Origin of the sequence: Pseudoalteromonas sp. SR43-2, from assembly GCF_014163885.1 — a bacterium.
Taxonomy (GTDB): Bacteria; Pseudomonadota; Gammaproteobacteria; order Enterobacterales; family Alteromonadaceae; genus Pseudoalteromonas; species Pseudoalteromonas distincta.
The window spans coordinates 57,672-115,342 of the sequence record NZ_JACJED010000017.1; the positions used below are offsets into that span (position 1 = coordinate 57,672).

Sequence of the window (57,671 nt, forward strand, 5' to 3'; positions counted from 1 at the left end):
GTAACAAAGAAAGGTATATAGCGCTTCATCCTGTGACTAAAGCTGCTTTAGAGGACTGGATAAATATAAGAGGCATACTGAGCGGCCCGATTTTCATAAAAGTATCCAAGAACGGTAGTTTTTCTATAAGAGAAAATAATTTTTTAACAGGAAGTGCAATTTATGAGCTATGCAGAAAGTACAACACAGTTGCCCCTCATTCGTTAAGGCGATCTTACGCGACTTGGCTTGATGATAAAGGAGTCAAAATTAGTCGTATCAGTAAGCTTTTAGGCCATGCGAAAGAAGTTACAACGGCTTTGTATATTGTTAATGATGAAGAGAAAGCTTACGAGGATGTTTTAAATAGCTTGTTTTAATATTGATATATACTTATTATTGCTACCGTAATAAAATTTACTGTAATATTAATTACAGTGTTTTTAAGGGGCTAGTGTATGCAAAAGTTTTATAATAGAGAAGTCCAGCTTAATAAGTTACGAACGATCTCTGATGATATAGGACAATCTAAAGGTCGGTTAAGTGTCGTTGTTGGTCGTAGGCGCGTTGGAAAAACACGTTTACTTAATGAGGCTTTTCAAGGTATTGCGCAGAAACACCTTTATTTATTTGTAAGTCGAAAATCTGAGAGTGCGTTAGTCAGCGAATTTTCAGCTATATTGCAAAATGAATTGAATACAAAGTTCTTCAAGCCCGAGTCTTTGAAAGATATATATGAATACTTACTCGATTACTCCACACATACACCTATTACTGTCGTTATTGATGAATTTCAGGATATTGAACGAGTAAATAATAGCCTATTTTCAGATTTACAAAACCTATGGGACGAATACAAAAATAAATCGATGATGCATTTGGTTTGTTGCGGGTCTATGTACAATTTAATGACAAGAATCTTTAAGGATGAAAAGCAGCCATTACTTAACCGTGATGATTACTTTTTTAAAGTTAACCCTTTGGCGCCGAATTATATAAAAGCAATTATGAAGGATAATGATAAATATACGCCAAACGATATGCTTATTTGGTGGTGTTTATCTGGCGGTATACCTAAATACCTTGAGTGGCTAACTAATGCGGGTAGTTCACCTTTTGACACACTAATTTCAAATGGTTCGCCCTTAATAAAAGAGGGGATGCATCGACTTGTGGAAGATTTTGGCTCTGAGCACCGTGCATATTTTGATATTTTAGGGGCTATAGGCAGTGGCTACAATAGCCGGCCCCGAATAGAGAGTTATTTAGATATGAGTGTCGGCGTACACTTAGATAAGTTAGAAAAAGATTTTGATATCATTACCAAGCTCAGGCCGATTACTGCAAAAGAAAACTCTAGAGACATTCGCTATAAGATTGCAGATGAATTTTTAAGCTTTTGGTTTCGTTTTATATATAGTAACCGAAGTGCGGTTGAAATAGAGAACTACGACTTCATAAGACGCATAGTATATAGGGACTTTGATACGTATTCGGGTACCCAGCTAGAGGAATTATTTAAAGCTATTATTATAGAATCAAAGCAATTTAACAATATTGGTAGTTATTGGAATAGTAAAGGTGAAGATGAAATCGATATTGTTGCTATTAACGACTTAGATAAAGAAATTTTAATTGCTGAAGTTAAGCGCCAATATAAAAAGTATAGTGAGTCTAAACTGATACTGAAGTCTAAGAGTTTACTGCAGAACTTAAATAAAAAGGGCTATAGAGTTTCATATAGAGGGTTTTCACTAGACAATTTAGATGATATTCAGAATGAGTTTAAAAGGGGGCATGATCTTTTCCCCTAACAATTAAAAACTTAACTAATTTAGCAAAGGTAACTAGAACTATCACTATACCATCATACTAAAATCTATTTTAATCTTCTTTCCTAAACGGTTACTATATAAATTATTGACTATACATCGGGGCAGAAGTCTGACATATTGTTAATACTTAGTATGATGGTATAGCTTTATGTCTTTATATATGGAAATAGCTTGTGCGTATAATCAGCTAGTAAAATTTACAGATTTACTAAACCAATCTTTATTAGAAACAGAGGTAATTCATTCGCAGTGCTATAAGTTACCCGCTGTAGCAGGTGATGTGTCAGATTCAAGTGGGTGGGAATTCATTGAGCCAGAGTCTTTTACCGGTTTCACAGCTCTTAGTATGGCTACGGGGGCATTCTCTAGATTCACGCCAAATTACCAATACTCTGCGAAATACCCATTTCGTTTACCAGGAATTATTCAATTAAACCCAGTGCATCGAGAGCGTATTTCAGAGCTAGTCTATCAATGTAATCACCTAAAATTAAAAATTAAAAGTTTAATTAACTCAAGCACACTAAATCATACAAAAAAACGTGAATTAATACAGAGCGTATGCCCAAACGCAATTACTTTACAGATTTATCGCTTAATTAAAACCACAACCTCACCAGTAAGGCGCGTTGGGTTTACGTGGTGTAATAAGAACAGTATGCGTAGAATAAAAAAAAGTGAGTTTTTAGACTACCTACAAAGAAGTAAAAACAATCCTCCGGCAGGGAAAACTAAATCTGAATGGGCTCCCTGGGTAGATAAAGAAGTTGATTTAATTAGAAATAATACTAGCGACTTCGTTAAAGTGAAGCGACCTCTCCCCATTGTACCTAAGCTAAACATTTCATTTACTGATGATACGAAAACTATTATGTTTTATGGCCATCTACCTGCTATTATCTTTACCGCTGAACCTATAAAAATAACTCCACTGAGAAGTTACATCGATAAGAAGAATAAAAAGCAATTTCAAAATTATCTTATTAAACGACTGTATGTTGTTAGTGAATTTATTGATCAATCTTAGCTATTTAATCTAGCATCGTGGTATATTTAAATGCGGGTGAATTACTATATCAGCGCCTCCCAACTCACTTTAAATATATACCTTTTTAAAGTCACCCTCTGATGAGCAATAAGTAAGGTCTCTCGTACTTCTATCAACTAAGCTACTTTAAATTAGTTCTACTTGGGATAGACATAAAACTTTTACAGAGGAAGCAGAAAGCATAACTCTAATCTTAGACGAAATCTTCGTAAAAGTGTCGAGTTAGCTTTTCCGTAATCCTCTGAGTGAGGTTGTATCATTTATTATTTTTAGCGTAGATGACTATTAACTCTAATGATCTACTTCAGACTTTAAACGCTGAATAGGACCATTATCACCTAGTAAGTAAACTTTTCTATTGGCTTTACCTTTTTGCTTTTCAGCCACCACCATCCTTGCATCTGGATGCCCGTCATTGATGATTGAAGTAATCGCCCAATTAGAATTTGTGCGTCTAATTAATTCATCACCTTTGTTGAAAGTAGTGCCTCCATCTTTGCTATCCCAATAAGAAATTACACCATCACTACCCTCTTTTGATTCAAGAATAAAACTTACTTCTTGTGGGGCTTTAATAATAAAATCCCCTCGTGTATCTTGATTGCTAGTAACAGCACTTGAATCAACTGCGCTATTTAAGATCCATTTTGAGCCATTCCAACGAATATGCGTCGTTTGCTTGGGCCCGCCTGTTTTCATGCCTATATCTTTGCCGATATTAGTTGCTAAATGCGGGTAGCCGCTAGAGTCTAGGTGAACAGTACCATTAAAGGTCCATTTATCACCCGTATTCAAAGCAAGTGTTTTTTCATCTGCAATTTCACGAGTAATTGGAAGTGGAAGCTGTTCACCTTTTATGTTGCGCCATTCGTCATTTTTAGTATCAAATGTCATGTAGTAGGCATTATGTCGTTCAGTTGTATGACCTCGCCCATTAATACCTGCTTTCCCATCCCAGCAAACATGGTAATCGTAGCCAATTATAATTTCATCATTTCTTCCTTTTTCAACCCATGCATACCAGCTATCAACTGCTTTAATGTCATCGCGTCTTTTATGCTTTAAAAATGAAACTGGTTCTTCAAATGTACGGCCGTGGTCGGTTGATTTTTGATATACCCAATCACTTCGGTGCGCTCCATGCCTATAAAATAAATAAATATCACCATTATCCATTTTTACTGCTTGGTTATAAGTACCAAATACAGGTATGGTGTCTAGTTCTTCCCAGCTGCTAATGTCAAAAGGCTTTTTTGTAACTGCATGAATATTTCTACCATAGTGAATATTACCCAATGGATTTTTACCATGTTTAGGCATGCCTCCATGACCACCAAAAAATACATGAACATAGCCTAAATCATCCATTAATATGGTTGGTTTGCCATGATTGTCTATTTTTTTCCTCGATGGGTCTTTACCCATATCGCTTACACCGGCTTTGTAAGGTCCCTTCCATTCTTTAGTTTTGTGATTGTAAGAAGCTACATAAGGATCTTCTAATGGACCTTGGTAAGAAACATAAGTTATTCCGTCACGGTATACACCTGCTGGATGCTGAACAATGGCTAAAGGGTTACCAATTGCATTATCAGCAAAGTAATCAACATAGTTCTCATTCTTTGGTTGATTATTACTACAACCAGTTAAAAGTATTGCAGCGCATGTTGTCATTACACTGAGTGGTTTGATTATTTTTTTCATTATTGTTACCTGTGAATTAACCGCTTAGGTGCTAAGTTACTTAATTATTTGTGTGTATGAGTGATAATGATTTAATGTGGATGAAAATGCAAGTTAATGATTGATTGAGGTAAAAGCCCCCACCAAAATTTGATGAGGGCACAAAAGCCTAAAATTTAATTTACTTAATCTGGCTTTCATCAATTCCAGTTAATGTAAGTACACTCGGTTGGGAAATATACGGGTGAGCACTGTCTCTATTTCCTGGTTGATTTAACCAAGACAAATAAAACTTTTTACCAAAGGCTGAAGAGTCTCCCTTGCCCTCAAATACCTGGCTTTCTAATTTAATAGCCTCTTTATTGAACGAATAATGAGGGTTAGCTGCTTTTATTGCGGCATTGATAATAGGGGGATAAATATCGGCATGTTCAACGCTTACTGTCTCCAAGCTTTGCTGGTTTAATATAAAGCGCATTACTTCATCGTTTCGTCTTACTAATACCCCAATATTATTATCCGCTAGTAATTCTGGAGCATACGGCCTAACCTTAAAGCGGCCTAATGATCCATGACCGCCAAAGTCCCACCTAAACCCTTTCCAATCACTAATCCTTACAGTCTTCCAGGCTGCTCCGTCTTTACGTGCAACATAAACTTGAGTATCGCCATTTTCATCGTACTTATGATATGAAATGATAGGTTGCTTATTATGATCAAACCCAATTTTTACATTCCCATTAATCATTCCACCAAAGGGTGGGACAGGGTCAACAACTTCAGCACTTTTAGCAGTAATAGGTAACGAAATATCTTCACCGTTTGAATTCTGCCAATTGATTAGGTCTTCGCTTTTTGCATAAGACAGGCTGTGATTAGTCGCCGCATTTGGTGTATTGCGCCATACCCAAATTAAATGGAACATTCCATCAGGACCTAGTGTAGGTCCTTCGAAATAACCACTCATTTTACCTTCGCCATCTAAGAAAGTATTGGCGTGTAACCTGCTCCATAACTTCGATTGGGCATTATAAATGTTGTAAATTTCGCTACCATTGCCACTTCCACCATCTCGATATTTGACGATAAGTTGATCTTGCTTGTTACGAAGGAATACTGGATATGTCATTCTTTTTTCAAGTGAATTTTCCGTCATGACAGGCACACGCTTAAGAGAGCGAACATTCAATGGTTCTGACATACGAAAGTACTCAAGTGGATCAGCATGCATATTACCCATTACATGAAGGTAACCTTCAGAATCAAGTTCCATAGTGACATAGTTATGACTGTCCCACCCTAACCAACTATCAACTTTATAGTACCTCCATTTACCACCTAACTGCCTATGTGCCACCGTCATTTGACGATTTGCATCATAATAAGCAACAAACTGTTGTTTGCCTCGAGTTAGTAAGTAAGGTTTAATTCTGTGCCCAGACCATACACGATCTACCGCTATTGAAGTAACTGCTCGATCTTGTTGACGTGATTGCGATGCAAAACTGATTAGAGCAGTTAAAAAAACTAAGCAGCAAACAAACATATATCTAGTTTTAAGGTTACGCCTTGAGTGCATAATGAATCTCTCTAAAATTGAAATAGATTTACTAAATTTGATATCTATTTATTTAAGCTAAAATATGGGGGACAAACCCAGATATCACCTCAATATAAGCTTCTGCGATTCTGAGTTTACTATCTTATTATGTGAATTGACTTTCAGCCCGTTTACCATTCTTTAATTTGCGGTAGCTTCTCCGCAATTAACTGCTGGTTAATGACCGCATCATATTCATGGTTAAGTTTTGTCGGAATATCAGCACCTATTCGCTTTTGCCATGTTTGCAGCTTTATTTTCAATTCCGCTACTTTGCTTGGCTTTTCGCTGGCAAGGTTATTCTTTTCAGCTAAGTCATTGGTTAAGTCATATAACTCAAAATCATTATTCTCAAAGTATTGGATCAGTTTCCAGTTACCACTTCTAATCGCGCTCCCCGGACGCGTTCTAAACAGTGGATCTTGCCCTTGGTCGGTTAGCCCATTATGAGCCTGTAAGTAAATAGGGAAATGCCAGAACAAATCACGCTCGACAATTCTTTTTTTACCTAATAAGTGTTTCGTTAAATCAACACCATCTAATACTTGGTTAGGCTGTTTTGATTTAGTGATATTAACTAAAGTCGGATAAAAATCTGCATTAATTACTGGAGTATGATCAAGGCCAGGTTTAACTTTTTCTGGCCAACGAATAATTAATGGTACGCGTAAACCGCCGTCATAATAAGAGCCTTTACCGCCGCGAAGTGGCGTAGGAAAAGACGTCATGCGGTAACCACCATTATCGGAGGTAAAAATAACAACGGTATTATCGGCTAAACCTTCAGACGATAACATTTCAAGAATTCGACCAACATTATCATCCATGTGTTCAACCATAGCTGCATAGGTTGCTTCTCGCTTACTTCTTATGCCCTTTTTATGATACTTATCTACTTTATCAATAACAGCTTGATAAGGAGTATGCACTGTGTAATAAGGCACATAAGCAAAAAACGGTTGGTCTTTGCTTGATTTAACCCAGTCAATCACCTCGTTGGTTAAGCGATCGGTTAAATACTCACCTTCAGGGCCATCTTCAATGTTGGGTAATTCGTATGGGCTGAAGTAATGAAATGTCATACCTTGGTGACTACCGGCAACATTTATATCAAAACCTTGTTTATCAGGATCTGCGCCTAAATGCCATTTCCCAAAAGTACCAGTGCTATATCCTGCAGTTTTCAATGATTCCGCTATGGTAATCACATCTGTACTAAGCCCACGCTTATTCTTAATCGGGATTAACTTTCGCGTCTTCTCATTCCCTCTGGCCGAAGGGGACACCGTATAAACGCCATGACGGGGACCATATTGACCAGACATTAAAACAGCGCGACTTGGTGCACAATTAGCAGCCCCCGCATAAGCCTGATCAAAACGTAAACCTTGTTTTGAAAGCTCATCAATATTAGGTGTCTCAAACAAGTCGGTTGTTTGGTTGTAACCTACGTCAGACCAACCTAAATCATCAACTACAATCATTAAAATGTTTGGTTTTTTCGGCGTAGATGCCTGTGATAAATCAACAGCAGAAGCATTAGCTTTTCCACCACAGACACTCAATAGCAATGCGCATAAAGACATGGATATAGTATATAATTTCATGTTTTTCCTAGATTATAATTAGCCAACTATAAATTCTGTTTCAGGTAAAGAGTGGGAATTTTACTTCATTCGCCCCACACTGTTGCACCAAATACAAATTTAGCCCTGCATATCCTCTAACTCTTTACCTTTTGTTTCATGTAAGAACATAAATACAAATACCACCGAAATGAGTGCACAAATCGCATAAAAACCATACGCTCCAGCGAGGCCAACACCAGTTAGCATAATAGGGAATGACCATGTTATTAAAAAATTAGCAATCCACTGTGCAAAACCTGCAACAGCAAGACCTGAACCTCGGATTTGGTTAGGAAACATCTCGCCAAGCATTACCCACATAACAGGCCCCCAAGACAAGTTAAAGAAAAAGACATAAGCATTTGCAGCGACTAAAGCTACAATTCCTTGTTCGCCTAACTCTAAGTTACCCAACACCCCTGTTTCTGCGTTTAAAAAAGCATAAACCATAGCTGCAAGGGTCACAGTCATACCTATAGATCCAATCAGTAGAAATGGCTTTCTACCCACTTTATCAATAAAGTACATAGTGACGAATACCGCTAAAATACTTACCACTCCGCTTATTATATTAATAAGTAATGCATCAGACTCGGTAAAACCTGCCGCCTGCCAAAGTACAGCTCCGTAATAGAAAACAACATTAATACCCACTAATTGCTGAAAAGTGGCCAAGCCAATACCTATCCATACAATTGGACGCAATTTATTTTTAGACTTGTCAATTAAGTCAGAAAGTTTTGGCTTATGTTTATCAACGGCAAGTGATGCGACAATTTCATCATGCTTTGATTGAGTAGAGTCAGCTCCATACAAACGAGTCAATACGATCATAGCTACTTCTGTTTTTCCAGCCATAATTAAATAACGTGGACTTTCTGGAATAAAAAATAACGCAATAAAAAATAAGCTAGCAGGTACTAGTTCAACCCAAAACATCCAACGCCATGTCTCTAGATCCAGCCAAAATAATGCTGTTGACCCACCGGCACTATTTGCTAAAAAATAATTACTAACAAAGGCACTAAACAACCCGAAAATAATGGCAACTTGTTGCAACGTAGACAGCGTACCTCTATATCGTGCTGGTGCAATTTCACTAATATAAGCAGGCGTCATTACAGATGCAGCACCTACCGCCAAACCGCCCAAAATTCTATAAATTACAAACTCAAATGATGTATCAGCAACGCCTGATCCCCATGCACTCACAATAAACAAAATTGCAGCAACAATTAATATGAGACGACGGCCAAACTGATCGGCCAATTTACCTGCAGTAAAGGCACCAATAGCACAGCCAATTAACATACTCGATACGTTAAAACCCGTGCCTGCACTGCTTGAACTAAAAGCCGTTTGTAAGCCATCTACAGTACCGTTAATAACACCGCTATCAAATCCAAACAAAAAGCCACCAATGGTTGCTACAAAGCAAACCAAAACGATTAATAGTACATTTTCTTTATTATTCATAAATATCCATAGTGTGTGTTGTTGTTATTAATACAGATTTTGAATAGTACGTAAGCTGTAAATATTAGCCTTGATAGCTATTCGAGTTTATTAAACTTGACTCTCTTTTCATTAATTCAAAATCTAAAATGTGTCTAGCGCTTTTTTGGTCAACTCAGAAAAGTATGGGTTGCCGTTATAATTTGAAACAACGGACCACTTTGCATTTTCTTTGGGTAGAAAGCCAATTAAGCGTTCTTTAACTAGTTTGTATTCATTTAGATTAGCCACGTTGTTCCACTCATTTTTGTCATTTTCATGGTCATATAGTTCTTCACTTCCATCCTCATAACGAATATAACGATAACGCTCTGTTTTGACCGCGTGGTTATTCGGCCCATAAGTCGTTATTGCTGCATGCTCCCACTGTGCATTGGGCTTCCTTAGCAAGGGTGATAAATCCTGCCCTTCATTCAAAGGATTGTCGGGCAAACCACATATTTTGATCAATGTAGGATACAAATCCAATAAACTAACAGGGCGGTTACTCACTTGTTTGGTCGAAGACTTTGGCGGTTTGATTATCAACGGGGTTCTAGTGGCCCTTTCCCACAGAGCCATCTTAGCAAATTTACTTTTTTCACCTAATTGATACCCATGATCGCCCCATAAAACCACCGCAGTGTTTTCTGCATACTGGCTATTTTCAAGAGCGTCAAGAACAGTCCCAACACACGAGTCTACAAACGAAATACTGGCTAAATAAGCTTGTACCATATTCTTCCATTCGTTATTGTCAATTGCCCACTCAGTGGTAGGCATCATAGGTAATTCGGTTACCGCTTTGGCAATGTCTGGCACATCATTTAAGTCACCTTTAAAATAAGGCGGTAACTCAAGTTCATCTAATGGATGCATATCAAACCATTTTTGTGGTACATGCCAGGGAACATGAGGACGAAGAAACCCTCCTACCATGAAAAAAGGTTTATTGTGTTCTGTGCTTAACTGCTTGGCTAGCCACTGTGCCGATTCGAAATCAGGCATTTGCTGATCAGATTCTGGAAACGCTCCCCAATCGGTATTAGTTCTAGGATCATGCCATTTCATTCTCTCTGGAGGGTAAGGACCAAAACCTTTTTGCCGACCACCATAATTATCAAAGCTACCATCAGCTACTTTCTTATGAAAAACCTTGCCTACCGCGGCAGTATAATAGCCGTGCTGATTGAAGTATTCGCTTAAAAATATTGATTGACTCGCTTTATCGTTAGCAGACTTAATGTCATTGTCTTCAACATGACCATAAATACCTGTTGTAGAGGGAGCTAGACCAGTCATAATGCTGGCGCGTGATGGCCCACACAATGGTGCAGGTGCGTGGGCGTTAGTGAACACGGTGCCCATATTGGCTAAACGGTCAATATTGGGAGTTTTAGTATTAGCATGCCCGCCTAAAGGGCCAATCCAATCATTTAAATCATCAATAATAAGCATTAATACATTTGGGTATTCTTTTTTTAATTGTGCTAACCAATTGAATTCACATCCAGCTAAAGATGCTGCAGCTATACTAGCGCTACTAATAAGAAAATTGCGTCTGTTCATAATGAGCTTTCCTTAACTTTTCTTTTTCAATCCAGCTTGATTTAGAGCATTAAAGATACATTCAATTGCAAGATCGGTCAATATAGTGCAATATCAATCATTGCAGTTCAATTGGTTATGTTGTTTTTATTAGGAGTAACTCATATGCGGTCTGATTTTAAGAAAAATACAGATGAAAAATCACATGCGCGTTTGGATAAGAAAAACATTTATATAATTGCAGTATTAGTTATTACTGCAACGATTAATGTTATTTATTCCATTCCATAGGGGAAGTCACCATCTTCAAGCACTAACGATTACTAGCGAATAAGCTGGTTGAAAGTATTTTCTTAGGTAATAAAACTAACTGTCATAAAGCACACAACTTATAGGAATCACGATGAATAAAAAACTCAAAGAAAAAAAGTCACCTTTGCTTCTTTTAGCAGCAAGCTATTTAATTTTATCTGGATGCGCTAATGAAAGTTCATCTACTACCCAAAGTCAAAGTGTATATAAAAGTGAAGTTAAGGCTTACGCTAAGTTTGTGCCTAAAAGACAAGATGACTTTGCTTGGGAAAACGACAAAGTTGCATTTCGAGTGTATGGCCCTGCAGCACCATTAAAAGGACATGCCAGTGGCGTTGATGCTTGGCTCAAAAAAGTCGATTATTCAATTATCGACAAATGGTATGCTGAAGCATTTAATAAAACTGGCTCTTACCATACAGATACTGGCGAAGGTTATGACCCATACCATGTAGGTATTAGCCGTGGTGTCGGTGGCTCAGCCATATGGGTTGATGGAAAAGACTACACAGCACATAACTATAAAAGCTATAAAATCCTTACTAATGGCCCAGATAAAGTAGTATTTACTCTCGAGTATGAATTTGAAACCCCCCTAGGCCTGGTAAATGAATCAAAAACCATTTCGTTACCGATGGGTTCAAACCTATATCAAGTAAATTCTGAGTTTAAACTAGATGGTAAACCAGCCTCCCTTCCAATTGCTATTGGTATTACAACTCACGATGAAAAAGCGACTGTATCCCACAATGAGCAGACTGGCAGAATTTCAGCATCTGAAACGTTTGATTCAATGGCTTTATGGACAGGTATTGTTATAGAGCCAAATAAAGTAACAGATATTAAACACATAGCTAAAGAAACAAAGGATGAAAGTCATATTTGGCTTCTAACTAAATCTGAAAAAAATGGCTCAATTGAATATTATGCAGGATTTGCTTGGGAAGCTGCCGGTGAAATAACAACGCAAGCGCAATGGCATAGTTACCTAGATAACTTTAATAAATAAGGACATTAACATGGAAAAAATTGCATTTACGATGACTCTACTACCGGGTCATGAAGCTGAATATAAAAAACGCCATGACGAGATTTGGCCAGAGCTAGTCATAGAGCTAAAAAATGCAGGTGTTTCTGATTACTCAATATTCCATGAGCCATCATCAAACACACTCTTTGCTGTTTTGAAAAGAACAAATAATCACACGATGGACAACTTACCACTTACACCAGTTGTTAAAAAGTGGTGGGCATTTATGTCTGAAATTATGGAAACAAACTCTGACAATTCGCCAGTTGTTACACCTCTCCAACAAGTATTCCACTTAGACTAAAATAAAGGAGTCGTTATGCCACATCGCATTTGTAAGGTTCTAGTACTAGCCACAATATGGATAATATCACCGTTCAGTTTTGCCGATATTAAACACGGTTTAAGGGATAACGATGGTAGGCATATGATCCCTAGAGGCTATGTCATTAATACCAATGACCATGCAGGTGCGGTGGACTTTAACCCTGAAGACTATTTAAGAATGGTAAGAATGGGTGCCAATGTTCAAGTTATTCGACTTGAAATGGGTAAATTAAGTGAATTTGGCGACAACACGTTTAAACCTGAATATTTAGCCAGAGTTAAACGCGCGACAAAGCTAGGCCGCGAGGCTGGTATTAAAACTGTTTTTAAAATGACTGTGTATGGTGCTAAAGGCTTTTCGTGGGAAGATTTATATCTAAACAAAAATAACGAACAAAAAACCTACATCAATGCTTGGAAGCATGTATGGGAAGCATTTAAAAATAATGATTATGTCATTGGATATGATTTAGTTAATGAACCTCGTAAAAAAGATATGGACATCTCTTACGATAATTTAACCAACCAATATTTGATCCCACTATATGAAAAAATTATCGATGCTGCTATTCCATACAGCGACAATAAGCAGTTTCTAATACAAACTATTTTCATGAATAAAGGCGATGCCATCAACAAAAACCAATATGCGGAAATAACAAAGAAAATAGATCGTAAAAATATTATATTTGCACCACATATATACCAAGAAAATTTAGATTATATAGCCCCTACAATGGAGCGGTTTGATAAAGAATCTAATTTATTAGATGCTCCAATACTTATTGGTGAGTGGGGGTTTCCTACCCTTGTTACTACCGATAACTCCGTCAAAGAGCAACTCAATTATATTGAGTTTTACATAAAAACGGCTGAAACTTTCGATGAAATGGGGGTTGGCTCTATTAAAGCATGGTTTCTAGGCAATCGTAGTTATCAAAACTTCTTACCTGGAGGCCCTTCCACATGGGCTATTTTCAGTGATGAACAAGCAATTGGTACTGTAGAAAGAAAATATATAACTGATATTATTGCACGCCCATACCCACAAATAATTGCTGGTGCCATCAAAAACTTTAAATTTCACTTTGCCACACGCACTTTAGATTTAAATATCACAAGTGATAATGCTAAAGGGGTTTCACGTATTTTTGTTGGTGCAGATAGACATTATCCAGATGGATTTACTGTCTACATTGGCGATGATCTCATTATGAGTAAAAGCCCGATAAAATCAGGCTTAGAAGTTCATAGCTCAAGCGAGGATACACAACCAAGTGAGGTTATTTGGGATAATGATAAGCAGCAACTAATTTTACTATCATGGCCTAAAAATAAAGCAAAAATTAATATCAAAATTAAGCCCGGAATATACAAGACCCCGGATCCAACAGTAAAAATAAGCAAATAACACTCACAACAGTGGCTATCATTATGGTAAATATGATGAAGATAAAAAAGTGGCTGTTATTAGCCGCAGCCGTGCATGCCTCAACTCTAATGGCTGCTGATATTCTTAAAACAGACAGTTACTTCACAACCCAGCAATATGATTTAGCAAAGGCTGGCTATATGGAAGCAGCGAAGCTTGGTAACCCGCATGCATATTATCAGCTAGCAAGAATGTACGCGAAAGGCTTAGGAGTGGAACAAGATGTTATTAATGCCCTTATTTACTACTCTTTGGCGGCAGAGTATGACTATTTTAATGCACAAAAAGTCATAGATAACACGTTAGCTAAACTCCCAGCAGAGTCAAAAGCTACTTTTATAAAAGTAATGAATGATTATAAAAGTAAGCTTGGAAAACAAACTATTGATGCCAACTATTTTCCTATTGTTCTACAAAATTCATTATCTACAAAAATTACTTTTGATGGCCGTGAAAAATTAAAACGCACTTTCTATAGTGAAGACTTTATGGGAGATTCAATTGCTAACTTGAATAACTTAGCCATCGAGGAAGGCGGTAATGAAAATACCACTTATATGTCTACCCCTAACGAACCTTATCTAATCTTAGATATTGATATTGCTGAAGATGGTTCGATTCGTAATTATTTCGAGGTGCAAAACATGGGTGGCTCTGCTGAAAGGCTCATTAACGAGTTTATTCTCTTCCCTCAGCCAAAACCATCTATAAATAATCAACATACAAGTTTTGTTCACAGAGTATTTCTTGGTGCAGCAGTTTATTCAAAATCAATCTTGATTGATAAAAGTGAACATATGTATGCACAAATATTACGCACATCGAAAACATTAAAACAAGGGACGACATTAAACGATCGATATCAATACGCGATGTCATTATTAAACTTTCCTTGGCTAACATCAGAGCCCCAAGAGGCTGAACAAAAATTATTAGCTCTAGCAAAACTAGGTCACCCTAGTGCTATGTATGAGTATGGGATGTTACTGTATAGAGAGCAACGCAATATCCCAGAAGCAATTAATTGGATATCCCAATCAAGCAAATATGGCCTTATTCGCGCTGAGTTTCGTTTAGCCATGATTTTAAATACGAGCCCTTGGGTACAACAAGATAAAAGCAAAGCGTTATTTTGGTTTTCATCCGCAATGAATAAAGGCGATATAAATGCGTCTATTAGAGCCATTGATATAAAGCTTAACGCCAAAGACAAATCCTTAATTGATGTAGAGTCTGCCGTGCAAGATTTGAAGAATATTGAATACCAGCATGGTAATAATCCTGAGTACTACTATTTATTGGCGCTGTCTTATCGTGATAGAGAGGCTAGAGACTTTAGCCAGTTTGTTAGAAATATGCGTATCGCTATTAATCGAGGTAACTCTTTAAATTGGCTCACTAGTGAATGGCAAGAACTATTAGATAAGTCAACTGTTGGTAACGTTTATATCAATGACAAGTAGCGCATTCAAAATTATGACCATCTAGGCTACATGTCCTGATGGTTTATCATTTCATCAACTGCAGAAATAAATTTTTCTAAAAAATTAAGCCTATAAAAAGCAACTTAACAGGTACTGTTCCACACAAGCAGTAATATAAAAAAGGGGGGTCTGTGTTTGATAGTTATTTTGCTCAAGCTTTAGGATTTATAAGCTATATCTTAGCGATGCTGTGTTTCATCCAAAAAGATGATCGCCGCTTTAAAATTATGATGATTTTAATGAACTTAAATCATGCATTACACTTTTACTTATTAAATGCAGTAACTTCCTCACTATGCTGCTTATTCGCAGCAGGGCGAACAGCAACTTCATTGCAAACAAAAGCAAAGTGGGTCGCTGTATTATTCATTATACTTACCGCGTTGATAGGTTATCTAACCGTAAGCCAATGGACAGACTACATAGCAATAGCTGGATCGTGTATAGGTACGTACGCTTTATTTTGTCTCAATGGGATCAAGATGCGCTGGGTTATATTTATGGGCTCATGTTTATGGCTTATAAACAATATTATTGTCGGGTCACTAGGTGGAATGCTGCTTGAAGCCACTGTAATTATCCTCAACCTAATAACTATTTATAAATTGCATAAACTCAACCTACGAGCTTAATTACTTATTTTATCTTACTGTATACAATATAAACTAAAGCCTTACACTATTGCTTTAGTTCATTATTCTACTCGATTATATCACTGTACATATTAATCTTTTGTGAGTTTTACATATTATAAGCTGAGCATTGTACTGAGATACAGTACCTCGATAACTTCATATGAATAACCCACATTAATCTTCACTAGTCTTTATTAAGCTTGGTTCTATACACAATTACAAAGTACTGTAGTCTAAAAGATAGTGCCCCCTTAGGCTAAGAAAATTAAAATAACCATCGAATATATATGCACTTTACAGTTTGAGCATACTTAAACACTCTACCTTTAGTATAGGTTATTAAGCAAACAATCTCTTAGTATTGCTAGATTAGTTCATTTATGACCTTATAGAATGAAAAAAGCCTAACAATAAATTGTTAGGCTTTAAAAAGTAACTTAATTTTTACTTAGAAGCTGTAGCTAAAGCTCACTTCATAAATACGGCCAGTGTAATCAACACGCGAAACCGCCTTTTCGTTATTACCCCAGTACTCATAACGTTGCTCATCGGTAAGGTTATAACCTCTTAAATAAGCTCTGAAGTTATTAGTGAACTTATATGAAGTTACTAAATCTAGGCGGCCTGTTGCTTTCTGTACACGAGGCTGTACGCCTAAGTAAGAGTTTTGACCTTTCAAGTATGAGTCGTCTTTCCAGTTATACGCAACCCTTACGCTAAAACCGTCGTTTTCGTAGTAACCTATTGCATTAAACGATTCAGGTGCAACAGAATACAATGTACTTTCTTCGGTTCCATCTTGGTCAATGTAAGTGTAGTTAAATACACCACCAAAGCCATTCCAAGGGTATGGTAAAAAGTCTAGCTTTTGCTGAATAGCTAACTCAATACCTGTTAATTCAATTGTTTCATCATCGTTAAACTTCTCGTTGATTCTAACAGAGCGGAAGTTTTCTGTGCCGTCATCGCCAGTAAATGGTTCAACCTGTGTACAAACAAAACCACCTGTAGCAGGGTTATCTTCACGAACCACATCGCTACCTAACGCTTCAATTATAAGCGGGTCGCCTTCAGGGCAGCTTTCTCTATCCTCAAAAAAACCCGTAAGTTCTTTATAAAATACGCCTACAGAAATAGCACTACCATCACGGTTATACCATTCTAATGACATATCGTAGTTATCTGCATCATATGGTTTTACAAAGCTAGCAGGCTTATCAATAGTTACATTTGTATTACCGCCTCTTACTTCAGTTGTTGGCGTCATTACACGAAGGTTAGGACGAACAAAGCCCTTATTATATGCTGTACGCAAAACAAGATCTTCACGTAAATCAAAAGCAAAGTTAACTGATGGTAACCAGTGATCGTAGTCATCACTTATCTTTGTATCTACTAAAACATCGCCGGCACTACGATCTCGTCTGATACCATTAAAATCGTTATTAGTATGGACATACCGCATACCAACATTACCGGTCCACATTACATCGCCAAGTTCACCATTTAAGTCAGCCATAACATAAGCTGCTGCTATTGTCTGCTCAACATCAAAGTTTGTTGCATATTGCTGTGGGTGTGGCCCGTTAAAACGCTCATAAAGGCCTGTATCGCCAGCTTTAATACCACCGTCCAGATCTGCAATACCATCTGTCAAAGCAGCAATGTGAGATAAGTTATCAAAAGTTCTCCAGCCACTATCTGCACCAAATGTTCCAGGAAAATTACCGTTAAAAAACTCGCTTTGTCCATCAGAAAGGAGTGAATCTTTAATCGCAGAGCTTCCTACAGCACTTGCATTAACACCCGCAGCACCTATTTGTTGGTCAAAGTTTTCGAGTATTTCGCGGCTATATCTTGCACCAAACTTAACAGATCCAAAATTTAGAGTCTCTCCTAAGCCAAAGTCTACATAACGCTTGGCATCAAATTCGCCACTTGTCATTTTACGAATCGGGTTATCTATTCTCCCGGTAATGTACTGGCTTAATCGTCGTCCACCGTTTAACGGATCGGCTGTTGTTAAAGATAACGCATTTAAAGCTGTAGGGCTTTGCCAATCTACGTCGTAGTTGTAGTCATCCCAACCTGTAGCATTAATAAATGCTCGATCTAGATTACCCTCACCCGAATCTAATTGAATATCAATTCCAGTCGGGACTGTATCGACATTGACCCCGTTAACTTTTGTAGTAGCCTTATGATGGCCTGTATGCCTAAAATCTAAACCGATATTTTGAAAGTTATTCTCTGACTCAGAATGAGTAAGCATGGCATTGAATGTCCAATCATCTACAACGTAGTCACCATATAAAAATAGACCTTTGGCCTCTTCAAAAAAAGTAGTCTCACGATTTGTAAATAAGTATTCGCCGTCAGTAATCGCTGTTTTGCTTACTGCGTATACAGGAGTCCCATCTTCAAGAGTGTCATAGATAAATGGAGCCGTGTTCATGTCTGGCTCTATCATGTAAAACCGATCGCTATTCTGTGGTTTGTTTTGATTATAGCCTGCGCTAAATTGTGCATCCTGTTTTGTACCACTATCAAGATCACGCTTAGTATAAAGTAAATGTGCACCAACAGTCATATCACTAGTAGGTCGCCATTCAATATTACCCGTAAAAGAAATACGGTCGCCTTCACTATACTCTGATACATTCCTTAATGAAGATGGACTGCGAATAGCGGCGCCTTCTGGGATACCATATTTAGCACGGTAAGCATCAATTGTAGTGGAGTTTACGCGTAAGTTTGCATCTGTAGCGGCATCATTTTGGCCAATTAATGGCGCATAATTTGTAAAGTTTGCAGTATCTCTGCGGAATGTTTGCCCTGAACCCGCAGCTTTAAAAGCGATTGCAAGCTCGTTTTCAATAAGATGTTTGCTCATTGAGAATTTAACAGATTCATCCCATTTTTGGGTTAATTCTTCGTAACGCCCACCTACACTTACATTATATTTACCATCAGGCTTTGCTAGCGCTCGCTGCAATTGCTTATCGACGGTCCCAGCTATTCCGCCAGCTTGCATATCAGCAGTAGGGGCTTTAATAACTGTCACTCCATCGAAAACACTAGCCTCGAATGCAGCGAATGGGTTACTTGACCCCACATCATTAAAACTTCTACTTGGTGTCGCAAAACTCTGTCCAGCTGAAGTAGTTTTGACAAAACCGCCACCCAAACCACGTAAACTAATTTCAGACTGCCTTCCTTCACCAGATCGTTCAATTTGCACACCAGGTACAGCTTGCAGTGCTTCACCTAAATCAAGCGCAGGTAATGCATCAATATCTGAGGCAGAAATAGCATCAACAATAGATGGGGCATCTCGCTTGGTATTTAACGCATTCTCTAGAGAACCACGAATGCCTTGTACTTGTATAACTTCAAAATCGGCTTCAGTTTTTTCTGCTTGAGCCTCTTGATTATTGTCTATAGCTTGTTTAACTTCTTGAGCCAAAATTGAAGGTGCAAATAAAGTTAAAGCTATACCTAACGAACTACCTATTATTTTAGTCGAGGCGAGTTTTTTATTTTCTTTATTAAACATTGTAATCCCCATATACGTTGTGTGTGTCTGCTATTTTTACAAATAAGCCTGTTGCGTGTTTATCAAATTAACAACCAAAACTGCTAATTAACAATACGGTAACACAATAAATGACACTTTCAAATCAAAAATAATCAAAACCAATCTTGTTAAATTTTAAACGCATATAAACAACAACTTAAGAGATTTGATTTTATTTAAATTTTGAGAAAAAAACTATTTAAGCTATATTTATGGCGATTATAAAACCAATTAATTTGGATACAACAAATAAAATGAGCGATAGTGATTTATTTTGATTGGTTGCAGTTGCTAGCGAATAAGAAATTAGAAATTAGAAATAAAACTTAATAACGATAAAAAATACAAAGCCACTGTTTAAATGGCTTTATAAGTTAAGAAACTCTTTTTTTAACGTTATACAACTCCATTTGATTCTTAGTAATATCTCCCTTATAGGTGCCAGGAACTAACATAAAATAGGGATTGGCCTCTTCTGAAGTGTAGAAAATATGAAATATCATCTCTTTAAGCTTACGGTAGCTTTTTGACAACTCAGTCGAGCGTTCAGCAAAGGAACGCTGATCAAGCTCATTGAGCAAAAGCTCTCTATCTGCTTTCGATGCACTTTGGTAATTAACTTTAAAACTTGATTGGGCAATTAAATCTATCTGTTTAATAATAAACTTATACTGTTGCTTAGTTTCACTACCTGCCCAACTGAGCATGAGCGCATCGAGAACATCTATAACCTTTGCATCAGTAGCTCCTGGGGTATCTGTTCTGGGTATCATTATATCAGCCGCATCGCTCAAAATAGTCATTTCTTTTGCAGTAAAGAAACGCCCATTTTGAGAAAAAACAGATAATGAATTTACAGTATTGAAAATAGATGCCCATACAGGGGTAGCTACAAAATATACTGATGCTCCGATAAACAAACGACGACTTATATTAACTTTAGACATAATCCCCCCTTTACACTCGGTCTTTAAAAATTAGTTTTGCTGCATAATCGACAGCTCGAGCGGTAATAGCCATATAAGTCAATGAAGGGTTTTGAGTGGCGCAAGACGACATGCAAGCACCATCAGTCACAAACAAGTTATGAACATCGTGGCTTTGCGCCCATTTATTTAAAACGGATGTTTTAGGGTCTTCGCCCATACAGGCACCCCCCATTTCATGCACTCGATCGCCAACAGCAATTGGCTTTGTTTCAGGAAATTCATTTACTTTAATATCCACGCAGCCGCCTGCAGTCAGTATTTCTTTAATATCTACAGCCGCTTGCTTAATCATCTTGCGCTCGTTTTCTCTTATTCGCGCATCAATATGTAATATAGGAATACCCCATTGATCTTTTTCTGTAGGGTGCAACCGCGCATGATTTTCAAACCTTGGCAGCATCTCACCGTACATTATTGCTCTAAAGCGCCAAGGACCTGGTTGGTTACTATTCATTTTAACCTCAGCGCCAATACCTACCTTTTTTGCAGTTGTACCGGTATTGCTGCGGTGCTGGGCTGTACCTTGAAAACCAAATCCCCGAATAAAATCGGTACCTTTTTCTTGTTCGTGTCGATAGTTTGGAATATAGGTAGCAATAGGTCTGCGTCCGACTGAATATTTGTCATCAAAACCAGGTACTTTTGCATCCGCTATAACACCAGAAAAATGATCCATAATATAATGCCCAACAGCACCACTCGAATTTGCAATACCATTTGGGAACGTTTTAGACTTAGAATTTAGAAGAATTTGCACAGAGCCTAATGCTGAAGCGCATAAGAAAATAACCTTTGAGCGATATTGACGTTTTTCTTTAGTATGGGCATCAATCACCGTAACACCCGTCGCTTTACCTGACTTATCATCGTAATCAACTGTTTCTACTATTGCATCTGTTAAAACTGTTAAGTTTCCAGTTTTTTTGGCTGCAGGTAAAGTGGCTGAAAGTGAGCTGAAATATCCACCAAATGTACAGCCTCTATTACAGTATGAGCGAGCCTGACACTGTCCGCGCCCTAGTTCGGTTTGCTCTTTAGTAGGCTCTGTAATATTAGCCGAACGCCCTATAATTAAATGTCTGTCTGAATAAGCTTTCTTTAAGTTCTCAGCTATAAACTTTTCAGCACAACTCATCTCCCACGGCTTTTGAAATACGCCATCGGGTAGCGTATCTAAACCATCCTTATTTGCAGATACACCAATAAAAGACTCTACGTAATCATACCAGGGTGCCAAATCATCGTAGCCTATAGGCCAGGGGATACCATTTCCATCTTTTGCATTAGCTTGAAAATCTTTCACTCCCCATCGAAGGGATTGCCTTCCCCACGTTAACGATCTGCCACCTAATTGATAACCTCTTATCCATTTAAATGGGCTTTCTTTTGGATAAGAAATAGGGTGCTCTTTGTCATCAATAAAAAACTGTTTAGTGGCATTTTTGAAATAACCTTTGCGCTCAATCATAGAGTACCGTCCCTCCTCACTGAGAATTTCAGGGACTTTGTTTCTGTTCTCAATTTGCCAAGGCATTTGCATATCAGTATATTCTGGGCCTTGATGCTGAATATTACGTCCACGCTCTATTACAAGGGTTTTGAACCCTTTTTCGCAGAATTCTTTTGCCGCCCAACCACCTGTAATACCTGAGCCAACTACAATCACATCATACATAGAGGGTACTCCATTTTTATTGTTTTAGTTCTTCAATGAATATATTTTTAAATCTAACTACATTATCTCTGAGGCCTAAGCTTTTATATGATTTGCTGCCGTGATGCTGAAAACCTATTACACCTTCATCGTCTTTAATGTCTTCTACATGGGTGGTAAGTACATCATTGAGAAAGATTTTTATTGACGAGCCGTCACAAACAATTCGCAACGAATTCCATTCGCCCGGTTTATAAACTTCAGCTTGCTGCTCTGACCAAACGGGTAAGTGACTTTTTATAAAGTCATCATCTTTATGAGACCTTTGAGGATGTTCTGGGTACAGCCACTTTCGTCGACCTTGATCAAATAGCCCTCCGCTCCATCGGCGTGGGCTCGGGTCTATTTCAGCTTGATAGCCAACAACGCGTTTACCGTTCTTGTATTGCTCAATTTGGCCTCTAAAAATAATACCCGAATTACTATACTCATCAACATTTGGCATTTTTATATCGGCAGTCAAAATAAAGTTGCTGTAACGCTGCTTTGTAGTTAAAAACCAATTGTTAGATGAAATTAAATGCAACTCACCATCTATGAAGCGTGCTTGCCCAAACGAGTAAACATTATCAAAACGGCTAAGCTGAGGGTCTAGTAAATTAACTTTTTGCGTTTCTGCACATGCTGTAACCGAAAAAACAAAAAATATAGCTAAATATGATTTAATACCAGTCAACGTATTCTCCTTACTAACACTTTGTCGCGATATACTTAAAAGCAGATATAAATAACCTGCATTAAAAGTACTTTTTGGAAAATCGCTTTTCACTAAAGTCCTATCGTTTAGTGAAAAGCGATGCTTAACCTGATGTTAGTTTTCAAACAGTACATTAAATTCAGTAATGTCAGGCCAGTTACCAATCGCTTTTAATTTAACAAAACGTCCTTCTCTATAAAAAGTAGTTGTACTTGGCTGATTGTTAACGTCTCTGCTCTTATGCTTTGCTACTTTTTTATATCGACCATCAATCGTTTCTGATACATAAATTTGATACTTAATTGCTTTATCGTTCGCAGTCCACAGCTGGGTCCCTGTAATAGATTTTAAGTCTCCTAAATCAATAACTATTGATTGAGTTCCATTTTTGTCCGCACGCCAACTTGAACTATCAGAGAGGTCACCGTCTAATACATTAGAAGCAGGGTGTTGTTCCATCTCAGACGATACAAAAACGAGGTTAGGGTTTACTATTAAGCGTTTTTCTGCGCTTGAAGATTTCCCTTTACTATCAGTTGTTATAGCTTTTAGAGCGTACTCACCTGCGGCTAAACCAAGGAGCTCAGTTGAATACTCTTCGTCACCCCAGGTAAAAGGAGGCTGCCAAATATCACGCACTAAGGTGTCGTTCAAATAAAGCTCTACTCGCTCTATATCAATGCTACTTAATGCAGACTCACTATGCACCGATACACTTAAAGACTCATACCCTACTGGCACTTCTATCTCGGGTTCTAAAAAATAAACATTTGGAGCCGGTGTTTCTTCTACGATAAGTGTAATACTCGCTTCCCCTTCTAAACCTTGAGTATCTCGCGCAATTGCAGTGATAGTATGGCTTCCTACCCCTAAAGGTGACGGATTTGGCTCGTGCCTATCTAACCAACCCATTGCACCTAGCTCATAAGGTGCATATGAATGGCCAAAATTCCAAACCGGCTTGGTATCAGTACGCACAAACTCACCATTCACATACAAAGTTACAGATTGAATATCACGATTGTCGGGAGATACTGCATCTATTGTCACACCTAACTTTTCGTATCCTTCAAAAACAGTAAGGGTTTCATTAGGGAAAGAAACCACAGGCGGTTTAGGCTCACTTTCAACGTTAAGAATCATTGTCGCTATGCTTTGAGCGCCTTCACTGTCTATGGCAACTGCTTTAAAAGTATAAATTCCTGCACCGAGTGGTAAGGGGTTGGGAGAATGTGAGTCTAACCACCCCATTGCGCCTGTTTCGTGTGGATTAAACTTATGGCCAAAGTTAAAAGGAGCTTTGTCGTCTGTGCGTATTAAATTATCGTTAATGTATAAAGTAACAGATGCAATTGTTCTATCAGCAACAGGACTTGATGCTTGCAACGTAAATGTCAGCTGCTCAAAGCCCTCTTTTACAGTTAGCTCATTATCAGGAAAACTAATGACTGGCGAATCGGATTGAACAAGCAACTGCATTGTTGAAAAGCCTGTGACACCTTCACTATCAGTTGCAACCGCTTCAAAGGTATGATTTCCAGCCGTTAAGCCTAGTAGCTCTAATGGCTTGTTTTTATGACCCCATACAAAAGGGTCTGCATTATCTGAACGAATTAGCGTGCCATCAACAAATAAATCAACTTTGCTGATGCTGCGATCAGCCACTGGACTTACAGCCGTTACTTTAAAAGACAATTCGCTGTAACCTTCCTCTACAGTAATGCTTGTCTTCGGAAACGTGACGATAGGTGAGTTAATTTCACTTTCTATATCTAAATCTATTACTTGCAAATAAAGTGGTAACGCACTCCCTGCCCCACGCTCCATTAGGTAGTAGTAAACTTTGCCATCTTTGATGTAAATAGTGCCGTGATCAAATACCGGCCCATCAGTTGCTTCGTATACGCGCGTAAAGTTATTTGTGCCACCTTGCGCTTTTTCAACGTAAGGTCGTCCATTGTTTAAACCAATAATATAGACGTTGTCACCAGCCGTATAAATTTCACTTGCGCCAACAAAATCTGTGGACGTAATAAACTCTGTTGCGCCAGCTGGCTTGTAGGAGTGTAAATAAACTTCTTGATAATCAGGACGGTTTCTATCGGTTGAACGTACCTTACTTATAAAGTGCACATCTCCCTTTTTAGTCACTGTCCAGTCAAAGCTACCTACAATATAAACAGAGTTAGCTTCTTGATGATCTATGTAGTCACCCGGTTCCAGTACTTTTATTTCATCTGAATTTACAAGCGGCCATGTCATTGGCTCACCTTGATGGTTTTTCCATTCACCTATACCATCTGGGTGGTCTGAATAGGCGTAAAAAACACCATTTTGATATTTATATCTATCATTATTATCGTTGCTTCGCTGCTGATAGCCTACTCGAAGTTTGCCATTAACATACTTCATATTGCCATAGAGGCCCCAGTTATAAGCATTACCGTAACTTTTTTGGTTATTGTGATTAAATTTAGTGAAGCTTGACCACTTTTTTGTTTGAGCGTCATAGCGATTAAATACATAGGCACCGTTATTGTTGCCACCCAAGCGCATATAAAGCAGCAATGTACCATCTGTATTTGTAAAAAACTTGGGATAAGTTAAACGCGCAAAATTTGCTTTATCTGCTAAATTGCCTGTCATTGTTAAATGCTTATAGTCATCAGCCCCTTGACTGACACTACTGGTATCTTTAACAAACTTATTAAGAGTAAACTGCTCATCGGGTAAGTCAGCAACCCCTGTTTCGCTAAAAGAATAACGGAAAAAGTCATCTTTGAATTTACCGCCATGATTGTTATCGTCGTAGGCGTGCATATCGTACACCATATGAATAGTGCCATCGATAGGACTCACTGCTAAACCAATTGTATTATGAGATTCCCCAACTAAAGGGTCTCCTCTGAAACCGGTATGGCGATGTGGAAATTCTATAGTTGCCAGGGTTCCCGTTAATGTATTGTAGCGGCTCAACATAACGTTGCGCTCTTGCTTGCCGCCTTTATACCAAGTCATAAATACATAATGTTTATATACTTTAACAGCATCACCATGTGCCGAGATGTTTCGACCAAAAAAGAAGTCGTATTCGGCACCTGTGTCTGGGTTAGATACATTACTAAAATCTAGGTCTTGCCCATCAAAATGTAGACCCGAGTCTGAAATCTTAACTTGTTGCTTTAATTCAACCTCTGCGTGCCCTGAGGCAATATAAAATGCAGAAGCAAACAAAAGCAAAGATGAAAGCGTGTGTTTCGCTTTTATTGTGTGTTTTTTCATAGTTATCTCTGTTTATTTTTGTTGTCATAATGAATCGTGTGAATTCAAGTGTGTAAACTACTTTTTAACTCGGAGCCTTCGCGTATAAAATGACCTTTTCTATTTCATTTATGTTAACAAAGCTACAACATAAACCAAGTACAATCAATTAAAATCATTTTCGGTCAAATGAGGGGAGGGAAAGATTACGCTAATATAAGATTATTAAAATGGTGGGAAGCGACTGAGATGCAGTAAAACTCACTAGGAGCATGTTTATATTACAAGTAAATAAAGCCTTATTAAAATTCGATAGCGCTTGCTAAGCAGTATTTATTTTATAAGGCTACCAAAAGAGCGAGTTACCTTAATTTACTTTCAAAACTATATACAAGCTCCATAAGTTGACGGGCGTTACTATATTTTTTTAGATTTTGTTTTAACTCATCAAGCGCCTTGGCTGTTAAACCGGCATTATCTAAGGCTAAGTAATATAAATATGCGTATTGCACATTGTTAGGGTCAAGCTCCATCGATTTTTTAAAATACTCTATTGCTTCAACTTTTTTATTACTTCTTATTTTTGCCATTCCATTTGCATAATTTAATGCAGCAGAATTAGGTATTGCAGCCAACCCTTGATCAAGCACAGCCTGCATCTTTTCTTTATTGCCTTGGCGAAAATAAATATCAGACAAATTTACATAATTAGGATCAAAATATGGGTCTACATCAATACCTTTTTTTAAATACCTAATTGCCGATGTAACATCTCGCTTATTTAATGCGAGCATACTTTGATTAATGTGACCCTCGCCTCGCCAAGAGTTAACTTTATTGGACTGTGCAAGCTCAACAATAGCCTCACTGAGCTCGTCCGACGGATTATTTTGATAACTCAGATTTTGTGCGGCGGCAACCCTAACCGCCTTAAATTTATCTGTTAATAACTTACTGTAACTTTTGAAACGCTCACTTTCAGGCAGCATATAGCCTATTTTAGCAATCGCTAATCGTATTAGTGGCAATGGCGAGTTTACCCACCTAGATATAATTGCATCATCTATCGCTGAACCAGAATTTGCCAAATAAGTGATTGCACTTGCTCTATCAATTTCACTCAATGAAGTATCATTAATCAATCCTAAATGAATATTTAACGGCACACTATTGGCCGATCGAAGTGCTAACATTGCATGCTCTTTGTTAGACAAAGGAGCGGCCTTGCCATGCCAGCTTTCTAACGCGGTGTTTGCCCATTCATCTGTTTTATCATCATGGCACTGAGTACACGCATTGGGCGTATCATAAATGATAGAAATATCAGGGCGAGGAACTTTAAAGCTATGATCTCTCCTATCATCCACCCCCATATACCTATTAGTAGGCATATGGCAATTAACACATTGGCTACCTTGCGACGCTAGCTTATGGCGATGATGCTTTGGCACATCATATTCACTACTTTTATGACACTGGAGGCAAAGGCCATTTGTTTGTGACTTAATTCTCATCGTGTGCTTGTCATGACAATCTAGGCAATTTACACCCGCTTCGAACATTTTACTTTGCTTAAAGGAGCCAAACACATAAACTTCTTCTTTTATTTGGCCATCAGCATGGTACAAGTTGGGCTCTAAGAAAGAGGGGCTGAATTGATCTAAAAAGTCTATATCACTACTAAACCCATCGGTTAGTGGACTCCGCAATGAATGACAAGCATAACAGGTTTCCATAAAGCTATTGTCACGTTTAGCACCTTGCCAAGTAGCAATGTTGCTATTATCCGTTATTTTCCAACCAGACATATTGGTCGGTTTCACCTTATTTGTTTTTAATAACGGGTTAGTTTTGTGATCTTTTGATAGGTCAGCATGGCAAGAAGCACATCCCACATTTATATTTGAAAAGTGCGTATCAAACACATCTTTTTCTACATCATAATTACGCTTTAAATTATCAGAATGACAATCTGCACACATCCCATTCCAATTTTGTAAAGGTTGTAACCAATGCAAACGATCATTTGGTTTTACGTCTTCAGCCTCATAATTTGCATACCAGCGCTGCCCACCTTCTTTAGCATCACGACTATCCCAAGCAAAAGGGAAAACTTGGTATTTCCCCTTTTCCACTTCAATAAGGTATTGCTGAAGTGGGGTAAAACCAAATACATAGCTTACTTTATAAGTGGTCTTTGTTTTGCTTTCAGTTAAATCAATTAAAAAGTCATCACCTTTGGTATAAAAAAACGCTTTTTGAGAAAAGTGCTCAACTGTTACGTTGTTAAAATCACCTAGTACTTTGTCTAATGTTGCCTGGGCCATTGCACCTGCATGGTGAGACTGCTGCCAATCAGACACCTCCTTGCTATGACATGAAGAACACTCATCATTAGCAATAGAAAAAAAGCTGCTTATCAAAAGCGTTACAACTACTATAATCTTGAATATTTTTATCATTATTTTTCTGCTTTAAAACGCTAGTATTGTGAGTAAATAATTTTATCAGGGTCGTAAATAACGCTATCGCTTTCACTAAAACCAATTCTATGAGCAACGGCTTTCACCGATGTTGCTTGATCTAATTTAAAGGGCCCTTTGTATAATTGCCATAATTCAGGAGGGGTGATGTTACCTAGTTGATAAGAAATCACCGCACCAGGCGTTGGGCTACTTATGTGTATTATGCCATTACTGATTTTAAATTGTGGCTTTGCGGTTACTGGCTGTGATTCATTTCCCGCCCAAAGTCTTTGAATAAGCTGGGCTTCAGGAAGGCTTGGGTCATCGTTTATTTCATTTAACCAACGGTCCATTTCAGCGCTTAGTTCGGTAACAACCTTTTTATAGCGAGGGTCATCAATAATATTATTAATTTCATGGGGATCATTAATTAAATCGAATAGTTCTTCTGGGTCTTTTTTATCTCTAAACCATAAAGCTTGTGCCTGTGTAAGTCGATCTGCATCTCGTAAGCGTAACAGCTCCTGCATGGTCGGTATTTTCTCTCGATACGCCACGGGTAAATAATAACCTTGTTCTGGTCGGTAATTTCTAATGTATTTAAAGCGCTTATTTTTAACAGCCCTTATTACATCTGTAAAACCATCAAACCTATCTGCTGCCGCATGGATATACTCTCGTTTTGCCGTTTGTTGTTTTCCTAAAAAGTTTCGTCCTTGCATATGTGCGGGCTTATCTATTCCCGCTAAACTCAATAGTGTTGGAGCAAAATCAACAAAACTGACAAGTTGGTCATCTTTTGTACCTGCATGTTCACCGTTAGGGTAACGAATAATAAAAGGCACCTTAAGGCCACTGTCGTAAACTAATCGCTTTTGTCGTGGTAAAGGACCACCATGATCAGAATAAAACATAATAATTGTATTATCGTACAAACCATCATCTTTCAATTGCTTTAATACAGCAGCAATTTGTTTATCAGTTTCCGCTAAATTATTATACATTTTCCAAAAATCACGTCTGACTAGAGGTGTATCAGGTAAATAAGGGGGAATAGGAAAATCAAGATCTTTAGCTACATGCACTGGCGTGTTCGCCTCAGATGACTTTACTGCATGGTGTTGTGGTAGCTTTGCAATTTTTTGCCTATTGTCAGAAAAGTAATGCCTAGATTCTATTTTTCTGAACCCATATGGCTCAAATAAGCCTGACTCATGTGTAGTTGTAAAATTAACGACAGCATAAAATGGTTGTCCAATCTTTCGGTTGCGCCAATGCGCATAGGGCCCACTTTCATCCCACGCCCCTTTTGGCGCTTTAAACTGGTAATCTGTTTTTAAATTATTAGTTGTGTAATACCCTGCTTCACGCAAATATTGGCTGAGCATTTTTGCATTTGCATGCGGAATAGCTTCGTATTTTGGTAAACCGGTTTCTTTTGTATTTGATGTTGTACGCATATTGTTTGCGCCAAATGAAGAAGGATACATTCCCATAGAAATCGCAGCTCGGCTTGGTGCACATACACCAGAGGGTGAATACACATTAGTGAACGTGACCCCTTCATTTGCTAGCTCAGTGATCGTTGGCGTTTTAATTGTTTTATCACCATACGCTTCAATGATTGGACTCATGTCTTCAACCACTAACCATAAAATATTAGGCTGGTCTGACAGATCATGTTTTACGGTAGAGGCCTCTATTGCATGCAATCCACTGACGTAAAATAATAAAACCCACAAAAAATACTGCCTGTAACTTAATTTTGTATTATTCATCTTACTACCTCTCTTCATTCTTATACGGTTAACAGTCAATGATTTCGAAAAAATTGCTTGCCTTTACGCCTTTATACGTAAGGCAACTCATCAATCACTTTTGCTAAGCACTAACGCACGCCAACGGCCTCTAGCAAATGCGGTACCGCCATTTTCAGGAATTTTTCCATTTGTAACGGCTTTAGAAGAAACCCTTATAATGTCGCCTTTCGTTAATTCAACGTCCTGCATATTGAAGTATATTTCTTGGTAATCAGTGGTTGTTTCTGGATTCGTAAATCGGCCAATTTCTTTATTATTTATTGAAACAATATAAGTCGACTCGCCGTCAATTTCTGCCAATGTAACCAGCCTCAGAGTATAAGTGCCCGCCTCTTTGGCCTGCACAGTATATTCTGCGTGCGCAAATTTATTTCTGTAGGCCGTTTTCACTGCATTTATGGCAAGAGCGCTCTCGGCCTTATGTTGGTAGTATGGAATTTCGCCAGTATTTTCAATCGTAAAGCTATCTATGGCGTGTAAAATCCTGGTGTAATCCGTTATCTTAAGTAATTGTGTTTTTTTCTTTAATGGCTTGGAATTACTTAATGTTTCTGACTTATCCTTGCCCGCAGGTATGTAGCTTTTGTCTTTAGTTAAAAGTAACTTATCAAGTTCAAAGCCATCTTCACGCATAGATACCATAATGGTATGAACCCCTTTATGGGGTATATCAACATAAATGGTATTAGGTGTGCCGCAATGATTGGTGTTTACCCGTTGCGCAGAAGACCATGTCCAGGCATGTTTCCCTTTGCATAGTTGCAAGCGCTGTGCTGATTCTGGCCAGTGTCCATTTATACCCAGATGAACACCATTATCTTCACTACCTGTGCTGTAGGCTCTTGCCCAAATGTAATACCTTCCCGGCGTTGCAAAATAAATGGGGTAACTCAGCACGGCCATTGTGCCGGCATTATTGGTGAAGTTCTCACTTCTAACTAGCGTTTCGTGATGATTGCTACGAGTATCGGGAAGTATTTCTATATAAGCGCCGTTGCTCGCGTCATGATAATGAGCTTGATCTGCATCGGCGAGGTTATGCCCTGGTGTGTTTTTTGAAAACACCAGCCACCGCCTTTTATCATCCAAGTGTTGCGTTGAAAAGTTTTCTGCTTCTATCACTACAAAACCCGATTTTTCATGATAAACCTGCCCAGCACTGGCATGGGTAGTCGAAGCTATAAAACTAGCTATCACAATCGGTAAATAACAAAGCACTAATTTCATGTTGAAAGCCTCAACTTTTTAGCTTCTAACTGCATTTAACAATAATACTTCTTTTATTTCTTTTGGCGTTGCGTGTTTATTACCGCCATTGTCAGCACCTGTTATCCACCAATAAATCATTCCCGCATCAGAGCAATCAAATTTATTAGTCTGAAAAGGAACAACACCATCCTTCTCAGCATAAGCCATCATTTCCCAAATAAATGCAATGCCTGTATCTGTATGGTTTTTGGCCCAATCCCAATTATCTATAGGCCCTTGAAGGCCAACGTTTTGGTCTCCTATTTGATGCTCTTTGACACCAAAGTCTAAAATTTGCTGCCAAGTAAAATAGTCACCACTGTTATCATTTGCAGGGTGGTGCGAGACAACATGAACATGTTGCACCTTGTTTTTTTCTGCGGCTTCCAGTGCATAACCAATCAGATCTGGTTCCCCCGCTTCAATTATCCAAAGCGGATTATCAGCAGACGATGCGTTAACGGCATCCACTAAATCTTGAGTTGCTCCAACTTGATCAACCCTACAATTATAAAAATCACGTAAATTATTAAATGGGCCAAATAAATCGATGCCTCTGGTACTTAATTCGTCGAGTTTATTTTGTCGGCGCATTTCATTTTCAGCATTAATTTGATAACGGGCCTTATTTCTAAAAGGGTCTAAATCACAAGAATGAGATAAATGGACGAGCCGGTTAGATAAACCAGTGTCTTGTAAAAGTGCCAACATAACAGGTGTTGCACCAATATCGTCGGGATCAGGAGAGTTACCATCTATGACTATGGCCAAACGGCCCTTAGGAGGGTTTAGTGCTTTAAACTCTTCCTTCAACATTTGTTTTGGAGAGCCTTCTTTTATTTTACCCTCCACTAAAGTTGTGTTCTCACTACAGCCTACGCTTAAAAATGTACTTAAAATAATGAAAGGTAATAAAATTTTTCTCATAGTTTATTTCTCTATCTTGATAAGAATCAGCTCTTTATAATGACTATTTTCTGTTGTGTTTTTTTAACCTCACAGACCTTTGCAAAACCATCAAGGAAAGAAAACAGCTTTAATGATTGAATTTGAATCGATATGAGTGTAAATGAAATTTAAAAAATTAACAAACTGTCAATTTCTATGTAAATTTTTATACTTGTTTATTAAAAGAGCATTACTGTTGTGCCAAAAAATTCAGGCGTCAATGGAATGGTTTGCTTCTAAAGATATCTTTATGTTTTGAATGCGAGTAGATGATAGTTGGGAGTTAGTAAGCAATTTAATAAGTAAACTAATCGCCTACGAAGCTCCAGCAGCTGAAGCTGATAGTAATGTTATCAATAAAAAAGCCCTCAAGTTGAGGTTAACTCAAGGGCTATTATGTAAATGTTTGTCGTTTACTAAGCTAATAGAGACTTAACATAATCAATAATTTCTTGGTCTTGACCATTTTCAAATAAACACGCTTGGAAACGCTCACCTGATACTGCGGTTTTAACCAATTCTTGATCAACGTTTTTCAATGAATCAACATAGCTGCGACTCGCTAAAGCAGACTTCACTTGCGTTAGAATTGATGCATTCTTAACTTGAGGTTCTTTACGTTCTACAGGGTAACCCGCTCCGCGCTCACCAGTAAGTGCTTTTTCAAAGATATAGCGCGCATTTAATTCAGCGCCCCAACCAAATCCTTTTGCAAACGGCAGTGCTAACGCGTTACCGTTGTTTACTTGGTTAAACAAAAAGGCGTCAGATGGATCAATACAATAGCCACAGAATACACCGTCATGAGCATTCAAAGACATCATTGCACCTTGACCCGTACCACATCCTGCGAATACAAAATCAACGGCTTTAGCGTTAAGTAAAATCCCCGCCATAATGCCTAAATGAACATATGTTAGGTGATGATCGTTTTCGCTATTCATACCCACGTTAAACACAATGTGTTCTAACGGTAAGGCAACACTTTCAAGTTCGTTTAAAATAATTGGATTTTTAGCCGCTTGGCTATTTTCAAACATTAATGCTATTTTCATGATTGGTTTTACACCTTAGTGAGTGAATATGACTCAAGTGTATCATTGGTTTAGTCAGAAAATAACCCATAGAGCGCTTAAAGATGCGCTAAACATACTTCCTATGGTTTGTATGGGAGCATTATTTGTTACCACTCGGAACCTTCAAAGGCTTGGTGTGATGATAGTTAGCGATAAACTACCTATCTCTAAGGTTTGTGCATTGGTATTGGCATTGGGGTTCAAGTTAAATAATACGTCACTTCTTCAAGTCGACTATGTGCCATCCGACACCGTAAAATACCTTGCCAAATATTATTAACGTTTTATCTTGTCGAGTGACTAGTGAGTGCCATGAGCATTCATTCATGATTAACTCGTCTCTGCCCCAAAACGAGTTTAGGCGACGGTCTCAAATGAGCGAAAACCGGACACTGAAAAAGTTAAATTTATTCCTACTTTTTTGAGTTGGAGCCTAATTTTGTCCGATAACATTATTAAACGCCGTTTTGGGGCAAAATAACATGCTTAATTTCTAGCTGTTTTAATTACTTGTTTACAAAGGTAATTATTGGTGAAATTATCAGGGTATGTAATATAAGCCGTTTTGGTGTGTTATAAACCACCAAAATGGTGTTCAATAAGCTGTTAAGTAGCCAAGGAAATTACGGCGTTTAAAATGACCTACGAAGAATTTTATTACAGCATTGATTGCAAGTTTCCTTACCATCAAGAAAGTGAGTGGAAGCGAATCATTGAGCAATCAATTGAAATAGGTGAAGACGCGCCTTTTCTCGTACTTCACGAAATATGCAGAGTGCCAGCCTCGGAGAAGCTGGATCAAGTAAAGCATATGGAAGTGTATAAATATTGGAAGCAATCGTTTGCCAGCCCAGTGCAGGACATCGTTGAGCCAGCTGCTCTTTCATACATCAACAAAACTGAGATAACAGATTCCGAAGCACTAGATATAATGGAAAGACTTTCACCGTTTCCAAAATCCTATAATGCGCTTCAAGTTGTCTTATTTTCGTGCCCAGATGATGATGAACTGGTCGACGAAAAATATGAAAATATTGTAGCTATGTGGAAATCGGCTACTTAACAAGCGCCTAAACAACGACAATGTAAAGTTGTCATGGTTTTGGCAAACAACGCAAAAAGCCATGCCAACACATTGCGTGTTAGGCGGGCGTTAGGTATTTTTTTAGAGGTTGCAGAATGGATTTTAATGGTCGTCAAAAAAGATGGTTAAAAGATCTGTGTAAGATTTCAAATCGAGAAATTATTCTTTTAGATGAATTTAAAAAAGATAAACTAACTTGGGAAGAGTTTTGGAAAGCTAATTTATTACAAACAGCAATAAATGATTTACATTGTAAGTGTCTTTTCATAGAGTTATCTAACAGACCTAAGGGAACTACCAAAGACCAAATGGAAAAAAAAGGCTGTCATTTTAGCGAGAGTGAATCTTATAGAGATGAGCATCAAAAAAGAGTTAGTAAATTAATATGTGATTGTTGCGGACAACACTGGAAAGAGCAAGAGTTTGAAGCTATGCAATATTGGTCATTCCATATGTACCCACAAAACACCTAACAAGTCCATCCAAACGACTGCATTCTGCGGCGCTTGATGAAAGCGAATGGGTCAAATCTTGACTTCACACATTAAGAATCTCAATGTCCGCTAATGACACAAAGCTGACCTTAGCCTCTAACGCGTTTTTGTCCAAAAACGAGCTTGAATGACCGCCCTACTTTCGCTCATTTGAGCCTCCAACCTTAGCTTAAATAATAAAGCGCTACCAAAATGGCAGCGCTTTTACATTAAATTTGACCCTTTAAGTTGATTTCCACACTGGATTATTAAGCTGGGCGGAACTTGCCTTCACTCCATAAGTAAATACGTTGTGCACTGCCTTTTTTCACATTAAGTAAAACAGCTACGGCAGTCCCCTGCTCTTTTTTTACAACCTTCATTTCTATTCTTGATTTAGCCAAGCCTAGATATGTTTTATCTACACGCCAATTTTGAGCGTCGTTACTTATAGCTGTTGCGAAAATAGATTGGCCTTTGGCATCTTTATAAGTAACTGCTGCTCTGTATTGGTTTTGTTCTTTATTTAATACTTCAAGCTTTAAAATATTGGTTATTGGGTTGTTTTTACTATCTAGCAAAAATCTATTAACTGTCCCCGGCATTGGTTGGCTATGTTTCCACTGCCCATTTTCAAACGATGTGACCCGCCACTCTCTGTATTGCTTGGTGCGTGCTTGGTACGCTACGGCTGGAATATTATTTTCTAGCATAATAGGGGTTGTACTAAATGGGGTTTCTTCTCGTTGTGTTGAGTCAAAGGCTAATGTTTTTTTATTCGCTTTCGCTAAGGTGATAGGTAATGCTAACTTTTCATTTTGTGCGTTATAAAATGTATCTGTGGTGGTATCGAGCTTCATATAATATGAGTTAATACGCCCATAATTCGTTTTGTTGTGAACCTCAAGGAAGTTACATTCGTGCCATAACGAGCTAATAGCAATTTCTGTATCCGACACTTTTTTTGGTGTTATATAAAAGGTATCGACGTTGATTGGATTATGCTTTTGCGGTGTCGGCACAGTAATGGTGACCGGTTTTTCAAATTTTTGAGCACCACTTGGCATTTTGTAATATACCCAAGGTGACTTATGGGTGCCTGCACGAGTAAATAGGTAGATATCGCCATTGGCCATTTTTTCACTGGCTGTGTACGATGCAAACGGTGTAATGTCGTTTACATATACAAATTTACTAATGTCATTTGGCTTTTCTGACATTACATGCAGCATTCTACCGCCGGCGTGTGGGGTATCGATTGAAAAAGGGTTTAATCCGTCTTCTCTTTCTCCGCCGTGGCCACCATAAATAATATGAAAGTGACCTTTACTGTCTTGTTCTATTATTGGCCGCCCGTGGCTATCAATTTTTCTATCACCTTTTGAAAGGGTACTTTCTGCCGCTTTATAAGGCCCATCCCATTGATGAGTGTTAAGATCGTAACTGGCTATATAAGGGTCGGTTAAATGCCCTTGATACGTAATAAATACTTTATCACCAATTACATCGTGCCAGCCTGTATGGGGGTTTCCTTGAAGGTTGTCTGTAAAATAACCTTCAGGTAGTTTTGGTAACGATGTCGGTAGAGCCTTTTTAGGGCCTAGGTTTTCATGTGGTAAGTTGTAAATTTGGTGAAACGATTTACCTTGCGTGTATTTGTCATAAATAGTTTGGTACTCAGGGTAAGCACCATATAGGTACTGATCAATTCTCCAACGCCAATATTCACTGCTTTGTGGATCATTTGGTTCGACTTGATTTTGTAAAGTTGAAAATACGTTATCTGTTGCTGAGTATTTTTTTATTAGTGCAGCGCGTTCATCCGAAAACCCGGTGTTTTGATTAGCTGGGACATTTGTAGAGCAGGCGGTACTTAACAGACCGGCGTAAATACCTAAATTTAAAAAAATTACTTTTTTAATGCGGTTTAATGTTAAAGCTTTATAGGGTGTTGTTAATGGCATAGTGTGTCTCGGTGTGGTGTGATGGTAAAAAACTACATACCTCAAATATAATGCTGAGTTATGTTGTAGTGAGTGTGGTTTGTGTTATTGATTTATAAGTCCACACTCACATTTCTTTAAGAATGAAACTCCTCGTTATTACATTTTCATATAGGCTGATTTTTTATAATAGGTAGTAAGCGAGTCCTGTTTAAACTTTAACTGATTACCATTGCCTATATACATATCTATTAGTTTGTTTTGCTCATCGGTAGTAATAACGCCAAATTGACCTTCAAAATAAATACCTAACTTTTTGTCTTCGTATTTATCGTCACTATTTTCTTGTACAATAATGTATTGCGTTAGTGACTTGCCATCGACTGTTGCGTTGACTTTTACGCCTTTAAATACGCCTTTCCCATAAAGTCTTTCTATAGCAGTAACCGCATAGTCTTCACCTTCGATTACTGATTCATACGCTACTGTAAATGGATTACTCCATGTTTCACCTTGGTGGCGCATTACAAACGTGGGTAATGGCTTTTCGTTGTATGGCGCAGACGCACCATAAGCTTTTGGCGCTTTTACGGTGGTTAACTCAATATCAAGTCCGGCTGGAATAAGTGCTCGCATGGCAATTGATTCATCGCTCAGTTTAGATGCCGTAAATGTTGCCTCATACTGCTGTGATGAAGTTGTAGCTGTTTTTACTTGTTCAAAGTAATGCCAGCCTGGGTGTTGATAATCTTTATGTTTAACCCACGGTGTTTTAGCTGCAGCTTGATAGCGCTGCGCATCTGCTTTTAATTTTACTTTTTTTGAGCCTGAGGTTATATCCACTTTGTCGCCAATATTGTGATACACATAATCGTGAAACTCTTGTTCATGGCTACTTTTAGCTCTAAATATGTCTAGGTAGTAACCCTTAGTATCAGAGAGTTTGATCAATGCTAAGGTACGCAGATGATTAGCAGGTGCTACTTTATTAAATTCATCATAAAAAGATGATGTGTTAAACGAGTATTTATCAGAGACGCCTTTTTCACCAGCAGCAGGTTCCATTGCAACAGATTGCACGCGATTAATACCTAAGTTTATCCAATCACCGCTAGAGGCAGATGCGCCATTACTTATCACTGAGTTATGCGCGGCAAATAAACGATAATAATTTTCATGAATCGGTGTTCTGTAAGTGCCTTTACCTCCGTCAATGCCAAGAACATGGCCTTGACCATATAGTTCCATGTCCATACCTGAGGCATGACCATGAATATAAGAGCCCCCCGCCACAAATGCCATTAAACTGTTTTTAACTGGATTTTGTTTACTTACATTACGTTGAATATTCATTCCTGCATATTCTAGACGCTTAGTTCTAGGGCGAGGTGGTGCTACATCTACTTTTTGAGTACTTTGAATTTCTTTTACTGACCATAACAGTTGTAATGGCGTATAGTACGGGCTAGGTTCGTCAGAGCGGTCGTGTAAGTGGCCGCGCTGATAAGCTCCTGCGCTTATACTCGATGCTAAATAGTTACTAAAGTCATCAATCTGTTTTTCATTATTATTTAATTTTGCCAATAACAATGACATTTCAAGTGCTGAATACTCTGGTTTATAGGTACGGTGACCATCGCCAATATACGGGTATTCGTTATTTGGGTATTGCAGATCATAATATGAGGTAAATGCTGCAGGGATATTGGTGTATTTTTGTCCTAGTTTAAGCGTTGGGTCGTAGCGGTCGAGCAACGTCATTAGGTAAACCGAAAAAGCGGCTACATGCTTAGAGTACTGGAAAGACTCTGGCCAAATATCTCCTTCGTTTTCAAACTTTTTTGCAACCGTTTTCAGCGATGCCTGATACTTAGTATCTAGGTGTGTGTAATAAGGAAGATTTTTAGCAATTTCTTCTGGGTCGTCTAATGCTAAAATGTTGTGTACAAGGCTTGATGACTCTAATACAGGCCAGTTTGAATCAAGTAAGCCTTTATTCAGCGCTAACCAAATATAAGTTTTAAAAACCTGTTGCGCTTGGTCAAAATCAAACGCGACTAAGCTGCTTGATTGTAAGTCGTACACCTTGCCGCCAGACTTTAGATATGGATAAACCAAGTCATAAATAATGGGTAATTGAGCACCAATTACCCGTGCTTCATACAAGTGATCGCCCGGAAACATCCAACTTGAATTCATGGTGCCTTCTTTATGCACTTTCATTTGTATTAATGCATTTGAATAGGTATTAAGTATGTCGGCACCACAGGCTGCGTATTTATCTTCCTGAGTTAGATAGTACATTACACCGCAATCGACGCCGTCCTGCAGTGCTTTAACAACGCTTACAAGTTGCTCTTTGCTACCACCACCTTTAACACGAAAATGCGGTAGTGTAGGTGCTTGTGACTTATCTTCATTCCAAACTAATGGCAGCTCTTCAAGCGGTTTTAAACGCTTTTCTTTATTAAGTCCAGCGACTGGTTCAACACGCTGTTTAAGCTCTTCAAATAATGATTTTGCCCAAGGCTCTGTTTGTATTTTATTTAAAATTTCTGGACGTTCAGATTTTTTAACCCAAATCGAAGGGCGCTCTATTTCTGTTGCTGAGGCTTTAAATGCGATGAGTGTTATTATGAGACCAAAACAAGTAGCGACTACGTTAGGTCGCGATAGTGCTTCCCGTTTTGTTTTACTGGTGATTACAAACATTGTCGGTAATTCCTAAATTGTTGTGAGTTAATTGTTGCAAGTGTATTCATAGCTAAATTGTGTTTTTACAGCGATTAAGCGCTTCTAAGTAGTAATAATCGCCATAATTTAGCGCGGCATTAAGCTCTTTACCTGCAGGGTAGTTGCCCGTTGCTTGTTTAAGTAAAAAGTGACCATTTTCACCTTTTTCAGCAAGGTATTCTGGTGAGCTCAGGCTGTGTAACATTTTCATCGCGGCTTTGCGATAACGCGCTGCTTCTTCTTTTTCTACATAGTTTGCTAACTCTAATAATCCACTGGCCAGTAAAGAGGCAGCTGAAGAGTCGCGATAATTAACCACATCAGGATGTTCAGGCGCGTCGTAATCGAAATATGGAACTAAATCCTCGGGCATATTTTTATGGCTAAGTAAGTAGTTAACAATATTACGGGCATGATTTAGGAATTTTTCATCTTTTGTATAGCGGTAAACCATTGTATAGCCATAGGCACCCCACGCTTGCCCGCGTGACCACGACGAGTCATCTGTTAGGCCTTGAAAGGTTTGTTTTGATTGTGGCAACCCCGTGTCACGGCTGTAGTTTACTAAATGATATGAACTGTAATCGTCTCGGAAATGATGCTCCATTGTGACGGTCGCGTGGCTTACTGCGGCATCGTAATATTTTTTATCGCCAGTCGCTAATGAGGCATTAAATAGCAACTCTAAATTCATCATGTTATCAATGATCACTGGGAACTCCCACGTTCCCCAACTCCATGAGAAGGTCGCACCAATATTAGGGTTGTAACGCTCCATCAGTGTTTGCGCTGTGCTTACTAAAATAGGACTATAATTTTTATTTCCAGTTAATCTTAACCCGTTACCAAAGCTATTGTTCATAATAAAACCCACGTCATGCGTTTTACGGTTGAACTGCATATCTTCTAACGCGTTAGTCCAGTGAGTCGCTGTATCGAGCCAACTTTTATCTTGACTGTGCTCGTACATATACCAAAAGCTGCCAGCCACAAAGCCACTCGTCCAACCCATCGGAGTAATAAAGTTAACCTTACCATCACTAAACGAAGTCGGTATTTTATTTGGGTTTGTATACGCTTTTCTAAAGTCGTCTAATTGCAGTTGTGCTTTATCGAGTGTGGCACTACAGAACTGCGCACTGTCATTTAAAAGAGTGTCTTGTTTACTATTTTTTTCTACGGCATCACATGCTGGTAAGGCAAGTAAAACCGCAACAGCCAAAGCACTTTTAGTTATTATTTTCTTCATTATTACCTCTTTTAAAAGTCAGCCATAACTTCACATTGAGTACATATACCCTAAATCGGCATAGTGGCACCTATTACATTTAGACAGAATACAATATCAATTTGACTGATATTGACTTATTTTGACTGATAAAGTCAAATAATAAATCATTTGGCTACATTTCACTTACATGAATAAGAAAAGGTAGGTTTGATTACGAGGAATTAGTGAGGTGTTAAGAGGTTTGTACTTAAAAACACCTAGCGCCATCTACAATGGCGCTAGGTTGTACTTATTAATTAAAATTACCTTTAATTTCATAGTTACCAGGTGGTAACAAGTCAGGACTTTGTACACTAATGGAATTGTCACGAATAATACTGATGTTTTTTATATTCGGAAGTACCAATGACGCCTCAGTGTTTTTTGGCACAGTTAAAGACATACTAAGTTGCTGTTCTTTTACCGACCAGCTAACAGCAATTTCACCTTGAGGAGTTGGGTGACTACCGCTAACCTCTGACAGCTTAGTAGTAAACTGCGGTTCAACTTTAAAATGTTTGAAGCCAGGCTGCGTTTGTTCTACGCCCAACATACCTCGATAAAACCATGAGGCAACTGCACCATAAGCATAGTGATTTAGTGAGTTCATATTCGCCTTATTGAAACCATCCTCAAGCGAATATGAATTCCAGCGCTCCCATGTTGTCGTTGCACCATTATTTATGGAATAAAACCAGGACGGGTAGGTTTCTTTAAATAAAATGTCATACATCACTTCACTGTGGCCAAACTTTTGTAAAACAGGTGCCAACATTGGAGTCCCTAAAAAGCCGGTACGTAAATGATGCTCACTTTGCTCTAACAATTTAAGTAACTTAGCTACTGCTACTTTTTCATCATTAGCCTCAAACATATTAAATGCAAGCGGCATTAAGTACGTTGTTTGTGTAGTAACAGGATTAGTGACAATTTGTTTTGGTTGTCTTAAGCGCTTCCCATTCTCTCGTTGGATTACTTTGATGACCTCAGGTTTAAGATCTAAGTTTTCATCAAAGTAATGAGTTCTGAATTTCTCTTTTAAGTTTTTAAATAGTGTTTCGTATTGCTGTGCATCACTTTCATATCCCAGCAAACGAGCTGTTCTGGCGGTTATATCTGCCGAACGAGCAAAATATGCAGAACTAATTATATCTGGATGGGTATCCCCTTTTGCTCTGCCGCCTTTAGAGTATGGCTGCAACCAATCACCATAAGTACCTAAGTAGGAACTGTACTCATAACTATGGAACTCGTGGTAGCTCAACCAACGCTTCATCATATTATAATTGTCAGCGAGTATTTTTTTATCACCAGTGAACTGATAGAGATCCCAAGGTAATATTGTGGCTACGTCACCCCAAGCTGCAGCGGTACCATCAGTTAAAAAGGCTCTAAAAGGCACAAATTTAGGCACCATGCCATCAATACTTTGCTCTTCACGAACACTCTCTAACCAAGCAGCCCAAAAACTATAAACATCTGCCTTATACATCGAAGTCATGGCGAATACTTGGGCATCGCCTGTCCAACCAAGTCGCTCATCCCGTTGTGGGCAATCGGTTGGTATATCTAAGAAGTTACCTCTTAGCCCCCATTCAACATTTTCTGATAGTTTATTTAATTTACCATGCGAACTTTCAAAATTATCAAACACTTCAAAATCAGAATGTAGTACTTGACCCTTTATCCACTCTAGTTTTGGGGTTTGGCTTTCGTCATAGCCAGTCAGCTCAACATAACGATAACCATGAAAAGTAAAGGTAGGTTGATATTCAATAACGCCATCTTCTTTGGGAGTGTAATAATCCGTATTTTTAGCTGAACGTAAGTTTTTGACATGGAAAAAATCTTTTTCTAATGCTTCGGCAAAGCGAAGCTTTATTTTTTCCCCAGCGATACCTGGCACTGTAATTTTAGGCACTCCCACCATATTCTGTCCCATGTCAAAGATAGCAACTCCCTCTTTAACGCTAACAATATCGATTGCCGGAATGCTTTTAGTAACTCGAACAGGCTGATGACGTTTCGGTTTTAGTTTTACTTGATTATCAATTGGCTCAACCACGACTGGTTGCCATGTAGCAGCATTGTATTGAGCAGTATTCCAACCAGGCATTTCATAACGTGCATCATACGTTTCACCATCATAATTACTTGCTTCACGTATAGGGCCATCTATTGTACTTTGCCAACTATCATTACTCGTTATTACTTTTACAGACCCATCACTATAAGTAACTTCTAATTGAGCAAGTAACCGCATCGGTAAAACGTATTCTTTTTTAGTAGGATGAAAAATTCGCCCCGTGTGCCAGCCTTCAGCAACGACAGCACTCAATGCGTTAGCGCCTTGCTTGATTTGTGTAGTCACATCGTAAGTGAGTGTTTCTATTCGTTTGTGATATGGGGTCCAGCCAGGAGTCATTACATCTTGACTCACTTGTTCGCCATTTATAAATGGTTTAAAGACACCCTTAGATGTTATATAAAGTCTTGCTTTAGTAACTTTTTTATTAACTTCAAAGGTTGTTCGTAAATACTGTGGCCGATAATACAGGTTGTCTGGTGCATTGAAGCGGCCTTCTTTTACCTCACTTTGGTTACGCTCCCCAGTTTCTGGGTGGCCTATCCACTTAGCTTGCCAGTCATCATTATTCAAAAGGCCTAATTCAAGGTGGTTGACCTCACTCCATTTTGAAACTCGATCATTTTCATCCCACATTTTTACCCGCCAATAAATCTTTTGACGAGACAATAACTTTTTACCTTGGTAGTCAATCCAAGCGTTATTGTCTGAGATGACCTTTTTGCTGTCCCAAATAACTTGATTATCAAGAAAGTTGGCTGATGTCGCTACCTGTATTTGATAAGCAGATTGAAACAGAGCTTTGTTTTGTTCAGGTATTTTCCAACTAAAACGTGGTTGTTGTTCATAATAACCAAGCGGATTTATAAAACCTTCGCCCACTTTTAATTGTATAGGAGCTGCTATTTGCGCTACTACCTTACTAGATGCTGGCTCTATAATTTGCTGATTTTGTTCTGCACAACCCGCTAAAAATAAAAAAACAGAAAATAGAGTTAAATGAACTTTAATGGCGTTGTTTACAAAACAATTTAATGCTCTTATCAATTTACTCATCGTGGATATCCCCTAATATACGTAGTCCAAGCATTACTCTATAAATGCTTATTGCATTGTTACACCAGTAGCAAAAAGCATAATGTCATCCGTTACTTCGCTACGACCAACATAAATTCCCCAGCGAAAACCAATCTCTTCTGTGCGCTCCCACTGACCATAACCAACTTTTTTATTATCGATGAATACTTCGTAATCCATGCCATTGTCTCTTACACGGACATCAAAGCCTTTACCATTCATATTTTTCGCTACAATATACTTTTTATTCCCTATCTCAGGCTGCTCTTTACGTGGTACGTACCAAATATTGCCGTGTTCATCTAAGCGGATCATGACAGACCAATGGTCTACATTATTGCCTTTAGCCTGAAAAATTGAGCACATATGCGGTAATGCGCATCCAGCCGATTTGATAATGGTGAAACGCCCTGCCCACTCTCGCCAAACACCTTGGGCAGGTGCCCATTTATCTTTCGTACTAAAGCTTTCAATACGTGCTGCATTTTCTCGTTTATTACGAAGGTTTTCTTCGCCCTTAAATAACCGAAACACTTGAGTGTTACCGTCTTCTTGGTACCAGCGTGTCCACCGGTCAAATTGGTCGCGACGAATTGAGGCATGACCAACAGTATGAATGGCCAAATTATCTTGAATTATTGGGTTGTTCGCATAAGGGCCAACTTCTACCAAAGCATTATTAACATCAACTTTTGATCCCTTGTAACCTTTAGTTGTATTTGTGTGATGGGGTTTTAATCCTTCACTGTCTTTAACTGTTTGCCAACTAGGATCATCACCAACCTGTGTATATAGCGGAGCAGCTTTAGTTTCTAATTGCACATTTTGTTTTTGCGCATTACAAGCACAGAGTGTTAAGACTGCCGCGATTGGAATTAATACTTTACGGATAACCATTGTTCATTACCTTTATTTTTTGTGTATGAAATTAATCTTCAGGTTTTGTTCTACTAGTAAATACATCTCAGATAGTGACACTTTACGAATTTAAACACTTTAGTAACGGTAACAAGGTTGTGAAAATACATTCACAACCTTGTTACCGAAACCTATCGAGTATGTTAGTAGTAACTAACGTTTAAACTCAAAGGTATATTTACCCGCCTCAAAAAGCGCTTTCGGCTTATCAGGGAGTGTTACGTAAGCACTGCTGTTATTAGGAATTTCAAAGCTCCATTTGATCAGGCCATCTTTTTGAACCCATTTACTTTTGATTTTTCCGTAACCCGTTTGATAGCTAACATCAACCCACTCTAGGTTTTTAGGAAATACTGGGCGAAGTTCAAATACTTGATAACCAGGTTCGTCATCTAAAGGTCGGATCCCACCAAGCCCCTCAAAGAACCAGCCATCATATCCACTATGAAATGGATGATTTAATGAACGCCCAGGCGCATTACGACGCTCTGGATCTAAATCTGGGTCTAACACCCCTTTTCGCTCCCATAAGGTGGTCGCATTTAGCTTTTCAAACTGATATGAATAACCAGGGTAACCATCTGCAGTAAAAATATTATAGGCCGTATCACCATAGCCATAATCACTTAAAGCTAAGTACAAATAGGTTTGACCTAGTGCACCTACAGAGCCATGACCATTCCAGTCTTCGACAACATCCTTATTAAGTGCATCAGCTATTGATTGACGTAAGTGCACTGGCGCAATACCAAAGCGCAAAGCCATAGCATCTGCTGTTTGGCTACCATAGTGTTTAGTTTCAGGGTTATAGAACTCTTTGTTAAATTGCGCGCTTATTGATTTAAATAAACTGGTGTAGTGTTTTGCTTTTTCAGGCTCATTCACTAGCTCTGCAATTTTACTCATTAAGTCTGAACCGTGAGCAAGTAATGCTGAACTTGTTATGGTTGGTGACGTGTGTTGAGGATTACAGCGCTTTCTGCCCATTCCAGGCTCTAATACGGGGTCGCACCAATCGCCATAACCTATACGCAATAAACCTTTGTCTATTTTACTTTCAGCTAGCTCCATGTATTCAACTAAGCTAGTAAACTGTCCTTCTAAGACTTGTAAATCACCATGATGACGATAATGCTCCCATGCAATGATGATTTCAGCCACAGCCCAGTCAAACTTGTCGCCATGCGTACGCTTACCTGGAACGACAGCAGGCGCTTCAAACGCTGCAGTTTTAAAATCACCTAAGTATTTTTGCCAAAAATTGTCCATATTAAAGTTATAGTTACCGGTGATCAGTGCAGCATGGGCATCACCAGTCCACCCAGCACGCTCACGAATAGGACAATCCATAGGAACGGCCATTAAGTTACTTTCGTAGCTCCATAACGCCATATCATGAATACGGTTAAGAAGCTCATTCGAGCTGTCAAAAGTGCCTGCTATTTCTACATCACTTCTGACTAAGTGAGCAGTAATTGCGTCAATATTCGGCGCTTGATCAAGGCCTGTTATTTCTAAATACCTAAAGCCATGCCAAGTAAATTCAGGGGTCCATGTTGATTCATTGTTATCAGCAGCGATATAACCATCTGCCTGTTTTAATAAAGGTGCTCCGCCACCTGTTTTTTGGCTTATGTTGCCATCAATGTCTGCCCATTCAGCATACCTAAAATACACTGCCTGCTCTTTACGTAACCCTAACTTATCTAGGTCAAATGTTGGCACCCCCGTAAAGTTCTGCCCGAAATCGAGTACCCATACGTTTGGTTTAGGCTGAAATATTTTTTCCACTGTCATTTTTTTAATAGGACGTATAGGCGGTAAAAGTTGCGGTTCAAGCTTTTCGGTAGGCCATTGTTTAAGTACGTGTACTGGCTTCCAACCTGAGACGTTTGCAGTATTTACATTCCAATCCTTAACGGCTTTATTCGCATTATATAACTCCCCTGAAAAAACCCCTTCTTTTATTACTGCTGAAGGATGACTTACCCAGTTTTCATTTGATGTTACTAACTGTGTGGAGCCATCATTATAGGTTAGCTCTAGCTGGGCAATAAATTTAGGTTGGCCATATGACAGTGTTTTTGAGGGGCGACTTTTTGAAGCATCAGGATTTTTCCAGCGGCTAAAAGCAATACTTTCATCATACCAGCCACTGCCTAAGTGAACAGCAATCGTGTTATTACCCGGTAATAGGAAATTAGATACTTCATCGGTATTGTATAGAATACGCTTATCAAAATCTGTTTGCCCTGGGTCCATAATACGATCCGAAACTCTCTGACCATTAAGGTAAACCTCATAATAGCCAGCGGCGGTGCTGTGAAGCTTGGCTTTAACTACTTTTTTACTGTCTTGGGCTTTAAAAGTATGACGGAATAAACTCGCTGTTGGCTGTGCCTTAACTTGCTCAATAACCAACTCTTGCGTTTTCTTTTTGTGCTTGGTTAAGGTTGAAGAATCTTCTGGGTGTAGGCCTGTGGCGTAGAGTGCCCATTGATTAACATGCTCAGTAACAGGAGTGATAGCTTGTTGTTTTACTTGCAGCCACTTAGCTTGCCAATCACTTTCATTAAGCAGCCCCGTTTCCCACGTGCTGGGGTTACTCCAAGGACTCGCGCTTTCTATGCCAGATTGCCACACTCTTACGCGCCAATGAGCTGTTTCGTTAGCATTTAATTTAACGCCTTTATAGGCAATATTTAGCGATTGTTTAGCTTGAACTTTCCCACTATCCCAAAGTAAAGAGCTTGAATCAAACTGGCTGTTTCGGCTTACCTGAACTTGATAGTGGGATTGGCTTTTAACATTTGCATGCCATGATAACTTCGGCTGGCTATTATGCACATTTAGCGGCTGATCTTTTCCTTCAACTAATAAATGACTTGGTTGAGGAATGAGGCTTTCTTGGTTGTGCTGGCTATTACATGCTGATAATAGTATTACAAAACAAACTGCTATCAATTTTTTCATTGCTGAGTACTCCTAATAGAGTTCTCTTCACCTTAACTGGGACTTGCGGATAAAAAAATTCCTATTAATAAAAAGTATTAATAGGAATAAAAACTTAATCCTCAATGGAGGTAAAGAGAAAGGAAATAAATTTTACAAAAAGACTTAGTCTTCCCATTTGACCATTTCTGATGCCGCTAACAGCACAGCACCTACGCCATATAATTGTGAATCTGTCTTTTTAACAGGATCTGGAGATTTACCAACATGCTGTACCCAATTAACACGACCACTTGGCTCGACAGCGTCTTCAATGGCATGCCAACCTTTTTCTACAATCTCTTTAGACCGTGCATCGGTTAAAATGCCATTGTTTACACCCCAAGCTAAACCAAAGGTGATAAACCCAGTCGCACTAACTTCTGGTGTTTTAACAATATCCGGGTCCAGAAGCGATGCTGGCCAATAGCCGTTTTCACGCTGTAACTTCATTAAACCTGCTGCATTCTTTTTATATAACTCTAAATAGCGATCTCTTGAAGGGTGCCCTTCAGGTAAGTCATCAATAATTAATGGAATTGCAGCAAAAACCCAGCCATTACCACGACCCCAAAATACTGGATTACCATTTTTATTTTTCATATCAAAGTAACGGCTGTCTCTAAAAAACAGGCCATACTCATCAGAAAATAAGTAATCTGCACTTGCCCAAAATTCTTTATCCGCATATTCAAAATACTTTGGATCGCCAGTCACGTTGCTTAACTTTAACCACGTTCTTGGTGCCATGTATAACGCATCAGCCCAACACCAGCGATCTTGGCAGTTACCTTCAAAATGAGCACCATTTTGAGTTTTACTGGTCTTATCTAACATCTCTAAACCCACCTTTGGTGGGTTAGCTAAAATTTTGTCAAACAATTCTTGAGTTGGCTTATAAGCTTCTTTGTTGCCTGTTTGTTCTGTTAGCCATAAGTAAGTTTGGCCAATAGTGTGGTCATCAGCATGATAAGGACGATCTAGTAGCAACTCATAGTTTTGCTCTTTTGCCATCTCTTGAATAAAGCGTAAGTAGTCTTTGTTATCTGTTGTTTCAGCCCAACGAGTTAAACCAATATAAAACGACGCTTGAATCCAAAACTTAGGGTTTTCTGATTTTGCACGATGAGATTCTGGAATGTACGATAAATCGTCAAGGTGTGATATCTGCCAATCAGCAGCACTATTAGCTATGCTAGTTACAGAATTAACCTCAAGGCCTTTGCTAGGGCCTTTAACTGACTGAGCATCAGCCTCTACTTTGTTAACCATTTTGTCCGTCGTACTTGGTTCTGAACACCCTGAAAGTAAAATGCTCACAGCAAAAGGTATCAGTGCTAGCTTAAATTTTTTGTTCATCAAAAAAATCCTAATTATTGTGTGTTATTTCTGAAGGCCGTGTGGCTTTAAATTCGCTTGTATGTATACGGCTTAAGTGAGTGTGGGGCATAAAGCTATGATTTAACTACCAACTACCCATACAAACCTTTTAAATAATATTTAATAAAAACTTTACTAATTTTAAATACAATAAATCAGCATGATAACAAATGCAACATTATGATTAAAAAAGATTGAATTTGACGAGTCTGGGTGGCGAAAGTTTAAAAATGGTAGGAATAGCTATTTACGTTGTTAATTTAATTGGTAAGTGATGGTATACCCATCACTTATCCTAATTTACTTAGTCTTTATATTTTTCGAATAAGTCAAAAAACTCTTTTGTGAGTGACTTTTCATGTGACGCAAGGTTACTAGTTTCACTTGGGTCTTTAGTGATGTTGTAAAGCTCCACTGGTGATTCAACGCCGTATCTAACCGCTTTAAAGTCGCCTTTACGAGCCGCTTGAAATGTATCACCTATAACACCAGAGTTTGGATCGCCAACTTGTTTGGCAAATTCCCAGTACAACACTCTCTCAGCCTGTGGCTCTGGTGAATCTTTCAATAACCCTTTAATTGAAACACCATTCGTTTTAACTCGAGGAACTAAATTAAGGTCAACACCAGTAATATCAGCTAATGTTGGTAACACGTCAGCAAATAACCAAGGTGTTTCATCAACACGTGATTTTTTAATTTTATCCGGCCATTGAATCAACATAGGAACATGTATTCCGCCATCATAGAGGTCACGTTTTTGCCCTTTATAAGGTGCTGCTGCTTTAAGGTATTGTGGATCTGCTCCCCCTTCGTCATGAGGACCGTTATCAGATGTAAACACAATAATTGTATTATCTAAAATACCTTTTTTATCTAATGCTTTTGTAATTTGGCCAACATAATCGTCAAGCGCGCTAACCATACCAGCCAATGTGGCATTAGGCTTTTGTACTGGCTCAGGATAATAAGCAGCATATTTATCACTTGGCGTACCTGTTGACATACCAGAGTAAGGGGTTTCATCAAAAGAATACTGCTTACTGTATTTTTCAGGTACCGCTAGTTCCGCATGCGGAGAAGAAAACGTTAGCATTACAAAAAATGGGTTTTCGCGATCTTGTTCAATGTACTCGATTGCTTCGTTGGCAAATAGCTCTTGTGCGTAAGCTCCCTTTTTACCGCCTTCGTTTTCAGTAATACGTATTTTTTTTCCATCGCGCCACAATATTTGAGGGTACTGTCTATGGCCCTCCAAAATAGAGTACATACCGTACCAAGTGTCAAAACCCATTGCTAACGGGTCTGTGACACCCATTTGAGAACCAATCGAATACTTTCCAAACAATGCAGTGTCATAACCTGCGTACTTTAGAACATGAGCAACGGTTATATCACTTTCAACTAATTGTACCGTATTAGAGTTATTAGTCATGTAGCGACCATCACGGCCTGTAAAAAGCGAGACTCGAGAAGGTGAACATACTGTATTACCAGCATAAGCTTGATTAAATCTTATACCATTATTAGCTATATCATCTAAGTTTGGTGTCTTTATTGGTGTATTACCATAAGCACCTACTTGGTTAAAACCAAGGTCATCAGTCAATATAAATATGACATTCGGCTTTTCTGATCCAATAGCTGGTTTAGTTAAACTTAAGAGTAGAAAACCAAGAGCTCCGGCTAATTTGTGTGTGTTTTTTATCATTTATCCTCTTCCTACGTTGCAAAGAATGAATGTAAATAAAGAAGACTTTTCTATTCTTCCTTTTACATTTAAATGTGTGAGTTTTACTGCTGCATTAATTTAGCTGCAGTAATGTAAAAATCATTTAATCACCAATAGCCAACCAGTTACTCAAAGGTGTTAGGTAAGTGAGAATGTATACCTGTTAAAATCTATAAAGGCTGGGTCAAGATTAATATTGAGCGATTTTGACGATTTTCACATAAAAGATACATTACTGACAAGTAATATTAACCAATCCTTGCATTGTGTTTATATAAGATGTGAAAGATAGTTTAACTCACTTCTATTTTACTAATAAAAAACAGTGCGTTATAACGACACCGCTCATTCATTAATAAAAACAACACATTAAAAGCCATTTTTTGTATTAAATTACCACGAGATAAGACTTGTAAAAATATTACTTTGGTATCGTGTTGTTTTAAAAGCACACAGACCCAGTTCTGGCCACTAAGCGAACAGGTTGACTTAATATAAAATCAAACATAATCTTATGCAATCAACATCAATCAAACACAATAAGAATATTTATGAAACTAACTTTACACACAGTTAAACTAACTACATTAAGTCTCTCTTTGACAATAATTTTAGCGGGCTGTAACGCTAAGGTAACGACTGATGAAGTAGCAGTATCTAAGAAGATAATATCGCCTGCCCAGACAGGAAGCTTTGGCGATCAGGGCGATGGTACATATATAAACCCTATTTTAAACGCCGATTATCCCGACTCTGATATAGAACAAGTGGGTGATACTTATTACATGATTACTTCTAAACAACATATGTCTCCAGGTATGCCCATTTTAAAATCTAGGGATATGGTGAACTGGAGTAACGTTGGTCACGCATTCCCTAAGTTATCTTGGGCTCCAGAATATAACTGGGACCGCATGAATGGTTATTCATTCGGTACTTGGGCGGGTGATATCGCTTACCACGAAGGTAAGTGGTATGTATATCAAATAGATTATCAGCATGGGTTAATGGTCACAACTGCAGACAACATCGAGGGCCCGTGGAGTGAGCCGATTATGATGTTACCTAAAGCTGATGTCCTTGATGACCCTGCTGTTTATTGGGATCACGAAACTAAAAAAGCGTATGTAATTATTAATACTGGCGCAAAGCAAAAGTCCTCCAACAATAAAATTGAGGGGAATGAAAATCGTATTTACGAAATGAGCTGGGACGGTACAAAAATACTAGATGAAGGAAAACTTGTTTATACAGGCATAGGGGCTGAAGCAGCCAAAATCTACAAAATAGATGGTACTTGGTACATCTTCATGGCCCAATGGACAATGGGTGATAAATCTACAAAGCCTGGCGTAAAAAATCCTAAAAATGATAGAAAGCAGCTTGTTCTACGCTCCAAAGAAAGCATTTATGGGCCTTATGAAGTGAAAACTGTTTTAGAGAAAGGGTCTGAATTTAATAATCGAAGTGCTAGTCAAGGTGGCCTTATGAAAGCACCCGATGGTTCTTGGTGGTACATGCATCAACTCATTCAAAATGACGATATACCTTTTCAAGGTAGACCCCAGGTACTTGAACCTGTTACATGGGTTGATGGCTGGCCGATTATAGGAGTTGATGAAGATAATGATGGAATTGGCGAGCCTGTTAAACGCTATAAAAAACCTATCAATGGTCACCCAATCACTGCACCGAAAAGTGATGATGACTTTTCTTCAGCTAAGTTAGGACCGCAATGGGAATGGAACCATAACCCTAGAGATAGTCACTGGTCGTTAACTGAACGCCCGGGGTGGTTACGCCTGAAAGCAAGTAAGGTGCTACCAAATAAAGAAGGGCATGGTCCGAAAATTAATGAGTGGACTAACAAAGATGGTTCAGATGGCGACTTTTGGAGAGCAAGCAATACGTTGAGTCAGAGAATGATGGGGATAACCACCGGCACAGCAGTTGCAAAATTTGATGTGTCGGGTATGCAACCCAATCAACTAGCGGGCTTTGTTCGTTATGGGGGAGTGTTTAATCTTCTCGGCGTTGAAATGGATAAAAAGGGTAAAAAGCATTTATTTTATATGAATGGAATGAGCGAAAAGACCCTTGGCCCAGAGTTAAGTGGTGACAAACTATTTGTAAGAACTTCAAATGCTCGAAATCAAGCGACCTACGAATATAGCTTTGATGGGAAAAGCTTTAAAGCATTTGGCCCTACATTCACCATCGCTTTTGGTAAATGGACAGGCGATCGTTTAGGGTTTTTCTCGTGGAATGAAAAAGAGGATGCTGGCTACATCGATGTTGACTGGTTCACATACGATTACGATGGGCCTAAAGCGGCTAACTGATTGCACTAAAACTATGTGCCTTATAATTGTAGATTATAAGGCACATATGAATTATTAATATTGAACTCATAGTTCTACTAAGACCCCTCCCCCTCCAGATAAAATTTCATTTTTGAAATACCACTTTAACTCAAAGCATCCAAAGAACTTTAAGTAACTTTTCCTTAATTTGGAGAGCTACTGAAATATTTAATATTAGAGAAATAAATTCCACAATGTGGAACACACTCTTTCAATTAAAGCTTTTTATAGAAAATATTTTTAAATACTTATGTTTAAGACTCAGTAAAATTAGCCTGAAGCTCTTGCTCATCTAGTACTTTGGCTTTTTCCGTTATTTTTTTATTGTGCTTATTCAAGGATAAGATTTCAGCACAAAATGAATCAGAAGGACGCAGCTCATATTTATAGTCAACGATATTGCCTTCATCATCCTTTATATTACTGATTTCATAACTGTCTAAAATATCAGAATCAATCAAATCCTTCATCGTATTAGCCATATCTCGGCGAATAGCTGTAAGCCGAGGTTTTTTAATATCTTCACTGTCAATGGAGCCAAACTTTATCATGGTTTTTTTTAGTAAAAAATGATGCGTCTTTCCCACACTTGCATAGCGAAACATATGATAAAGCCTCAAAGTTAGCCATCGAGATAAGGTTCTTTTAAACGATTGAGCACGATTAAAATAATATCCTCTGTAACCGATAGACTCTATTTGCTGCGACATAAACTCATTTAATACAGCAAGACACTTCACAGTTGACTTTCCTTGCTGACCACTGAAATGAATTGAGCTTAAATAATTCATTTTGGATTCGCTATAATGCTTTTCACCAGCCTGATTGGTTACTTGGTATTTAAAATTGAGCTCACTTCCCTTAAGTATTTGTAGTGCTTGCTTTATTTCTGCAAATGATAAGGTTTGATTAACACACTTCAGCTCGTTAGCGATTTCTTTAATAGAAAAATATACCGCATATCTGTCACCCATTTTTCCGGAAATTTTTGCTATTTTACCTTGGCTAGCTAAACGAATAAGTGCCCTTTCCACTTTTTCTTCTCTATCCGAAGGCCAGGCAAAATAATCTTCATCTTTCCCCACAATCAGCGCGGGGGCTATTTCCAGTTTACCTTCATACATAACCCCTTCTAACTTATCTGAAATATTGCGTGATACGACAACTCGGTTAGGAGCTTCACTAATTTTTACCAGTTTACGTTGATTACGTATAAAACGTGACCACAAGTCATAAGCATTAAAAGTGTTTGAAATAGAGTTTTCAAAACCCGACAACGTACTTTGATTATCGATGAAAAGCGACAATTGCTCGACTTGATTTGCATTTTGAATTGTCTTAATTTCGTTTTTAATAGTATCAGGAAGATTACTCAACGAAATGTACTTATTGGCCATTAAGCAAAACCCTGCTCATTATTATAATTATACCCTAGGTTCTCATAACCCATAAGTTACAGCAACTCTGGAACATAGAGGAAAATTGATCTGGGTGTAATAAAAATATAAATACAATTTAAAAAATAAGTTTATGGGTTTATCAATATAGATTTTTATATTTTAAAACTATTTCAGTAAGCATTTATTGTACTAACATAGAGGAAAACTGATCTATACATAATGTAAACTTGGAGCTTCACCTATTATTGGCTTTTTAATAATAAACAATGATGTATTTATTTAAGCCGCCTACCCTTATGTAATTAAAGAACATAGAGGAAATTGCCCCCCGACTTAGACACAACCCTAAACCTTGCGCTCAGAATGACCTTGCTGAGCTAAGCTTAGCCTACTCTTCAACAATAAGCTTTATACATAGAGGAATATTGATCTATAACCCTTTTAAAAAACAAAATTAAAGAACTTGAACATATAAAATCTATATTAAATGCCAAACAATCATTCTCATGAAAGCCTAAACATAGAGGAAAAGCGATCTGTACCAGCTATTATCAAACATCCAACATAGAGGAAAAGTGATCTGTGACGCCTTTATAAGCTTCGAGTTTATTATCAAAGTTAACAATTCAAACGTAAATCGATAGCTTTTGCTAATAAAGCCCGGGCCTAAACTTAGAGGAAAATTGATCTGTGTTAATTTTTAAGATAACCCAAACCATAGAGGAAAAGTGATCTAAGTGGATATATTCGGTAAATTAGTTTCCAATCATAGTGCTTTATTCGATATCTATAGTTATAAATTCGTTTTAAATAGGCACTTTTGATTATCATTGGATTGAATGCATGAAGCTGCAGAGAAAACTCAATAAAATTAATTGATAGCAGGTAAATCGGGTTTATCCTTGTGGATAAACCCGATTTCACCTAGTTAAATAGTGATCTGAGCATGATGGAGATCAGATCTACGCTATGTTTGTGGAAAAAAAAAGGTAAGTTATGGGGATAACTTCATAATTAAACATAATGGAAATCTGATCTGAGGCTTATAACTGAGGATAAGAGTGTTCATAACTTGTGTGTAGTTATATACTTTTAAAGTACACATAGAGGAAATATGATCTAAAACATAGTGTAAATATGATCTAGGCATAGAGGTTTATTGATCCACTAATTTTATAAAAATATAATAAATTCAACTCATTATATCTATATTACATGCTTTAGCCTTATACCTATTATTTAACTATATTAACCCTATTATTATCCTTAACAATAAATTATGTATAAGTTAGAACTATTTCTTAATGATAAAAAAGTATATAAAAGCCATCATATCTTTCTCTGACTCATAAATTATAAGCAAGAGAAGTACTTAAATATAACATCATAATTTTCATTGGCACCTCTGGACATAAGTTTTCGTATAATATTTACTATTCCGACAAAATAAATTAATACAATAGTATTTAAAATTAAAAAAAATCTAAGTCGAGCCTATTTGGATTTGTAGTATTTCTCCCTGGTTTGTATAGTTAAACACATCTTCATTACTTAGAGGCGCGCTTTGACAACCTCCCCCATCACTCTGTACAAGCTTTTAGCATGGAATTTAGAGACTATGTCATTACATTAAAATGAGGACCTTAGAATGCGTTAGAAGCCCAATAGTATAAATTCGAAGATCAAATAATTTAAGGCTTTGATCGACTATTGATGGTTAAATTTACACCTATATGTTAGGTATATAGAATGGTCTTCCAGAGTTAACTAAATACCAAGTGAGTTACATTGTAACTTCAATTAGAGGTACTTTATGAGCAAAGGCAAACTGTATACCCAAGAATTTAAAATAGAAGCTGCTAGACAAATTACTGAACGTGGTTATTCAATTGCTGAAGTATCAGAACGATTAGGTATTTGTACTAAAACGTTATACCACTGGCGAAGCTAGTTATCAGAGAAACTTAAACAAACCAAATCACCAGATGAACAACTAAGGATCGTCAAACTTAAGGCCGAGCTAAAACGTGTCACGGAGGAACGAGACATTCTAAAAAGGCCGCAAAGTAGTTTATCAGAAACCCAGAGTAAAGTACGCTTTATTCGTGAGCATCAAAATGAGTTTTCTATTATTGAGATGTGTAAGCTATCTAAGCTACACCGCTGTGGCTTTTGTGCGTTGTTAAAAAGCCATTAAGTGACAGAACAATCGAAGATAGTCGTTTACTTAAGCTTATCAAGGAGTCCTACGTTGCCAGTTGTGGTATTTGGCAGTCCTTCGATACAAGCAGATTTACGTGAGCTGGTGAGCAATGTAGTGTAAATCGAGTAGCTAAGATCATGTGCCAACATAGACTCAAAGCGCAAATAGGTTATAAACATCGCCTTATT

The 57,671-nt window shown here is 38.1% G+C and carries 37 protein-coding genes (2 of these 37 cut by a window edge); 13 read left to right on the top strand and 24 right to left on the bottom strand.

Features of this window, described 5'->3' with window-relative positions:
* The 3 genes from H5120_RS14485 to H5120_RS14495 form a co-directional block, all read left to right on the top strand.
* Positions 1 to 359, top strand: partial view of a site-specific integrase gene (locus H5120_RS14485; protein ID WP_182675211.1) — the end only. It extends 646 nt beyond the left edge of the window; 359 of the gene's 1,005 nt are visible here — the last part of the coding sequence; its start codon lies beyond the left edge, outside the window; its stop codon occupies positions 357 to 359.
* A 78-nt stretch (positions 360 to 437) separates the two neighbouring features.
* The gene (locus H5120_RS14490; protein ID WP_182675213.1) at positions 438 to 1,793 is read left to right on the top strand and encodes an ATP-binding protein; all 1,356 of its coding nucleotides are present in this window, start codon (positions 438 to 440) and stop codon (positions 1,791 to 1,793) included.
* 169 nt (positions 1,794 to 1,962) lie between these two features.
* The gene (locus H5120_RS14495; RefSeq protein ID WP_182675215.1) at positions 1,963 to 2,841 is read left to right on the top strand and encodes a DNA replication terminus site-binding protein; all 879 of its coding nucleotides are present in this window, start codon (positions 1,963 to 1,965) and stop codon (positions 2,839 to 2,841) included.
* Positions 2,842 to 3,153: 312 nt separating this feature from the next.
* Here the strand turns inward: H5120_RS14495 and H5120_RS14500 are convergent, their stop codons facing one another.
* From H5120_RS14500 to H5120_RS14520, 5 genes are all read right to left on the bottom strand, one after another.
* On the bottom strand, positions 3,154 to 4,566 hold the full coding sequence (locus H5120_RS14500; RefSeq protein ID WP_182675217.1) for a BNR-4 repeat-containing protein: 1,413 nt from the start codon (positions 4,564 to 4,566) through the stop codon (positions 3,154 to 3,156).
* Between the two features lie 160 nt (positions 4,567 to 4,726).
* Complete coding sequence (locus H5120_RS14505; RefSeq protein ID WP_182675219.1) at positions 4,727 to 6,124, bottom strand: BNR repeat-containing protein; 1,398 nt, start codon at positions 6,122 to 6,124, stop codon at positions 4,727 to 4,729.
* A gap of 152 nt (positions 6,125 to 6,276) precedes the next feature.
* Complete coding sequence (locus H5120_RS14510; RefSeq protein WP_182675221.1) at positions 6,277 to 7,752, bottom strand: sulfatase; 1,476 nt, start codon at positions 7,750 to 7,752, stop codon at positions 6,277 to 6,279.
* Positions 7,753 to 7,851: 99 nt separating this feature from the next.
* Positions 7,852 to 9,255, bottom strand: a complete 1,404-nt coding sequence (locus H5120_RS14515; RefSeq protein ID WP_310735981.1) for a sugar porter family MFS transporter — start codon at positions 9,253 to 9,255, stop codon at positions 7,852 to 7,854.
* Between the two features lie 117 nt (positions 9,256 to 9,372).
* A complete protein-coding gene (locus H5120_RS14520; protein WP_259397842.1) occupies positions 9,373 to 10,836 on the bottom strand; it encodes a sulfatase in 1,464 nt (487 codons plus the stop codon).
* Positions 10,837 to 11,218: 382 nt separating this feature from the next.
* Between H5120_RS14520 and H5120_RS14525 the strand changes: the two genes are divergently transcribed.
* The 5 genes from H5120_RS14525 (at position 11,219) to H5120_RS14545 (ending at position 16,032) form a co-directional block, all read left to right on the top strand.
* Complete coding sequence (locus H5120_RS14525; RefSeq protein ID WP_182675224.1) at positions 11,219 to 12,136, top strand: DUF4861 family protein; 918 nt, start codon at positions 11,219 to 11,221, stop codon at positions 12,134 to 12,136.
* A 10-nt stretch (positions 12,137 to 12,146) separates the two neighbouring features.
* The gene (rhaM, locus tag H5120_RS14530) at positions 12,147 to 12,461 is read left to right on the top strand and encodes an L-rhamnose mutarotase (RefSeq protein ID WP_182675226.1); all 315 of its coding nucleotides are present in this window, start codon (positions 12,147 to 12,149) and stop codon (positions 12,459 to 12,461) included.
* A gap of 15 nt (positions 12,462 to 12,476) precedes the next feature.
* On the top strand, positions 12,477 to 13,895 hold the full coding sequence (locus H5120_RS14535; RefSeq protein ID WP_182675228.1) for a cellulase family glycosylhydrolase: 1,419 nt from the start codon (positions 12,477 to 12,479) through the stop codon (positions 13,893 to 13,895).
* Positions 13,896 to 13,918: 23 nt separating this feature from the next.
* Positions 13,919 to 15,379 carry a tetratricopeptide repeat protein gene (locus H5120_RS14540; RefSeq protein ID WP_182675230.1) on the top strand — a complete coding sequence of 487 codons (1,461 nt, stop codon included), beginning with the start codon at positions 13,919 to 13,921 and terminating at the stop codon, positions 15,377 to 15,379.
* Positions 15,380 to 15,531: 152 nt separating this feature from the next.
* A complete protein-coding gene (locus H5120_RS14545; protein WP_182675232.1) occupies positions 15,532 to 16,032 on the top strand; it encodes a YgjV family protein in 501 nt (166 codons plus the stop codon).
* A 451-nt stretch (positions 16,033 to 16,483) separates the two neighbouring features.
* On the opposite strand, the gene H5120_RS14550 is transcribed toward H5120_RS14545, so the two are convergent.
* The 10 genes from H5120_RS14550 to H5120_RS14595 all read right to left on the bottom strand — a co-directional run bounded on the left by H5120_RS14550 (position 16,484) and on the right by H5120_RS14595 (position 33,809).
* Positions 16,484 to 19,591: a TonB-dependent receptor gene (locus H5120_RS14550; RefSeq protein ID WP_182675234.1), complete on the bottom strand. Its 3,108-nt coding sequence runs from the start codon at positions 19,589 to 19,591 to the stop codon at positions 16,484 to 16,486.
* A 395-nt stretch (positions 19,592 to 19,986) separates the two neighbouring features.
* A complete protein-coding gene (locus H5120_RS14555) occupies positions 19,987 to 20,559 on the bottom strand; it encodes a gluconate 2-dehydrogenase subunit 3 family protein (protein WP_182675236.1) in 573 nt (190 codons plus the stop codon).
* Positions 20,560 to 20,569: 10 nt separating this feature from the next.
* Positions 20,570 to 22,276 (bottom strand): GMC oxidoreductase, encoded by a 1,707-nt coding sequence (locus H5120_RS14560; protein ID WP_182675238.1) that lies wholly within the window; start codon positions 22,274 to 22,276, stop codon positions 20,570 to 20,572.
* Between the two features lie 16 nt (positions 22,277 to 22,292).
* A complete protein-coding gene (locus tag H5120_RS14565) occupies positions 22,293 to 22,991 on the bottom strand; it encodes a DUF1080 domain-containing protein (protein ID WP_220487104.1) in 699 nt (232 codons plus the stop codon).
* 135 nt (positions 22,992 to 23,126) lie between these two features.
* Positions 23,127 to 26,294, bottom strand: a complete 3,168-nt coding sequence (locus H5120_RS14570; RefSeq protein ID WP_182675240.1) for a BNR-4 repeat-containing protein — start codon at positions 26,292 to 26,294, stop codon at positions 23,127 to 23,129.
* 341 nt (positions 26,295 to 26,635) lie between these two features.
* A complete protein-coding gene (locus tag H5120_RS14575; protein WP_182675242.1) occupies positions 26,636 to 28,735 on the bottom strand; it encodes a multiheme c-type cytochrome in 2,100 nt (699 codons plus the stop codon).
* A gap of 20 nt (positions 28,736 to 28,755) precedes the next feature.
* Positions 28,756 to 30,516, bottom strand: a complete 1,761-nt coding sequence (locus tag H5120_RS14580; protein WP_182675244.1) for a sulfatase-like hydrolase/transferase — start codon at positions 30,514 to 30,516, stop codon at positions 28,756 to 28,758.
* Positions 30,517 to 30,606: 90 nt separating this feature from the next.
* Positions 30,607 to 31,785 carry a hypothetical protein gene (locus tag H5120_RS14585; RefSeq protein ID WP_182675246.1) on the bottom strand — a complete coding sequence of 393 codons (1,179 nt, stop codon included), beginning with the start codon at positions 31,783 to 31,785 and terminating at the stop codon, positions 30,607 to 30,609.
* Positions 31,786 to 31,803: 18 nt separating this feature from the next.
* A complete protein-coding gene (locus tag H5120_RS14590) occupies positions 31,804 to 32,733 on the bottom strand; it encodes a hypothetical protein (protein ID WP_259397843.1) in 930 nt (309 codons plus the stop codon).
* A 437-nt stretch (positions 32,734 to 33,170) separates the two neighbouring features.
* A complete protein-coding gene (locus tag H5120_RS14595) occupies positions 33,171 to 33,809 on the bottom strand; it encodes an RpiB/LacA/LacB family sugar-phosphate isomerase (protein WP_182675248.1) in 639 nt (212 codons plus the stop codon).
* Between the two features lie 658 nt (positions 33,810 to 34,467).
* Between H5120_RS14595 and H5120_RS14600 the strand changes: the two genes are divergently transcribed.
* Both H5120_RS14600 and H5120_RS14605 read left to right on the top strand, forming a co-directional pair.
* Positions 34,468 to 34,893 (top strand): hypothetical protein, encoded by a 426-nt coding sequence (locus H5120_RS14600; RefSeq protein WP_182675251.1) that lies wholly within the window; start codon positions 34,468 to 34,470, stop codon positions 34,891 to 34,893.
* Between the two features lie 116 nt (positions 34,894 to 35,009).
* Positions 35,010 to 35,387: a hypothetical protein gene (locus tag H5120_RS14605; RefSeq protein WP_182675253.1), complete on the top strand. Its 378-nt coding sequence runs from the start codon at positions 35,010 to 35,012 to the stop codon at positions 35,385 to 35,387.
* A gap of 269 nt (positions 35,388 to 35,656) precedes the next feature.
* Here the strand turns inward: H5120_RS14605 and H5120_RS14610 are convergent, their stop codons facing one another.
* The 8 genes from H5120_RS14610 to H5120_RS14645 all read right to left on the bottom strand — a co-directional run bounded on the left by H5120_RS14610 (position 35,657) and on the right by H5120_RS14645 (position 51,496).
* Positions 35,657 to 37,351, bottom strand: a complete 1,695-nt coding sequence (locus tag H5120_RS14610) for a hypothetical protein (protein ID WP_182675255.1) — start codon at positions 37,349 to 37,351, stop codon at positions 35,657 to 35,659.
* 138 nt (positions 37,352 to 37,489) lie between these two features.
* On the bottom strand, positions 37,490 to 40,042 hold the full coding sequence (locus tag H5120_RS14615) for a heparinase II/III family protein (RefSeq protein WP_182675257.1): 2,553 nt from the start codon (positions 40,040 to 40,042) through the stop codon (positions 37,490 to 37,492).
* A gap of 52 nt (positions 40,043 to 40,094) precedes the next feature.
* On the bottom strand, positions 40,095 to 41,312 hold the full coding sequence (locus H5120_RS14620) for a glycoside hydrolase family 88 protein (protein WP_182675259.1): 1,218 nt from the start codon (positions 41,310 to 41,312) through the stop codon (positions 40,095 to 40,097).
* A 274-nt stretch (positions 41,313 to 41,586) separates the two neighbouring features.
* Positions 41,587 to 44,475, bottom strand: a complete 2,889-nt coding sequence (locus tag H5120_RS14625) for an alpha-L-rhamnosidase (protein ID WP_182675262.1) — start codon at positions 44,473 to 44,475, stop codon at positions 41,587 to 41,589.
* A gap of 48 nt (positions 44,476 to 44,523) precedes the next feature.
* Positions 44,524 to 45,393 (bottom strand): hypothetical protein, encoded by an 870-nt coding sequence (locus H5120_RS14630; RefSeq protein ID WP_182675264.1) that lies wholly within the window; start codon positions 45,391 to 45,393, stop codon positions 44,524 to 44,526.
* A gap of 174 nt (positions 45,394 to 45,567) precedes the next feature.
* Positions 45,568 to 48,387, bottom strand: a complete 2,820-nt coding sequence (locus H5120_RS14635) for an alpha-L-rhamnosidase (protein WP_182675266.1) — start codon at positions 48,385 to 48,387, stop codon at positions 45,568 to 45,570.
* Between the two features lie 144 nt (positions 48,388 to 48,531).
* On the bottom strand, positions 48,532 to 49,764 hold the full coding sequence (locus tag H5120_RS14640) for a glycoside hydrolase family 105 protein (protein ID WP_182675268.1): 1,233 nt from the start codon (positions 49,762 to 49,764) through the stop codon (positions 48,532 to 48,534).
* Between the two features lie 325 nt (positions 49,765 to 50,089).
* Positions 50,090 to 51,496 carry a sulfatase-like hydrolase/transferase gene (locus tag H5120_RS14645; protein ID WP_182675270.1) on the bottom strand — a complete coding sequence of 469 codons (1,407 nt, stop codon included), beginning with the start codon at positions 51,494 to 51,496 and terminating at the stop codon, positions 50,090 to 50,092.
* Positions 51,497 to 52,068: 572 nt separating this feature from the next.
* On the opposite strand from H5120_RS14645, the gene H5120_RS14650 reads away from it, so the two are divergent.
* Complete coding sequence (locus H5120_RS14650) at positions 52,069 to 53,859, top strand: glycoside hydrolase 43 family protein (RefSeq protein WP_182675272.1); 1,791 nt, start codon at positions 52,069 to 52,071, stop codon at positions 53,857 to 53,859.
* A gap of 275 nt (positions 53,860 to 54,134) precedes the next feature.
* Here the strand turns inward: H5120_RS14650 and H5120_RS14655 are convergent, their stop codons facing one another.
* Positions 54,135 to 55,277, bottom strand: a complete 1,143-nt coding sequence (locus tag H5120_RS14655) for a replication protein A (RefSeq protein ID WP_182675273.1) — start codon at positions 55,275 to 55,277, stop codon at positions 54,135 to 54,137.
* 1,816 nt (positions 55,278 to 57,093) lie between these two features.
* Between H5120_RS14655 and H5120_RS20125 the strand changes: the two genes are divergently transcribed.
* Together H5120_RS20125 and H5120_RS20130 are read left to right on the top strand one after the other, a co-directional pair.
* Positions 57,094 to 57,231 carry a transposase gene (locus tag H5120_RS20125; protein ID WP_220487105.1) on the top strand — a complete coding sequence of 46 codons (138 nt, stop codon included), beginning with the start codon at positions 57,094 to 57,096 and terminating at the stop codon, positions 57,229 to 57,231.
* 389 nt (positions 57,232 to 57,620) lie between these two features.
* A protein-coding gene (locus H5120_RS20130) for a DDE-type integrase/transposase/recombinase (RefSeq protein WP_220487106.1) crosses the window boundary here: on the top strand, positions 57,621 to 57,671 show its start. Its footprint extends 258 nt past the window's final position; only the first 51 of its 309 coding nucleotides appear in the window; its start codon is at positions 57,621 to 57,623; its stop codon lies beyond the right edge, outside the window.

What these genes read in the sequence shown, in the direction of transcription:
- H5120_RS14655 (WP_182675273.1), bottom strand. Translation starts at nt 55,277, where the DNA reads ATGGCCAATAAGTACATTTCGTTGAGTAATCTTCCTGATACTATTAAA.
- H5120_RS14630 (WP_182675264.1), bottom strand. Translation starts at nt 45,393, where the DNA reads ATGGTTATCCGTAAAGTATTAATTCCAATCGCGGCAGTCTTAACACTC.
- H5120_RS14495 (WP_182675215.1), top strand. Translation starts at nt 1,963, where the DNA reads ATGTCTTTATATATGGAAATAGCTTGTGCGTATAATCAGCTAGTAAAA.
- H5120_RS14535 (WP_182675228.1), top strand. Translation starts at nt 12,477, where the DNA reads ATGCCACATCGCATTTGTAAGGTTCTAGTACTAGCCACAATATGGATA.
- rhaM (WP_182675226.1), top strand. Translation starts at nt 12,147, where the DNA reads ATGGAAAAAATTGCATTTACGATGACTCTACTACCGGGTCATGAAGCT.
- H5120_RS14600 (WP_182675251.1), top strand. Translation starts at nt 34,468, where the DNA reads ATGACCTACGAAGAATTTTATTACAGCATTGATTGCAAGTTTCCTTAC.
- H5120_RS14590 (WP_259397843.1), bottom strand. Translation starts at nt 32,733, where the DNA reads ATGAGAAAAATTTTATTACCTTTCATTATTTTAAGTACATTTTTAAGC.
- H5120_RS14620 (WP_182675259.1), bottom strand. Translation starts at nt 41,312, where the DNA reads ATGAAGAAAATAATAACTAAAAGTGCTTTGGCTGTTGCGGTTTTACTT.
- H5120_RS14585 (WP_182675246.1), bottom strand. Translation starts at nt 31,785, where the DNA reads ATGAAATTAGTGCTTTGTTATTTACCGATTGTGATAGCTAGTTTTATA.
- H5120_RS14505 (WP_182675219.1), bottom strand. Translation starts at nt 6,124, where the DNA reads ATGCACTCAAGGCGTAACCTTAAAACTAGATATATGTTTGTTTGCTGC.
- H5120_RS14615 (WP_182675257.1), bottom strand. Translation starts at nt 40,042, where the DNA reads ATGTTTGTAATCACCAGTAAAACAAAACGGGAAGCACTATCGCGACCT.
- H5120_RS14625 (WP_182675262.1), bottom strand. Translation starts at nt 44,475, where the DNA reads ATGAGTAAATTGATAAGAGCATTAAATTGTTTTGTAAACAACGCCATT.
- H5120_RS14595 (WP_182675248.1), bottom strand. Translation starts at nt 33,809, where the DNA reads ATGAAAATAGCATTAATGTTTGAAAATAGCCAAGCGGCTAAAAATCCA.
- H5120_RS14510 (WP_182675221.1), bottom strand. Translation starts at nt 7,752, where the DNA reads ATGAAATTATATACTATATCCATGTCTTTATGCGCATTGCTATTGAGT.
- H5120_RS14500 (WP_182675217.1), bottom strand. Translation starts at nt 4,566, where the DNA reads ATGAAAAAAATAATCAAACCACTCAGTGTAATGACAACATGCGCTGCA.
- H5120_RS14555 (WP_182675236.1), bottom strand. Translation starts at nt 20,559, where the DNA reads ATGTCTAAAGTTAATATAAGTCGTCGTTTGTTTATCGGAGCATCAGTA.
- H5120_RS14575 (WP_182675242.1), bottom strand. Translation starts at nt 28,735, where the DNA reads ATGATAAAAATATTCAAGATTATAGTAGTTGTAACGCTTTTGATAAGC.
- H5120_RS14520 (WP_259397842.1), bottom strand. Translation starts at nt 10,836, where the DNA reads ATGAACAGACGCAATTTTCTTATTAGTAGCGCTAGTATAGCTGCAGCA.
- H5120_RS14570 (WP_182675240.1), bottom strand. Translation starts at nt 26,294, where the DNA reads ATGAAAAAACACACAATAAAAGCGAAACACACGCTTTCATCTTTGCTT.
- H5120_RS14605 (WP_182675253.1), top strand. Translation starts at nt 35,010, where the DNA reads ATGGATTTTAATGGTCGTCAAAAAAGATGGTTAAAAGATCTGTGTAAG.
- H5120_RS20125 (WP_220487105.1), top strand. Translation starts at nt 57,094, where the DNA reads ATGAGCAAAGGCAAACTGTATACCCAAGAATTTAAAATAGAAGCTGCT.
- H5120_RS14650 (WP_182675272.1), top strand. Translation starts at nt 52,069, where the DNA reads ATGAAACTAACTTTACACACAGTTAAACTAACTACATTAAGTCTCTCT.
- H5120_RS14540 (WP_182675230.1), top strand. Translation starts at nt 13,919, where the DNA reads ATGGTAAATATGATGAAGATAAAAAAGTGGCTGTTATTAGCCGCAGCC.
- H5120_RS14645 (WP_182675270.1), bottom strand. Translation starts at nt 51,496, where the DNA reads ATGATAAAAAACACACACAAATTAGCCGGAGCTCTTGGTTTTCTACTC.
- H5120_RS14610 (WP_182675255.1), bottom strand. Translation starts at nt 37,351, where the DNA reads ATGCCATTAACAACACCCTATAAAGCTTTAACATTAAACCGCATTAAA.
- H5120_RS14635 (WP_182675266.1), bottom strand. Translation starts at nt 48,387, where the DNA reads ATGAAAAAATTGATAGCAGTTTGTTTTGTAATACTATTATCAGCATGT.
- H5120_RS14490 (WP_182675213.1), top strand. Translation starts at nt 438, where the DNA reads ATGCAAAAGTTTTATAATAGAGAAGTCCAGCTTAATAAGTTACGAACG.
- H5120_RS14640 (WP_182675268.1), bottom strand. Translation starts at nt 49,764, where the DNA reads ATGAACAAAAAATTTAAGCTAGCACTGATACCTTTTGCTGTGAGCATT.
- H5120_RS14550 (WP_182675234.1), bottom strand. Translation starts at nt 19,591, where the DNA reads ATGTTTAATAAAGAAAATAAAAAACTCGCCTCGACTAAAATAATAGGT.
- H5120_RS14580 (WP_182675244.1), bottom strand. Translation starts at nt 30,516, where the DNA reads ATGAATAATACAAAATTAAGTTACAGGCAGTATTTTTTGTGGGTTTTA.
- H5120_RS14560 (WP_182675238.1), bottom strand. Translation starts at nt 22,276, where the DNA reads ATGTATGATGTGATTGTAGTTGGCTCAGGTATTACAGGTGGTTGGGCG.
- H5120_RS14525 (WP_182675224.1), top strand. Translation starts at nt 11,219, where the DNA reads ATGAATAAAAAACTCAAAGAAAAAAAGTCACCTTTGCTTCTTTTAGCA.